The organism is Klenkia sesuvii, assembly GCF_037083825.1.
Lineage (GTDB): Bacteria > Actinomycetota > Actinomycetes > Mycobacteriales > Geodermatophilaceae > Klenkia > Klenkia sesuvii.
In genome coordinates, this window is sequence record NZ_JBAPLU010000003.1 from 57,672 (window position 1) to 114,031 (window position 56,360).

58 protein-coding genes and 1 pseudogene (2 of these 59 cut by a window edge) are annotated in these 56,360 nt (G+C 74.8%); 11 read left to right on the plus strand and 48 right to left on the minus strand.

The annotated features are described in order from the left end of the window. Positions 1 to 20, plus strand: partial view of a hypothetical protein gene (locus TEK04_RS03780; protein WP_336402980.1) — the 3' portion only. 148 nt of this gene lie to the left of the window's left edge; only the last 20 of its 168 coding nucleotides appear in the window; its start codon lies off the left edge, out of view; its stop codon occupies positions 18 to 20. A 12-nt stretch (positions 21 to 32) separates the two neighbouring features. On the opposite strand, the gene TEK04_RS03785 is transcribed toward TEK04_RS03780, so the two are convergent. Beyond that, the gene (locus tag TEK04_RS03785) at positions 33 to 1,259 is read right to left on the minus strand and encodes an MFS transporter (RefSeq protein WP_336402981.1); all 1,227 of its coding nucleotides are present in this window, start codon (positions 1,257 to 1,259) and stop codon (positions 33 to 35) included. Positions 1,260 to 1,338: 79 nt separating this feature from the next. On the opposite strand from TEK04_RS03785, the gene TEK04_RS03790 reads away from it, so the two are divergent. Together TEK04_RS03790 and TEK04_RS03795 are read left to right on the plus strand one after the other, a co-directional pair. After that, the gene (locus tag TEK04_RS03790; protein WP_336402982.1) at positions 1,339 to 2,292 is read left to right on the plus strand and encodes a WcbI family polysaccharide biosynthesis putative acetyltransferase; all 954 of its coding nucleotides are present in this window, start codon (positions 1,339 to 1,341) and stop codon (positions 2,290 to 2,292) included. A gap of 23 nt (positions 2,293 to 2,315) precedes the next feature. After that, the gene (locus TEK04_RS03795) at positions 2,316 to 2,699 is read left to right on the plus strand and encodes a hypothetical protein (protein ID WP_336402983.1); all 384 of its coding nucleotides are present in this window, start codon (positions 2,316 to 2,318) and stop codon (positions 2,697 to 2,699) included. Here the strand turns inward: TEK04_RS03795 and TEK04_RS03800 are convergent. Together TEK04_RS03800 and TEK04_RS03805 are read right to left on the minus strand one after the other, a co-directional pair. Next, positions 2,674 to 3,006, minus strand: a complete 333-nt coding sequence (locus TEK04_RS03800) for a YnfA family protein (protein WP_336402984.1) — start codon at positions 3,004 to 3,006, stop codon at positions 2,674 to 2,676. The genes TEK04_RS03795 and TEK04_RS03800 overlap by 26 nt on opposite strands. Further along, positions 3,003 to 3,386: a GntR family transcriptional regulator gene (locus tag TEK04_RS03805; protein ID WP_336402985.1), complete on the minus strand. Its 384-nt coding sequence runs from the start codon at positions 3,384 to 3,386 to the stop codon at positions 3,003 to 3,005. The genes TEK04_RS03800 and TEK04_RS03805 overlap by 4 nt, the downstream gene beginning before the upstream one ends. A gap of 38 nt (positions 3,387 to 3,424) precedes the next feature. Here TEK04_RS03805 and TEK04_RS03810 point away from each other — a divergent pair, with 38 nt between their 5' ends. Next, a complete protein-coding gene (locus TEK04_RS03810; RefSeq protein WP_336402986.1) occupies positions 3,425 to 4,264 on the plus strand; it encodes a DUF998 domain-containing protein in 840 nt (279 codons plus the stop codon). On the opposite strand, the gene TEK04_RS03815 is transcribed toward TEK04_RS03810, so the two are convergent. Then, a complete protein-coding gene (locus TEK04_RS03815; protein WP_336402987.1) occupies positions 4,255 to 5,460 on the minus strand; it encodes an amidohydrolase family protein in 1,206 nt (401 codons plus the stop codon). The two genes, TEK04_RS03810 and TEK04_RS03815, sit on opposite strands and share 10 nt — an antisense overlap. A gap of 49 nt (positions 5,461 to 5,509) precedes the next feature. Here TEK04_RS03815 and TEK04_RS03820 point away from each other — a divergent pair, with 49 nt between their 5' ends. Further along, a complete protein-coding gene (locus TEK04_RS03820; RefSeq protein ID WP_336402988.1) occupies positions 5,510 to 6,205 on the plus strand; it encodes a (2Fe-2S)-binding protein in 696 nt (231 codons plus the stop codon). Between the two features lie 32 nt (positions 6,206 to 6,237). On the opposite strand, the gene TEK04_RS03825 is transcribed toward TEK04_RS03820, so the two are convergent. Continuing rightward, positions 6,238 to 8,160: a helix-turn-helix domain-containing protein gene (locus tag TEK04_RS03825; RefSeq protein WP_336402989.1), complete on the minus strand. Its 1,923-nt coding sequence runs from the start codon at positions 8,158 to 8,160 to the stop codon at positions 6,238 to 6,240. 228 nt (positions 8,161 to 8,388) lie between these two features. Between TEK04_RS03825 and TEK04_RS03830 the strand changes: the two genes are divergently transcribed. Next, complete coding sequence (locus TEK04_RS03830; RefSeq protein WP_336402990.1) at positions 8,389 to 9,375, plus strand: oxamate carbamoyltransferase subunit AllH family protein; 987 nt, start codon at positions 8,389 to 8,391, stop codon at positions 9,373 to 9,375. Between the two features lie 55 nt (positions 9,376 to 9,430). On the opposite strand, the gene hisG is transcribed toward TEK04_RS03830, so the two are convergent. The 12 genes from hisG to TEK04_RS03890 all read right to left on the minus strand — a co-directional run bounded on the left by hisG (position 9,431) and on the right by TEK04_RS03890 (position 20,589). Next, positions 9,431 to 10,312: an ATP phosphoribosyltransferase gene (gene hisG / locus TEK04_RS03835; protein ID WP_336402991.1), complete on the minus strand. Its 882-nt coding sequence runs from the start codon at positions 10,310 to 10,312 to the stop codon at positions 9,431 to 9,433. Between the two features lie 10 nt (positions 10,313 to 10,322). After that, positions 10,323 to 10,589, minus strand: coding sequence for a phosphoribosyl-ATP diphosphatase (locus TEK04_RS03840; protein ID WP_336402992.1), 267 nt, complete (start codon positions 10,587 to 10,589; stop codon positions 10,323 to 10,325). Further along, positions 10,586 to 11,089 carry a 6,7-dimethyl-8-ribityllumazine synthase gene (ribH, locus tag TEK04_RS03845; protein ID WP_336402993.1) on the minus strand — a complete coding sequence of 168 codons (504 nt, stop codon included), beginning with the start codon at positions 11,087 to 11,089 and terminating at the stop codon, positions 10,586 to 10,588. The genes TEK04_RS03840 and ribH overlap by 4 nt, the downstream gene beginning before the upstream one ends. A gap of 22 nt (positions 11,090 to 11,111) precedes the next feature. Then, entirely contained in the window at positions 11,112 to 12,401 is a 1,290-nt protein-coding gene (locus tag TEK04_RS03850) for a bifunctional 3,4-dihydroxy-2-butanone-4-phosphate synthase/GTP cyclohydrolase II (RefSeq protein WP_336402994.1), read from the minus strand. Then, positions 12,398 to 13,006: a riboflavin synthase gene (locus TEK04_RS03855; protein WP_336402995.1), complete on the minus strand. Its 609-nt coding sequence runs from the start codon at positions 13,004 to 13,006 to the stop codon at positions 12,398 to 12,400. The genes TEK04_RS03850 and TEK04_RS03855 overlap by 4 nt, the downstream gene beginning before the upstream one ends. Continuing rightward, the gene (gene ribD / locus TEK04_RS03860; RefSeq protein ID WP_336402996.1) at positions 13,006 to 14,067 is read right to left on the minus strand and encodes a bifunctional diaminohydroxyphosphoribosylaminopyrimidine deaminase/5-amino-6-(5-phosphoribosylamino)uracil reductase RibD; all 1,062 of its coding nucleotides are present in this window, start codon (positions 14,065 to 14,067) and stop codon (positions 13,006 to 13,008) included. Before ribD ends, TEK04_RS03855 begins: the two co-directional genes overlap by 1 nt. Further along, positions 14,064 to 14,741, minus strand: a complete 678-nt coding sequence (rpe, locus tag TEK04_RS03865) for a ribulose-phosphate 3-epimerase (protein ID WP_336402997.1) — start codon at positions 14,739 to 14,741, stop codon at positions 14,064 to 14,066. The genes ribD and rpe overlap by 4 nt, the downstream gene beginning before the upstream one ends. A 26-nt stretch (positions 14,742 to 14,767) precedes the next feature. Further along, positions 14,768 to 16,744 (minus strand): acetate--CoA ligase, encoded by a 1,977-nt coding sequence (acs, locus tag TEK04_RS03870; RefSeq protein WP_336402998.1) that lies wholly within the window; start codon positions 16,742 to 16,744, stop codon positions 14,768 to 14,770. A gap of 184 nt (positions 16,745 to 16,928) precedes the next feature. Continuing rightward, positions 16,929 to 18,272, minus strand: coding sequence for an RsmB/NOP family class I SAM-dependent RNA methyltransferase (locus tag TEK04_RS03875; RefSeq protein WP_336402999.1), 1,344 nt, complete (start codon positions 18,270 to 18,272; stop codon positions 16,929 to 16,931). A gap of 125 nt (positions 18,273 to 18,397) precedes the next feature. Beyond that, positions 18,398 to 19,381: a methionyl-tRNA formyltransferase gene (gene fmt / locus TEK04_RS03880; RefSeq protein WP_336403000.1), complete on the minus strand. Its 984-nt coding sequence runs from the start codon at positions 19,379 to 19,381 to the stop codon at positions 18,398 to 18,400. Then, a complete protein-coding gene (def, locus tag TEK04_RS03885) occupies positions 19,324 to 19,881 on the minus strand; it encodes a peptide deformylase (RefSeq protein ID WP_336403001.1) in 558 nt (185 codons plus the stop codon). Before def ends, fmt begins: the two co-directional genes overlap by 58 nt. Before the next feature lie 9 nt (positions 19,882 to 19,890). Next, positions 19,891 to 20,589, minus strand: coding sequence for an aspartate/glutamate racemase family protein (locus tag TEK04_RS03890; protein WP_336403002.1), 699 nt, complete (start codon positions 20,587 to 20,589; stop codon positions 19,891 to 19,893). Between the two features lie 54 nt (positions 20,590 to 20,643). Here TEK04_RS03890 and TEK04_RS03895 point away from each other — a divergent pair, with 54 nt between their 5' ends. Further along, positions 20,644 to 21,147 carry a hypothetical protein gene (locus tag TEK04_RS03895; RefSeq protein WP_336403003.1) on the plus strand — a complete coding sequence of 168 codons (504 nt, stop codon included), beginning with the start codon at positions 20,644 to 20,646 and terminating at the stop codon, positions 21,145 to 21,147. Positions 21,148 to 21,160: 13 nt separating this feature from the next. Here TEK04_RS03895 and TEK04_RS03900 read toward each other — a convergent pair whose 3' ends face one another. From TEK04_RS03900 to pyrR, 16 genes are all read right to left on the minus strand, one after another. After that, positions 21,161 to 21,745 carry a DUF4276 family protein gene (locus TEK04_RS03900; RefSeq protein ID WP_336403004.1) on the minus strand — a complete coding sequence of 195 codons (585 nt, stop codon included), beginning with the start codon at positions 21,743 to 21,745 and terminating at the stop codon, positions 21,161 to 21,163. Next, a complete protein-coding gene (locus TEK04_RS03905; RefSeq protein ID WP_336403005.1) occupies positions 21,738 to 22,928 on the minus strand; it encodes an AAA family ATPase in 1,191 nt (396 codons plus the stop codon). Before TEK04_RS03905 ends, TEK04_RS03900 begins: the two co-directional genes overlap by 8 nt. A gap of 39 nt (positions 22,929 to 22,967) precedes the next feature. Further along, positions 22,968 to 24,920, minus strand: coding sequence for a primosomal protein N' (locus tag TEK04_RS03910; protein WP_336403006.1), 1,953 nt, complete (start codon positions 24,918 to 24,920; stop codon positions 22,968 to 22,970). Between the two features lie 31 nt (positions 24,921 to 24,951). Further along, complete coding sequence (metK, locus tag TEK04_RS03915) at positions 24,952 to 26,157, minus strand: methionine adenosyltransferase (RefSeq protein WP_336403007.1); 1,206 nt, start codon at positions 26,155 to 26,157, stop codon at positions 24,952 to 24,954. Positions 26,158 to 26,244: 87 nt separating this feature from the next. Beyond that, complete coding sequence (gene coaBC, locus TEK04_RS03920) at positions 26,245 to 27,459, minus strand: bifunctional phosphopantothenoylcysteine decarboxylase/phosphopantothenate--cysteine ligase CoaBC (RefSeq protein ID WP_336403008.1); 1,215 nt, start codon at positions 27,457 to 27,459, stop codon at positions 26,245 to 26,247. A 136-nt stretch (positions 27,460 to 27,595) separates the two neighbouring features. Next, complete coding sequence (gene rpoZ / locus TEK04_RS03925; RefSeq protein WP_014741310.1) at positions 27,596 to 27,859, minus strand: DNA-directed RNA polymerase subunit omega; 264 nt, start codon at positions 27,857 to 27,859, stop codon at positions 27,596 to 27,598. A gap of 45 nt (positions 27,860 to 27,904) precedes the next feature. Further along, positions 27,905 to 28,474, minus strand: coding sequence for a guanylate kinase (gene gmk, locus TEK04_RS03930; RefSeq protein ID WP_336403009.1), 570 nt, complete (start codon positions 28,472 to 28,474; stop codon positions 27,905 to 27,907). A gap of 35 nt (positions 28,475 to 28,509) precedes the next feature. After that, complete coding sequence (gene mihF, locus TEK04_RS03935; protein WP_336403010.1) at positions 28,510 to 28,836, minus strand: integration host factor, actinobacterial type; 327 nt, start codon at positions 28,834 to 28,836, stop codon at positions 28,510 to 28,512. Positions 28,837 to 29,051: 215 nt separating this feature from the next. Further along, on the minus strand, positions 29,052 to 29,939 hold the full coding sequence (pyrF, locus tag TEK04_RS03940) for an orotidine-5'-phosphate decarboxylase (RefSeq protein WP_336403011.1): 888 nt from the start codon (positions 29,937 to 29,939) through the stop codon (positions 29,052 to 29,054). Beyond that, the gene (locus TEK04_RS03945; RefSeq protein WP_336403012.1) at positions 29,936 to 30,919 is read right to left on the minus strand and encodes a dihydroorotate dehydrogenase; all 984 of its coding nucleotides are present in this window, start codon (positions 30,917 to 30,919) and stop codon (positions 29,936 to 29,938) included. The genes pyrF and TEK04_RS03945 overlap by 4 nt, the downstream gene beginning before the upstream one ends. Further along, positions 30,916 to 31,935 carry a dihydroorotate dehydrogenase electron transfer subunit gene (locus TEK04_RS03950; RefSeq protein ID WP_336403013.1) on the minus strand — a complete coding sequence of 340 codons (1,020 nt, stop codon included), beginning with the start codon at positions 31,933 to 31,935 and terminating at the stop codon, positions 30,916 to 30,918. The genes TEK04_RS03945 and TEK04_RS03950 overlap by 4 nt, the downstream gene beginning before the upstream one ends. A 32-nt stretch (positions 31,936 to 31,967) precedes the next feature. Continuing rightward, the gene (gene carB, locus TEK04_RS03955) at positions 31,968 to 35,273 is read right to left on the minus strand and encodes a carbamoyl-phosphate synthase large subunit (RefSeq protein WP_336403014.1); all 3,306 of its coding nucleotides are present in this window, start codon (positions 35,271 to 35,273) and stop codon (positions 31,968 to 31,970) included. Then, a complete protein-coding gene (carA, locus tag TEK04_RS03960; RefSeq protein ID WP_336403015.1) occupies positions 35,260 to 36,387 on the minus strand; it encodes a glutamine-hydrolyzing carbamoyl-phosphate synthase small subunit in 1,128 nt (375 codons plus the stop codon). Before carA ends, carB begins: the two co-directional genes overlap by 14 nt. After that, positions 36,384 to 37,667: a dihydroorotase gene (locus tag TEK04_RS03965; protein ID WP_336403016.1), complete on the minus strand. Its 1,284-nt coding sequence runs from the start codon at positions 37,665 to 37,667 to the stop codon at positions 36,384 to 36,386. The genes carA and TEK04_RS03965 overlap by 4 nt, the downstream gene beginning before the upstream one ends. Continuing rightward, positions 37,664 to 38,596 carry an aspartate carbamoyltransferase catalytic subunit gene (locus TEK04_RS03970; RefSeq protein WP_336403017.1) on the minus strand — a complete coding sequence of 311 codons (933 nt, stop codon included), beginning with the start codon at positions 38,594 to 38,596 and terminating at the stop codon, positions 37,664 to 37,666. The genes TEK04_RS03965 and TEK04_RS03970 overlap by 4 nt, the downstream gene beginning before the upstream one ends. Continuing rightward, complete coding sequence (gene pyrR / locus TEK04_RS03975; RefSeq protein WP_336403018.1) at positions 38,589 to 39,185, minus strand: bifunctional pyr operon transcriptional regulator/uracil phosphoribosyltransferase PyrR; 597 nt, start codon at positions 39,183 to 39,185, stop codon at positions 38,589 to 38,591. The genes TEK04_RS03970 and pyrR overlap by 8 nt, the downstream gene beginning before the upstream one ends. Before the next feature lie 207 nt (positions 39,186 to 39,392). Here pyrR and bldD point away from each other — a divergent pair, with 207 nt between their 5' ends. The 3 genes and pseudogenes from bldD to TEK04_RS03990 all read left to right on the plus strand — a co-directional run. Then, entirely contained in the window at positions 39,393 to 39,932 is a 540-nt protein-coding gene (bldD, locus tag TEK04_RS03980; RefSeq protein WP_336403019.1) for a transcriptional regulator BldD, read from the plus strand. A gap of 96 nt (positions 39,933 to 40,028) precedes the next feature. Further along, on the plus strand, positions 40,029 to 40,700 hold the full coding sequence (locus TEK04_RS03985; protein ID WP_336403020.1) for a DUF8548 family protein: 672 nt from the start codon (positions 40,029 to 40,031) through the stop codon (positions 40,698 to 40,700). A gap of 264 nt (positions 40,701 to 40,964) precedes the next feature. After that, positions 40,965 to 41,486 (plus strand): annotated as a pseudogene (locus TEK04_RS03990) (DUF6338 family protein); the annotation flags it as partial. Positions 41,487 to 41,701: 215 nt separating this feature from the next. Here the strand turns inward: TEK04_RS03990 and nusB are convergent. From nusB to TEK04_RS04065, 15 genes are all read right to left on the minus strand, one after another. Then, positions 41,702 to 42,109 (minus strand): transcription antitermination factor NusB, encoded by a 408-nt coding sequence (nusB, locus tag TEK04_RS03995; protein WP_336403021.1) that lies wholly within the window; start codon positions 42,107 to 42,109, stop codon positions 41,702 to 41,704. A gap of 3 nt (positions 42,110 to 42,112) precedes the next feature. Further along, positions 42,113 to 42,673, minus strand: a complete 561-nt coding sequence (gene efp / locus TEK04_RS04000) for an elongation factor P (protein WP_336403022.1) — start codon at positions 42,671 to 42,673, stop codon at positions 42,113 to 42,115. Next, the gene (locus TEK04_RS04005) at positions 42,674 to 43,759 is read right to left on the minus strand and encodes a M24 family metallopeptidase (protein WP_336403023.1); all 1,086 of its coding nucleotides are present in this window, start codon (positions 43,757 to 43,759) and stop codon (positions 42,674 to 42,676) included. Next, positions 43,756 to 44,190 carry a type II 3-dehydroquinate dehydratase gene (gene aroQ / locus TEK04_RS04010; RefSeq protein WP_336403024.1) on the minus strand — a complete coding sequence of 145 codons (435 nt, stop codon included), beginning with the start codon at positions 44,188 to 44,190 and terminating at the stop codon, positions 43,756 to 43,758. The genes TEK04_RS04005 and aroQ overlap by 4 nt, the downstream gene beginning before the upstream one ends. Beyond that, positions 44,187 to 45,263 (minus strand): 3-dehydroquinate synthase, encoded by a 1,077-nt coding sequence (gene aroB / locus TEK04_RS04015; protein WP_336403025.1) that lies wholly within the window; start codon positions 45,261 to 45,263, stop codon positions 44,187 to 44,189. Before aroB ends, aroQ begins: the two co-directional genes overlap by 4 nt. Further along, complete coding sequence (locus TEK04_RS04020; RefSeq protein ID WP_336403026.1) at positions 45,260 to 45,817, minus strand: shikimate kinase; 558 nt, start codon at positions 45,815 to 45,817, stop codon at positions 45,260 to 45,262. The genes aroB and TEK04_RS04020 overlap by 4 nt, the downstream gene beginning before the upstream one ends. Then, entirely contained in the window at positions 45,814 to 46,995 is a 1,182-nt protein-coding gene (gene aroC, locus TEK04_RS04025; protein WP_336403027.1) for a chorismate synthase, read from the minus strand. Before aroC ends, TEK04_RS04020 begins: the two co-directional genes overlap by 4 nt. A gap of 36 nt (positions 46,996 to 47,031) precedes the next feature. Next, positions 47,032 to 47,685, minus strand: a complete 654-nt coding sequence (locus TEK04_RS04030; protein ID WP_336403028.1) for a prepilin peptidase — start codon at positions 47,683 to 47,685, stop codon at positions 47,032 to 47,034. A gap of 2 nt (positions 47,686 to 47,687) precedes the next feature. Further along, positions 47,688 to 48,497 (minus strand): shikimate dehydrogenase, encoded by an 810-nt coding sequence (locus TEK04_RS04035; protein ID WP_336403029.1) that lies wholly within the window; start codon positions 48,495 to 48,497, stop codon positions 47,688 to 47,690. Further along, positions 48,490 to 50,298, minus strand: coding sequence for an endolytic transglycosylase MltG (gene mltG / locus TEK04_RS04040; protein WP_336403030.1), 1,809 nt, complete (start codon positions 50,296 to 50,298; stop codon positions 48,490 to 48,492). The genes TEK04_RS04035 and mltG overlap by 8 nt, the downstream gene beginning before the upstream one ends. Before the next feature lie 4 nt (positions 50,299 to 50,302). After that, entirely contained in the window at positions 50,303 to 50,764 is a 462-nt protein-coding gene (gene ruvX, locus TEK04_RS04045; protein WP_336403031.1) for a Holliday junction resolvase RuvX, read from the minus strand. Continuing rightward, positions 50,761 to 53,424 (minus strand): alanine--tRNA ligase, encoded by a 2,664-nt coding sequence (gene alaS / locus TEK04_RS04050; protein ID WP_336403032.1) that lies wholly within the window; start codon positions 53,422 to 53,424, stop codon positions 50,761 to 50,763. Before alaS ends, ruvX begins: the two co-directional genes overlap by 4 nt. 63 nt (positions 53,425 to 53,487) lie before the next feature. Continuing rightward, complete coding sequence (locus TEK04_RS04055; protein WP_336403033.1) at positions 53,488 to 53,793, minus strand: hypothetical protein; 306 nt, start codon at positions 53,791 to 53,793, stop codon at positions 53,488 to 53,490. Continuing rightward, positions 53,793 to 54,218 carry a DUF948 domain-containing protein gene (locus TEK04_RS04060; protein ID WP_336403034.1) on the minus strand — a complete coding sequence of 142 codons (426 nt, stop codon included), beginning with the start codon at positions 54,216 to 54,218 and terminating at the stop codon, positions 53,793 to 53,795. Before TEK04_RS04060 ends, TEK04_RS04055 begins: the two co-directional genes overlap by 1 nt. Positions 54,219 to 54,328: 110 nt before the next feature. Further along, entirely contained in the window at positions 54,329 to 55,663 is a 1,335-nt protein-coding gene (locus tag TEK04_RS04065; protein WP_336403035.1) for a replication-associated recombination protein A, read from the minus strand. Between the two features lie 65 nt (positions 55,664 to 55,728). Here TEK04_RS04065 and TEK04_RS04070 point away from each other — a divergent pair, with 65 nt between their 5' ends. After that, positions 55,729 to 56,360, plus strand: the 5' portion of a protein-coding gene (locus TEK04_RS04070) for an aldo/keto reductase (protein WP_336403036.1). 244 nt of this gene lie beyond the right edge of the window; 632 of the gene's 876 nt are visible here — the first part of the coding sequence; its start codon is at positions 55,729 to 55,731; its stop codon lies off the right edge, out of view.

Sequence of the window (56,360 nt, forward strand, 5' to 3'; positions counted from 1 at the left end):
TCGACTCCGACGACGCCTGAGTCGTCCGGGCCTCAGCGCTGGGCCGGGTCGAGGGACCGGGTCCGGCCCAGCGCGAGGGTCAGCAGGAGGGTCGCGGCCACGAACCCGCCGGCCAGCAGCACCACCGCGCCCCACCCGGCGGCCTGCCAGGCCTTCCCGGCCAGGGTGCCGCCGACCGAGGACCCGACGTAGTACCAGAACGAGTAGAGCGACGCGGCCTGCCCGACCGGGCGGCCCCCCAGCGCGGCGCGGGCACCGACCCAGCCGCTGGCCACCGCGTGCGCGGCGAAGAAGCCCACGGTGAGCACGCACAGCCCCAGCACGAAGCACCACAGCGGAGCGGCGAGGGTGAGCGCCAGCCCGCCGGCCATCACCAGCACCGACAGCGGCACCACGAGGCGCCGGCTGGCCCGGTCGGCCCACCACCCGGCCGTCGGGGAGCTGGCCGAGCCCAGCAGGTAGGCCAGGAAGACCAGGGAGGCCAGGGCCGGGGTCAGGTCGTAGGGCGGGGACTCCAGCCGGAAGGTGCCGGCGTTGTAGACCGCCACGAACGCGGCCATGAGGAACGCCGCCACCGCGTACAGCACCAGCAGCGCCGGGTCGGTGAACGCGCTGGCCAACGAACGCAGCAGCGGGGTGCTGCGGTCGACCGGCACGAACCGGCGCGGGGCCGGCGCGAGCAGCCGGACGGCGACCGCGCACGCCACCCCCAGCACGGCCACCCCGCCCAGGGCGATCCGCCAGCCGCCGAGGTCGGTGAGGAACCCGCCCAGCAGCCGGCCGGTGAGACCGCCGACGGCGTTGCCGGCGATGAACAACCCGATGGCGCGCGAGCTCACCGAGGGGTGCAGCTCCTCCCGCAGGTAGGCCACCGCCACCGCCGAGAGGCCGGCCAGGGCGAACCCCTGCGCCCCGCGCAGGACCAGCAGCACCGGCCAGGTCGGCGCCAGCGCGATGGCGACCGCGAGGCCGGCCGACGCGGCCAGGCTCAGCTGCAGCAGGCCGACCCGGCCGCGGCGGTCCGACAGCGGGCCCAGCACGAGCAACCCCACCGCCAAGGACGCGGTGGACACCGAGATCGAGAGGGTGGAGGCCGCGGGGCCGACGTCGAAGGCCCGGGTGAGCTCGGGCAGCAGCGCCTGCGGCTCGTAGAGCATGGCGAAGGTGGCCAGGCCCGCGAGGAACACCGCCAGCGACGCCCGGCGCAGCCCCGGCTCCCCGGCCCGGTGCCCGAGGGGCAGCGGGGCGGGCGCGGTCACGCCGACCACCTTGCAGCGGCCCCCGGCGGCGGGGCCACCCGGGGTCGCCCATCTCACGTCGAGGTCCCAGGCTGGGTGCATGACCGACGCCCAGGTGGAGATCCCCGTCCCCGAGCACCTGCGCCGCTGGCACGAGCTGGACCCGGCCACGGTCGAGCGCGGCACCGTCGGCTTCGTCTGGGGCAACTGCCAGGCCGAGTCGATCCGGCGCATGGTCGCCCCGGCCGGCGCCGCGCACGGCGTGGAGTTCGTGCGGCTGCCCCCGGTGTTCGAGATGACCGAGGGCGAGGTCGACCGGCTGCACGAGCTGGTGGCCACCGCCGGGGTGCTCGTCACCCAGCCGGTCAAGGACGAGTACCGCGTGCCCGGGTGCGGCAGCGAGCAGCTGGTCGCGCTGCTGCCCACCGACGCGCAGGTGGTGCGGGTGCCCACCACCTACTACGAGGGGCTGTTCCCGTGGCAGGTGCACGCCCACGACGCCGACGGCGCGCGGGTCGACGCACCGCTCACCGACTACCACGACCTGCGGCTGCTGCGCGCCGCCGTCGACGGCCTGGACGTCGAGGGAGCCGTGGACCGGGTGCTGGCCTGCACCCCCGACCCGGCCGCCGTGCGGGACCTGGCCGCCCGGTCGCAGGCCGAGCTGCGACGGCGCAACGCCGCCCTGGACGTCGACACCACCGACGCGGTGGTCGCCGGCGGCGCCGAGGCGATGTGGACGGTCAACCACCCCGCCAACGACACCCTGCGCGCGGTCGGCGCCGGCGCGCTGGCCGTGCTGGGGTGGGACGGGGAGCCGGCCGTGCCCGACCACCAGATGCTGGGCAGCGCCAAGGCGCCGCTCGACGCCGCCGTCCTCGCCGCGCTCGACCTGGACCCCGCCCTGGCCCGGCCGCGGTGGGTGCTGGGCGGCCGCGAGGTGCCCTGGGCGGAGGTCGCCGGCGCGCAGCTCGGGCTCTACGCGCAGCGCCCGGACGTGGCCCGGCGTGCCGTCGACCGCTACGCCGACCGGCTCGCGGCACTGGGGTGCTGACCCGCGCCGACGTGGGTTGCTGGGTGCTGAAGTCGGCGGTGCTGCCCGACGAGCTCGCCCCGGGCTGGCGGCCCGGGGACGCCGTCGGGATGGTGCGGTGCGTGCGGCAGTCCTACCGGGTGGACCTGGTGTCGCCCGGTGACCCGGTGCTGCTGTGGTGCAGCGGTCGGGTGGCGCCGGGGGTGCACGCGGTCGGCACGGTGGCCGGCACCCACCCGGCCGGGCCCGAGGTCCTCGTCCGGTGGACCCGGCTCACCGACCCGGTGCCGCGCGGCGCGCTGCTCGCCGACCCCGTCGCGCAGCGCGCTGAGGTGCTGCGGATGCCCGCCGGCAGCAACCCCTCGTGGCTCTCGCCGGCCCAGTGGGCGGCCGTGCGTGCGCTCACCCCGAGCGCGGGGCGTACATGATCAGTGCGACGCCGACCAGGCAGACCAGCGCCCCGGCCACGTCCCAACGATCGGGTCGGAACCCGTCGGCGACCGCGCCCCACAGCAACGACCCGGCGATGAACACCCCGCCGTAGGCGGCCAGCACCCGACCGAACTCCGCCGAGGGCTGCAGCGCCGCGGCGAACCCGTACAGGCCCAGGGCCACCACCCCGGCCCCCACCCACAGCCAGCCCCGCTGCTCGCGCACGCCCTGCCAGACCAGCCAGGCGCCCCCGATCTCCAGCACCGCCGCCAGCACGAACAGGGCGACCGAGCGGGCCGTCACCGGGTGTCCGTGAGCGCGGCGTGCACGACCGCCAGCACGGTGTCGTCGTCCACCCCGTCGGCGCGGGCCGCGGCCACCAGCCGGTTGGCCGCCGCACGCAGCCGGGCCCGGGTCGGGTCACCCGACCCGCCGGTCACCACCGTGCCCGCCCGCCCGCGGCCCTCGACCAGCTCGTCGGCCTCCAGCTCGGTGTAGGCGCGGGCCACGGTGCCCGGGGCCACGCCGAGCTGCTGGGCGAACGCCCGCACGGTGGGCAGCCGGTCGCCCTCGACGAGCTCACCGGTGTGCACGAGGTCGGCCAGCCGCGCCCGCAGCTGCTCGTAGGGCGGGGTGCCGTTGCCGGGCTCGACGGAGACCAGCCCCGCCAGGTCAGCACTCATGGGCGCCAGTCTGCTCCCGGCTGGGACCATGGGTCCTCGTGGACACCGTGACCGACCCCGACGACACCCCCGGCACCTCCCTCAGCCGCACCCGTTACCTGGCCGGGGCGGCGCTGTGGGTGCTCACACTGCAGTTCTTCGTCGTCGAGGCGGTCGCGGTGGCCCGGTTCGGCGGGTACAGCCGCATCGACCAGGCGATCAGCGACCTGGGCACCGACCTGTCCCCCGCCGCCGGGCTGATGAACGCCTCGTTCGTCGCCCAGGCCGTGCTGGTCGTGGGTGGTGCGGTGCTGCTGCACCCCGCCCTGGTCGGGCTGGGCGGTCGGCTGTCGCTCGTGCTGCTCACCGCGGCCGGGGCCGGGGCGCTGCTGGTCGGGCTGTTCCCCTCCGACGCCGGCGGGGCCACGCACACCATCGGCGCGGTCCTCTACCTGCTGGGCAGCGGCCTGGGGCTGATCGCGCTGGCCTACGGCGTCCGGCCGCGGTCGGAGGCGGTGGGCACGGTGCTCGCGCTGCTGGGGCTCCTCGGGGTCATCGGCACGATCTTCTTCGGCACCGGCGTCACGCAGTTGCTGGGCTACGGGGGGATGGAGCGGGTGGGCGGCTACGTCCTGCCGATCGGGCTGACCGTGGCCGCCGTCCTGCTGGTCCGCCAGCGCGACGACTGGCAGGTCGTCCTCCCCGCGGGGGAGGGTGCACCCCTCACGAGGCGGCAGCGGCGCGAGCTGGAGAAGGCCGAGGCGTTCGACCGCGCCCGGGAGCGCGACGAGGCCCTGGAGGCGCACGCCCGCAGGCAGGCGGCCGGCTCCGGGCCCGCCGACGACGAGGACGAGCCCTTCGACGAGGAGGCCGCCTGGCGCACCCCGCGTCAGCGCTGAGCGACCACCCGGCCGGCCCGCACCACGGCGCGGGGCGCGGCGTGCCGGGCCAGCAGGTCGACCGTGCGGGTGGCGTCGTGCACCAGCAGGTCGCCGGGGCCACCCACCCGCAGGCCGAAGTCGGTGAGCCCGAGCACCCGGGCCGCCGAGGTCGTCACCAGGTCGACGAGGGTCTCCAGGTCGGCCGCTGACCGCATCTCCAGCAGGTGCGCGGCGAGGAAGGCCACCTCGAGCAGGTCGTGCCGACCGAAGGGGTAGTAGGCGTCCTCGACGTCGTCCTGGCCGAGCGCGACGGCCAGGCCCTCGGCCACCAGCCGGCGCACCGGCAGGGCGCGACCGCCGGTGTGCGGGTCGCTGACCAGGCCCAGCCCGGCCGCGTGCGCCTGGGCGACCACGGTGGCGAGCGCGTCGTCGTCGTAGCTGCCCAGCGCCCGGGCGTGGCAGGCCACCCCGCGCCCGACGAGGCCGTGCTCGACCATCGCCTCGGCGAGCATCCCGGTGGTGCGGTACCCCGGGTCCGGGCTGTCGTCGGTGAGCATCGCGACCCGGAGACCACGCCGGGCGGCCAGCGCGCAGGCCCACTGCACGTGCGCCCGCTGGTCGGCCTCGCCGTCCTCGATCCACGGGATGCCGCCGACCACGTCGGCCCCGAGGTCGAGCGCGGCCGTCACGAGGTCGGCGGTGCCGGGGTCGCGCAGCACGCCGTCCTGCGGGAAGGCGACGACGGAGACGTCGACGACGCCGGCGAACTCCTCGCGGGCGGCCAGCACCGCCTCCATCCCGACCAGCCCGGCCGCGGAGTCGACGTCCACGAAGGCCTGCACGTGCAGCACCCCGTGCTCGACACCCAGCGCCAGCACCTCGCGCACGCCCGGCAGCAGCAGGTCCACCGACCAGTGCGCCTTGACCGCGCTGGCCAGGTCGATGCTCGCGGCCGACTCGGCCATGCCCCCGGCGGTGTAGGCGGTCAGCGCGGCCTCACCGGCCAGGGGCAGCGTGCGCACCTTGTCCAGGTGCAGGTGGGCATCGACGCACGGCTCGGTGACCAGCCCACCGTCGGCGTCGACCACCGGGAGGTCCGCGGGGCGGGCCAGCTTACCGACCGGGGCGAGCGCGGCGACCCGGCCACCGCGCACGTGGACGTCGACGACGCGGCCGTCGCGCAGGCGGGCACCGGTCACCAGGAGGTCGCTCATGCCGCCCTTCTACCGGACCCGTGTGACGGGCCCGTGGCAGGCTGCCCCCGTGGGCAGCAGCGACGCGGCGCCGGCACGGACCGCGCTCCGGCGAGCAGCAGCCCTGGGCCCCTTCTGCGCGGTGGACGCCGACCCCGGGCCCGGAGCGGTCGACCTCCGCGACGGCGACCGGCTGCTCGACGCCCGCACCGCCGCGGTCGCCGCCGTCCTGGGACCCGCCGCCGGCCGCCGCGAGGTGCACTCGCTGGTGCACCTCGGGGTGGTCGCCCGGGTGCTCTCCCCCGCCCTCGCCGCCGCCCTGGTGGCCGCGGTGCTGCCCGTCCCCGGGTCGGTGCTGCTGCAGCCGGTCGGCAGCAACCCCGTGCCGATGACCTGGTCGGGGGTGCGGGGGGTCGACGTCGCGGTACCGGGCGAGGTCGCCGCGGCCCTGGTCGAGCACTGGCTGGTGCCGCTGGTCGGTCCGTGGAGCGACGCGGTGGCCGCCCGGTCGGTGTCCCGGCGGGCGCTCACCGGCAACGTCGTGTCCGCGCTGCACGGGACCGCCGTCGTGGTCGCGGGTGCGCGGCCCGACCTGGCCGCACCGGCGCGTGCCGTGCTCGACGCCCTGCTCGCGCACGGACCGCTGGTGGGCACCGGCGGCTGGCGGCCCGACGGCAGCTTCGCGCGCCGGTCGTGCTGCATGCTGCACCGGCTGCCCGCCGCGGTGCCGTGCGCCGACTGCGTGCTGGTCGGCGCACCCGCCTGACCGCCCCGCGCACCGTGGACGGCGGCCCGGGCTCAGTGGGCCAGGGCCTCCAGCCCGTCGTCGAGGAAGGACAGGCCCGTGGCCTCCACCGGGGGACGGTGCGCCTGGTCCAGCCCGCGCATGCGGGCCGCGTGCAGCGCCAGCAGCAGGTTCAGCCGCAGCGTCGGGTCGGAGGTGAAGGGCCCGAGCATCCGCTCGAGCTTGCCGATGCGGTAGCGCATCGTGTTGTAGTGGAAGTGCAGCCGCCGAGCCGACTCCGCCACGTTCAGGTTGGTCTCCAGCAGCACCCGCAACGTGTCGCGCAGGTCGGCGGAGTCGGGGTCGGCGGCATCGGCCAGCGGGCCGAGCACCTCGTCGACGTAGGAGCGCAGCTCGGTCGAGTCCGGGATCAGCGACAGCAGCCGGAACACCCCCAGCTGGTCGAAGTGCGTGACGGTGGCCTCGCCGTGGATCTCCTGCCCGACCTGCAGCGCGCGCTGGGCCTGCTGGTGGGCCTCCCCCAGCCCGGACAGCACCGCCGCGGGACGGCCGATGCCGGTGGCCAGCACCCGCCCCACCCGGCGCAGCCGCGCGTTCACCCGGCCGGTCACCGCGGCGACCAGGGAGGTCAGCTCCTCGGGGGTGCGTCCGTCCAGCGGCAGCACGGTGACGATCTCGGTGGCCAGACCGGCGACCGCCGCCCCGGCCACCTCGCCGTCGATCGCGGCCCGCCAGCCGTCGGCCAGCCGGTCCAGGACGTCGAGGGCCCGCGTGGGGTCGGCGGCGGCGTCGGCCACCGTCTCGGTGGCGGTGACCAGGACGACGACCGGCCCGTCGAGGCGCCACCCGAAGGAACGCGTGTAGGCCAGGGCCCGCTCGGTGTGCCCGACGGTGCCGCTGACCAGCCGACGCACCATGTCGCCCTGGAAGCGCAGCTCGACCGAGTGCACGGCCTGGTGGCGGATCTCCGACAGCGCGGCGATGACCGCGCCGCGCTCGAGGACGGCGCCGGCGCCCACCCGCATGGGGCCGTGCCGGTTGACCGCGACCAGCCACCCGTGCCGCTGGTCGCCGGCCATGATCGGGGCCACGGCGTACTCCCCGACGCCACCGGGCAGCTCGTGGTGGCCCGGGACGAGCAGGATGCCGTCGGCCGGGGACAGGTCGGCGTCGGCCAGGACGTCGGCCGGGGTGACGATCGCCTGGTCGGCCCGGCTCTCGGACAGGCGCCGGGCGGTGGGGAGGTCGGACCAGGCGTCGTCGGCGGCGGCGTCGAGCAGCCACAACCAGTCGCGCACCTCGGCCACGTCGTCGGGCGGGCCGGCGCTGGTGGCGATCTCGCGGTCGGGGCCCAGGCCCAGCACGGCGGCCCCGTCGAGGAAGGTGGCCGCCTGCGCGGTGACCTCGGTCAGCCCGCCACCGGTGAGCGCGACGTCGATGAACTGGTTGTGCATGCGGTCGGCCAGGCTCAGCGCCTGCGCCTGCTTGGCGACGATCGCGCCGAACACCTCGGCCACCACCAGGTCCAACCGCGAGGAGCGCGGCAGGGCGACGACCGGGAACCCGCGCCGGTCGGCCTCGTAGCGCACCTCGGCCGGGACGGCGGGCGGCCCGTCGGAGTCCCGGTAGGCCAGCGCGGCGGTGCCCAGCGCGGTGAGCCGCTCGATGAGCGCGCGGCACTGCGCGGGGTCGGCCGGCGGCAGCCGGGCGCCGAGCACGACGAGGACGTCGGGGCCCGCGCCGGCGAGGGGGTCGGCCGGGTCGTCCACGACCACCTGCCGGACCAGGCGACCGGCACCCGCCGAACCCGCGACGAGGGTGCCGTCGGTGAGCGCCAGCAGCTGGGTGACCGACAGCCCCATGCTGTCCTCGAGGGCGGTGCGCTCGGTCGGGGCGACCCGCGACAGGGCCGGCTCCGACCTCGGCGCGAGCTGACGCAGCGGAGCCGTCCGGCCACCGTCCGCAATCTGGGTCACCGGAACATCGCGCTCAGTCACCGTGTCGTCCCCCACGTCGTTCGATCCCCCGACCTTCGACACGGATTCTGTCAGAGTCACCCGGGCGCTGCTCACCATTCTTGGCTACATACGCCATACGGAGGCCCCCGACGCGCCGCATAGGTTCGGGGTGCGCCCGGTACCGCTCCGCACGGTACCGGGGGACGGCGGTCCAGGGGACGACCGCCGGCACCTCGGGAGGAACACATGCGCACCGCCGAACCGCAGCCCGCCGTCCAGGGCCGTGCCGCCCGCCTGGGGGTGCCCACCATCCCGCTGCCACCCGACCCCGCCCGGGCCGCCCAGCGCAGCGCACGCCGGCTCGCGCACGGCACCCCGGCCGGGCCGGCCGTCCCCGCGGCGGCCAGCACCGGTGTCGCCGAGCTCCTGCGCGGCCCCGCCCGGCCGGCCACCGTGCTGCTGTCGGTGCCCGCCGCGGTCTACCTGGCCGTGCCCACCCCGCAGGGCGTCGACGTCGTGGGCGTGCTCACCGCCGACGCCGCCCGGCTGCCACTGGGGCTGGTGCTGTCCCGCCCGGCCAACGGTCGCCCCCTCGTCTCGGTGCCCTCCGGCGCCCCGGGCACGGTCGGTGGTGGCCGGGTGTCCGTCGGCGACCTCAGCGTGTCGGCCGCGGCCTGGTGGGACCCCCGGCCCCGGCTGCCCGGGACCCGGCCCGCGCTCCTGCCCGAGGGCGTCCGCACGCTGCGCACGGTGCTCTACGGCGACGGCCCGCACAGCTCGTTCACCCTCCCCGGCTTCCCCGGGGGGCCCAGCGGCCCGCTGGCCGCGCTCCGCGGGGCCGTGCGCCGGGCCGACCTCGACGCCGCGCTGCGCACCGCCACCCGGCTGGTGGGGCTGGGGCCCGGGCTCACCCCGGCCGGGGACGACGTGCTGGCCGGCTGCGTGGCCGGGCTGGTCCTGCTGGGGCACCCCGCCGCCGAGCGGTTCGGGGCCGGGGTGCACGCCCTGGCCGCGGGGCGCACAACCGAACTGTCGCGGGCGCTGCTCAAGCACGCCGCCGCCGGCCGGGTCAGCGGCGAGTTCGCCGCCGTCGTCCGGGCCCTGGTGGGCCAGGGCGACCTCGACGCCGCCCTGGCCACCCTGCTGGCCACCGGGTCGACCAGCGGTCGCGCGATGACCCTGGGGTTGTGCACCGCGATCGACCTCGCCGAGCGGACCACCCGCACCCGCTGACCGCGGGTGCGGGTGGTCGGCCCGGCCCGACCGGTCGCGGCACCGGGCCCCGGCGTCAGATGCGGCAGGCGTGGATCGACGTCACCAGGATGGCGCGGGCGCCGAGCTCCCACAGCTCGTCCATCAGCCGGTTGGTGTCGGTCTGCGGCACCATCGCCCGCACCGCCGACCAGCCCGGTGTCTGCAGCCGGCTCACCGTCGGGCCCTCCAGGCCGGGGGTGATGGCGGTGGCCTTCTCCAGCAGGTCGTCGGGGCAGTCGTAGTCGAGCATCACGTACTGCCGGGCGACCAGGACCCCGCGCAGGCGGCGCTGCAGCTGGGCCACCGCCGGGTTCTCCTCCGCGCCGGCGCGGCGCACCAGGATGGCCTCGCTGGTGAGCACGGGGTCGCCGATGACGTGCAGGCCCGCCTGGCGCAGCGTCGTCCCGGTCTCCACGACGTCGCACACCGCGTCGGCGACGCCCAGCCGGCAGGCGGTCTCGACGGCGCCGTCGAGCTTGACCACGGCGGCGTCGATCCCAGACTCGGTGAGGAACTTCTCCAGCAGCACCGGGTAGGCGGTGGCGATGCGGGTGCCGGCCAGGTCGGCGACGGACTCGATGCCCGACCCGGTGGGGCTGGCGAACCGGAAGGAGGACCGGCCGAAGCCGAGCGCCATGACCTCCTCGGCCGGCGACTCGGTCTCCGGCGGGGTGGTCTCCTGCAGCATGTCGCGGCCGGTGATGCCGACGTCGAGGGTGCCGGCGGCCACGTAGACGGCGATGTCGCGGGGTCGCAGGTAGAAGAACTCGGTGTCGGAGTCGGGGTCGTACACCGCGAGGTCCTTCGTGCTGCGCCGCTGCCGGTAACCGCTCTCGGAGAGCATCTCGGCGGCCGGCTCGGAGAGGACGCCCTTGTTGGGGACGGCGACGCGCAGCACGGGGTTGCTCCTGGTCATGGGTTGGTGGTCATAGGTGGGTGTACACGTCCTCCAGGCTCAGCCCCTTGGCGAGCATGAGGGCTTGGGTCCAGTAGAGGAGCTGGCTGATCTCCTCGGCGGCGCGGTCGGGGCCCTCGTGCTCGGCGGCCATCCAGCTCTCGGCCGCCTCCTCGACCAGCTTCTTGCCCACCGTGTGCACCCCGGCCTGCACCGCCGCGACGGTGCCCGAGGCCGGGTCACCGGCGGCGACCTTGGCCTGCAGCTGGGCGAACAGCTCGTCGAAGGTGGTGCTCACCCGAGACCGAACCCGATGTCGGACTTGGGGTTGCGCAGCCCGCGCAGGGTCACCGCGGTGTCCAGGGCGGCGACGGTGGCCTCCCAGCCCTTGTCCTCGGCGGAGTCCTCCAGGCCGGCCCGGTCGCGGGCCTGGCCCTCGCCCTCGGTGGTGAGGACGCCGTTGCCGATGGGCACGCCGGTGTCCAGGGACACCCGGGTGAGGCCGGCGGTGAAGGCGTCGCAGACGTACTCGAAGTGCGGCGTGCCGCCGCGGATGACGACGCCGAGGGCCACGACGGCGTCGTGGTCGGCGGCCAGCGCCTGCGCCACCACGGGCAGCTCCAGCGCCCCGCTGACCCGCACCACGGTGGGGTCGACGACCCCCATCTCGCGCGCGCAGGCCAGGGCCCGGTCGAGCAGGGAGTCGCAGATGACGTGGTGCCAGCGGGCCGCGACGATGCCCAGCCGCACCCCCGTCGCGTCGACCTTCTGCGCGCCCGGTGCCCCGCTGCCGCTCATGACTGCCTCCCGTGTGTGCTGCTCACTGGTCCTGCTCGGGTACCCGGATCGGTGTGCTCGTGCCGACCGGCACCGGGACGTCCTCGCCCGGGTCGACGATGTCGAGGATGTGGCCCATGCGGTCGCGCTTGGTCCGCAGGTAGCCGATGTTCTCCGGCGTCACGTGGGTGGGCAGGCCCACCCGGCCGGTGATGCGCAGACCGTAGCCCTCCAGCCCGGCCCGCTTGGCCGGGTTGTTGGTCAGCAACCGCATGGAGCGCACCCCGAGGTCGACCAGGATCTGCGCGCCGGTGCCGTAGTCGCGGGCATCGGCGGGCAGGCCGAGGTCGAGGTTGGCGTCGACGGTGTCGACCCCGGCGTCCTGCAGCTGGTAGGCCTGCAGCTTGTGCAGCAGGCCGATGCCGCGGCCCTCGTGGCCGCGGATGTACAGCACCACCCCGCGCCCCTCCTGCGCGACCGCGGCCAGCGCCGCGTTCAGCTGCGGCCCGCAGTCGCACCGCAGGGAGCCGAAGACGTCGCCGGTGAGGCACTCGGAGTGCACCCGCACCAGGACGTCCTCGCCGTCGCCGATGTCGCCGTAGACGAACGCCACGTGCTCCCGGTCGTCGTAGGAGCTGGAGTAGCCCACCGCGGTGAACAGGCCCGGCGGCAGCGGCACCTGGGCCTCGGCGACCCGCTCGACCAGCTTGTCGAAGCGCTTGCGGTAGGCGATGAGGTCGGCGATCGAGCACATCACGAGGTCGTGCTCGTCGGCGAACACCCGCAGCTCGTCGGTGCGGGCCATGCCGATCGGGTCCTTCTCGCTGACCAGCTCGCACAGCACGCCCGAGGGCCGCAGCCCGGCGAGCACCGCGAGGTCGACGGCGGCCTCGGTGTGGCCGGGCCGGCGCAGGACGCCGCCGTCGCGGGCCCGCAGCGGGACGACGTGGCCCGGGCGGGAGAGGTCGGCGCTCGAGGTGTCGGCGGCGGCCAGCAGCCGGATGGTGTGCGCCCGGTCGGTGGCCGAGATGCCGGTGCCGATGCCCTCGCGGGCGTCGACGGTGACCGTGTAGGCCGTGCCGCGGCGGTCCTGGTTGACCCGGAACATCGGCGGCAGGTCGAGCCGGTCGGCGTCCTCCTCGGTGACGGCGACGCAGATGTAGCCCGAGGTGTAGCGGACCATGAAGGCCACCAGCTCCGGCGTCGCCAGCTCGGCGGCGAAGATGAGGTCGCCCTCGTTCTCGCGGTCCTCGTCGTCGATGACCACGACCGGCCGGCCGGATTTGACCGCCGCGATCGCGTCCTCGATGGAGTCCAGCCGCTGCCCGCTCACGAGCGTGCCCCCAGCAGACGTTCGACGTACTTGGCGATGACGTCCACCTCCAGGTTGACCGGGTCACCGGCCGCGCGGGTGCCCAGGGTGGTCTCGCGCAGCGTGGTGGGGATGAGGGAGACCTCGAGCCACGGCTGCGGGTCGTCGGCCGCCGAGCAGGCGCTCACGGTGAGGGAGACGCCGTCGACGGTGATCGAGCCCTTCTCCACGACGTAGCGGGCGATGCCCTCGGGCAGGCCGACGCGCACCACGGTCCAGTGCTCGGACGGCGTCACCGACACGACGGTGCCGACGCCGTCGACGTGGCCCTGCACGATGTGCCCGCCCAGCCGGGTGCCGGCGGTGACCGCGCGCTCGAGGTTGACCGGGTCGCCGGTGGTCAGCGCCCCCAGGCTGCTGCGGCGCAGCGTCTCGGCCATGACGTCGGTGCTCCACACGCCGCCCTCGACGGCGGTGACGGTCAGGCACACGCCGTTGACCGCGATGGAGTCGCCCAGGGCGACCCCCTCCAGGGTCGTGCTGCCGCGCAGCTGCAGGCGGGCGGAGTCGCCCTGGTCGTCGCGGACGACGAGGGTGCCGACCTCCTCCACGATGCCGGTGAACATCAGCTGGTCGTCTCCTCGGGTTGCGGTGCGCCACCAGTGTGCCGGGTGGGACGGAAGCGGAGCTGCACGTCCCTCCCCAGCGGGGTGACGTCCAGGGGTGTGAGCTGCAGCGCCGCAGCCATCGTGCTGATTCCCAGGTCGCCCACCAGCGACGGGCCGGCGCCCAGCAGCTGGGGGGCCAGGTGCACGACGACCTCGTCGACCAGGCCCGCGGTCAGGAACGCCGCGGCCAGGGTCGGCCCGCCCTCCAGCAGCACCCGGCGGACGTCGCGGTCGAACAGCTCGGCCAGCAGCGCGGCCGGGCCCGCGGCGCTCGACAGGTGGGTGGGGGCCGCGCCGTCCCGCACCCGGGCGGTCGCCGGCACCCGGCCGCGGCGGTCCAGCACCACGCGCAGCGGCTGCCGGTCGGCGTCGGCTCCGGTGGCGTCGCGGACGGTGAGCTGGGGGTCGTCGACGAGCACGGTGCCCGACCCCACGAGGACGGCGTCGCAGGTGGCGCGCAGCCGGTGCACCTCGGCGCGGGCGTCCGGGCCGGTGATCCAGCGGCTGGTGCCGTCCGTGGCCGCGACCCGTCCGTCGAGGGTGGTGGCGACCTTCCACACGACCTGGGGCCGGTGGTCGCGGACGCCGAGCAGCCAGGGCGCCAGCGCGCCCTCGGCGGCCTCGGCCCGCTCCGCGCCGAGGACGACGTCGACGCCCGCCGCCCGCAACCGCTCGGCACCGCCGGCGGCCAGCCCGGTGGGCTCGGGGACGGCGACGACGACGCGGGTGACGCTCGCCGCCAGCAGCGCCTCGCTGCACGGCCCGGTGCGGCCGGTGTGGTCGCACGGCTCGAGGGTGACGACGGCGGTGCCGCCGCGGGCACGCTCGCCCGCCTGCGCCAGAGCGACCACCTCGGCGTGCGCGCCGCCAGGGGGCTGCGTCGCGCCCTCGCCGACGACCCGGCCGGCGGTGTCGAGCACGACGGCGCCGACCGCCGGGTTGGGGCTGGTACGGCCCAGCGCCGACCAGCCGAGCTCCCGCGCCCGGGCCATCGCGGCCCGTTCGACCGGGTCGATCACGCGGCGGGGAACGCGCGGGCGGCCTGCGCGCGCAAGGAGGCGATCGCCGCGGAGGGGTCATCGGCGCCGTAGACCGCGGAGCCGGCGACGAACATGTCCACCCCGGCCTCGGCGGCGGCCTCGATGGTGTCGGCGTTGATGCCGCCGTCGATCTCCACCAGCAGCTCGAGGTGCCCGGTGTCGACCAGGCGGCGGGCCTCGCGCACCTTGTCCAGCACCTCGGGCATGAACGACTGGCCGCCGAAACCGGGCTCGACGCTCATCACCAGCAGGGTGTCAAAGTCGCGCAGCACCTCGACGTACTGCTCGAGCGGCGTGCCCGGCTTGATCGCGAGCCCGGCCTTGGCCCCGGCGGCGCGGAGGTCCTTCGCCAGGTCGCGGGGGTCGCCCGTGCAGGCCTCGGCGTGCACGGTGACGTTGTGCGCGCCCAGCTCGGCGTAGGCCGGCGCCCACCGCTCGGGGTCGGTGATCATCAGGTGGCAGTCCAGCGGTACCGGGCTGACGGCCTGGATGGCCTTCACCACGGGCTCGCCGAGGGTCAGGTTGGGCACGAAGTGGGCGTCCATCACGTCGACGTGCACCCAGTCGGCGTCGGCGATGCGCGCGGTCTCCTCCGCCAGCCGGGCGAAGTCGGCGGACAGCAGGCTGGGCGCGATCATCGGGCGGCGGGGCACCCGGTGATCCTAGGTGCGGGCCCGGATCACGACCCCGCCCGGTGCGCCGTCCAGGCCCGGTCCACCGCGGCCAGCGCCGTCGGGTCGGTCAGCGAGGTGGTGTCGCCGCCACCGCGGCCGGCCGTCAGGTCGGCCACCAGGCGGCGCATGATCTTGCCCGACCGGGTCTTGGGCAGGTCGCTCACCACCACCACCTCGCGGGGCTTGGCCACCGCGCCCACCCGGGCGGCCACGTGCGCGCGCAGCTCCTCGGCCAGCCCGCCGTCGTCGACGTCCCCCTCCGCGGTGGGCACGGCCCGGGGGATGACGAAGGCGACGATGCGCTGGCCGGTGACGTCGTCGGGCGCGCCGACCACCGCGGCCTCGGCCACGCGGGGGTGGGAGACGAGCGCCGACTCCAGCTCGATGCTGCTCAGCCGGTGCCCCGAGACGTTGAGGACGTCGTCGATGCGCCCGCCGATCCACACGTACCTGTCGGCGTCGCGGGAGGCGGAGTCGCCGGCCAGGTACCACCCCTGCTCGGCGTAGGGCGCCCAGTACGAGCGCACGAAGCGGTCGTGGTCGCCCCACACGGTGCGGGCCATGCCCGGCCAGGGTGCGGTGATCACCAGGTTGCCCTCGACCCCCGGCGGGGTCTCGGCGCCCGCGTCGTCGACCACCGCGACGGCGCACCCCGGCACCGGGAGGGTGGCCGAGCCCGGCTTGAGCGGGGTCACCCCCGGCAGCGGCGCGACGACGGCGGCGCCGGTCTCGGACTGCCACCAGGTGTCCACCACTGGGCAGCGGCCGCCCCCGACGTGCTCGTGCAGCCACCACCACGCCTCGGGGTTGATCGCCTCGCCCACGGAGCCCAGCAGGCGCAGTGAGGTCAGGTCGTAGCCCGCGGGCAGCTCGGGCCCGTGCTTCATGAACGTGCGCACCAGGGTCGGGGCCGTGTAGTAGGTGGTCACCCCGTACCGCTCGATGACCTCGAAGTGCCGGCCCGGGTGCGGGGTCAGCGGGCTGCCCTCGTAGACCACCTGGGTGGCACCGTTGGACAGCGGGCCGTAGAGCACGTACGTGTGGGCGGTGACCCAGGCCAGGTCGGCCTGGCACCAGTAGACGTCGTCGTCGCGCAGGTCGAACAGCGCCCAGTGCGTCCAGCTGGCGTGGGTGAGGTAGCCGCCGGTGGTGTGCACCAGCCCCTTGGGCCGACCGGTCGTGCCCGAGGTGTAGACGATGAAGAGCGGGTGCTCGGCGTCGAAGGAGGCCGCCTCGTGCCGGGCGGGCTGGCGCTCGAGCAGGTCGTGCCACCAGACGTCGCGGCCCGCCGTCCAGGGCAGGTCGGTCTCCCCCGTGCGGCGCACGACGAGGACGTGCTCGACGTGGTCGAGGCCGGCCACCGCCTCGTCGACGACCGCCTTCACCGGCACCGCCTGCCCGCGCCGGAACTGCCCGTCGCTGGCCACCACGACCGTCGCGCCGGTGTCGGCGACGCGGAACCGCAGGGCGTCGGCGGAGAACCCGCCGAACACCAGGCTGACCACCGCACCGACGCGGGCGCAGGCCATGGTGGCGACCACCGTCTCGACCAGCACCGGCAGGTAGAGCACCACCCGGTCGCCGGGCCCGACCCCGAGCTCGGTGAGGCCGTGGGCGAGCCGGCAGACCTGCTCGTGCAGCTCGGCGTAGGTGACGGTCCGGCGGTCGCCGGGCTCGCCCTCCCAGTGCAGGGCCACGACGTCACCGCGGCCGGCGGCCAGGTGCCGGTCCAGGCAGTTGACCGCGACGTTGAGCCGGCCACCGGTGAACCACTGCGCGGTCGGCCACCGCGCGTCGTCGAACACCTCGTCCCACGGCCGGTCCCACTGCAGCCGGCCCGCCTGCTCGGCCCAGAACGCGAACGGGTCGGCCGCCGCCCGGTCGTGCAGGCCCGGCCCGACGTTGGCCCGCGCGGCGAACGCGGGCGGCGGGGGGACGACGTCGGGGCGCTCGGTGCGAGGGTGCTGCGGGAGGTCGCTCACCCGGTCATGGTCCGCCGGGCGCCCGCCGTCCCGCGCGTCCACCCGCCCCGTCGTGACCGGGCACACGCGCTCGTGCCCGACGCGCCGCCCGAGGTGGCCGGACAGCCCTGACGGTGTGCGCAGCGGGCAATGGCCGACCAGCGTGCAGGACGTCGGGCCACCCCACCGCCGGGACCCCAGGAGGTCAGCGCAGGCGGCGGAGCAGGGCCACGAACATCGCGTCGGTGCCGTGCCGGTGCGGCCACAGCTGCACCGCGTCCCCGCGGGCGGCGTCGGGCACCCCGGGGAACAGCGGTGGCACCGGCAGCACCTCCACGTCGTCCCGCCCGGCGACCCCGGCAACCACGTCGACGGTCTCGGCGGTGTGCGGCGAGCACGTCACGTAGGCCACCACGCCCCCCGGCCGGACGGCGGCCAGCGCCGCGTCGAGCAGCTCCCACTGCAGCTGCGCCAGCGGGGCGACGTCCTCGGCCGTGCGCCGCCAGCGCACCTCGGGCCGCCGGCGCAGCGCGCCCAGCCCGGTGCACGGCGCGTCCAGCAGCACCCGGTCGAACGAGCCCGGCGCCCACGGCCCGGTGCGCCCGTCGGCGACCCGGACGTCGACGTCCTCGGCGTCCCGCAGCGCCGAGGCGACCAGCCCGACCCGGTGCTCGGACCGGTCGGCGGCGGTGAGCCGCACGCCCGCGGGCCGGACGGCGGCCAGCAGCGCCGCCTTGCCCCCCGGCCCGGCGCACATGTCCAGCCACGCGGAGTCCGGACCCTCCAGCGGAGCGCGCACCAGGGCCAGCGCGGCGACCTGCGAGCCCTCGTCCTGCACACCGGCCGCGCCCGACCGGACCTCGGGCAGCAGGCCGGGGTCCCCGCCCTCCAGCCGCACCGCGTAGGGCGACCAGGGGCCGGGAAGGCCGTCGGAGGAGGCGATGAGCGTCGCCCGGTCGACCGAGCGGGCCACCAGGTGCACCTCGGGGGCCTCGTCATCGGCCAGCAGCGCCGCCTCGAGCTCGGCGTCGGAGCACGGGCCGTCGGTGCTCAGCGCCACGCGCCAGGCGTCGATGATCCACTGCGGGTGGTCGGTGAGCAGCGACAGCCGCTCGTCCCCGGTGACGCCGAGCGCCTCCACCCACGCCGCCCGGTCGCCGCCGGCCGCGACCTTGCGCAGCACCGCGTTCACCAGGCCCGACGCGCCGGTGCCGACGATCGCCCGGGCCAGCGCCACGGTGGTGTCGACCGCGGCGTGCGCCGGCACCCGCAGGTCGAGCACCTGGTAGGCGCCCAACCGCAGCAGGTCCCGCAGCTCGGGCTCGAGCTCGTCCAGCGGCCGGGACACCAGCCCGGCCAGGACCGCGTCCAGGGTGCCCGTGGCCCGCAGCGTGCCGTAGGTCAGCTGGGTGGCGAACGCTGCGTCGCGGGGCGACAGGTCAGCCGCCCGCTCGCGCAGCAGCTGGGGCAGCAGCAGGTTGGCGTAGGCGTCCCGGGAGGAGACCCCGTGCAGGACGTCGTAGGCGGTCAACCGGGCGCCGTCGAGCACCGGGCGCGACCAGCGGCTCTCGGGCCGGTGCTGCTTCGTGCGCGGACCCGCAGGCCGGCCGGTCGGACCACGCCGCGCACCCTGCGCCGGGCGCCGTCCGCCCTGTCCTCGGAACCCGCCCTGCGTCACGCGCCCACCCTCTCGCCGTCCACGGGCCGGGCGCCGCGCGCCCAGTCGGCCGCGGGGAGCATCCTCTTGCCGGCCGGCTGCACCTGGCCCAACCGCACCGAGCCGCGGCCGGTGCCCACCAGCACGCCGCTGGGCCCCACCGACACCTGCCCGGGCTCCAGGCCCAACGAGGTCGGCAGCGGCTCGACCGGGCCCAGGCGCAGGCGGTCGCCGCGCCACGTCGTCCACGCACCCGGGGCGGGGGTGACCCCGCGGACCCGCCGGTCGACCACGTGAGCCGGCAGCGACCAGTCGACAGCGCCGTCGGCGGTCTCCACCTTGGGCGCCAGCGACACGCCCTCGGCGGGCTGCGGCACCGGTTGCAGCGACCCGTCGGCGATGCCGTCGAGGGTGGCCACCAGCAGACCCGCACCGCTCACGGCGAGCCGCTCGAGCAGGTCACCGGCGGTGTCGCGGGGGCCCACGGGCTCGGTGACGACGCCGTACACGGGTCCGGTGTCCAGGCCCTGCTCGAGCCGGAAGGTGGCCGCGCCGGTGACCTCGTCGCCGGCCATGACCGCGTGCTGCACGGGGGCGGCGCCACGCCAGGCCGGCAGCAGCGAGAAGTGCAGGTTCACCCAGCCGTGCGTCGGGATCCCCAGGGCGGCCGGGGGGACCAGCGCACCGTAGGCCACGACCGGCGCGCAGTCGACGCCGAGCGCGGCGAACTGCTCGAGGAAGGCGGGGTCGCGCGGCGACGGCGGCTGCAGCACGGGGATGCCCGCCTCGTCGGCCCGGACGGCGACCGGCGACCGCACCTCGCGGCGGCCCCGCCCGGCGCGGGCGTCGGGCCGGGTGAGCACCGCGACGACCTCGTGGTCGCTGGCCAGCAACGCCTCCAGCGACGGCACGGCGGGCGCCGGCGTACCGGCGAAGAGCAGCTTCAGTGCGGGCTCACCTTCACGACGGGCGCCGGAGTGGGGTCGCCCTGGGGCACCCATGCCTGGTGCCCCTGCCACTCGGCGTCGGCGAGCACCGACAGCGCGGCCTCGCGCGCCTGCGCGTCGAGCCGGTCGACGAACAGGACGCCGTCGAGGTGGTCGGTCTCGTGCTGGATGGCGCGGGCCAGCTTGTGCGAGCCCTCGACCCGGATGGGCTCGCCGTGCATGTCCCACCCGGTGGCCGCGACGTAGAGGTGCCGGCGGCAGTCGAACCGGAAGCCCGGGATCGACAGGCACCCCTCGGCGTCCTCCTCGGTCTCCTCGCCCACCGGCACGACGTCGGGGTTGACCAGGTGGCCGACCTCGCCGTCGACGTACCAGGTGAACACGCGCAGGCCGACGCCGATCTGCGGCGCGGCCAGGCCCGCGCCGCCGGCGGCGTGCATGGTCTCGGTCAGGTCGGTGACCAGCCGGCGCAGCTCGGCGTCGAAGTCGACGACCGGCGCGGCGGGGGTGCGCAGCACGGGGTCGCCCATGATCCGGATCGGGGTGACGCTCACCCGTCGAGTCTAGGCGGGGCCGGTGAGCGCGGCGTCCAGGGCGGCGGACACGTGCAGGGCGGTGGTGGCGAACACCGGGACGTCGACGTCGTCCGCGCCGAGGAGCAGCTCGATCTCGGTGCAGCCGAGCACCACGCCCTGCGCGCCGTCGGCGGCCAACCGGTCGACCACCTCGACGAACCGGGCCCGGGAGGCGTCGCTGACCACGCCGCGGCAGAGCTCCTCGTAGACCACCCGGTGCACCTCGGCCCGGTCCGCGGCACCGGGGACCACCACCTCGAGCCCCCCGGCGACCAGGCGGTCGCGCAGGAAGGGCTGCTCCATGGTGAACGCGGTCCCCAGCAGGCCCACCCGGGTCAGCCCGACCCTGCGCACGGCCGCGGCGGTGACGTCGGCGATGTGCAGCAGCGGGACGTCGAGCACCGCCTCCAGAGCCGGGGCCACCCGGTGCATGGTGTTGGTGCACAGCAGCACCAGGTCGGCCCCGGCCGCCTGCACGGCCGCGGCGTCGCGGGCCAGCAGCTCACCGGCCGCCTCCCACTCCCCCCGCACCTGCAGCTCCTCGATGCCGGCGAAGTCCACCGACAGGAGCACGCACCGCGCGCTGTGCAGACCACCCCACCGCTCGCGCACGCCCTCGTTCAGCAAGCGGTAGTAGAGCGCGCTGCTCTCCCAGCTCATGCCGCCCAGCAACCCGATCGTCCGCACGCGGTCACCGTGGCAGGTCTCCCCCGCGGCGCCTGCACGTGGGTACCGTGCGGTATGGACAACGGCACCCGGCACCGTGCCCGCGCAGTGGTCAGCAGCGTCCTCGACGGCGTCGTCGTCGGCCTGGGCGAGGCGGCCCTCGACCACCCCCGGCGCTCGGCCGCACGCCGGCGCGCCCACCTGGGTGTCGGTGCCCTCGTGCTCGCGCACGCCGCGGCCGACGAGCTGCCGACGGTGCAGGCGATCGCCGCCGGCCGCCCGCCCCGCACGGCCACCCCGGCCGAGCAGCAGCTGTCGGTGGCTGCCGGTCTCGTCTCGGTCGGCTGGGGCTTCCTCGCCACCGCGGTCGACGGTCCACTGGCCCGGGCCCTGGTGCGCCGCGGCGTCGCCCGGCCGCACCTGGTGGTCGGCCTGGTGGCCGGCGTGCTCACCACGGTGAGCACGTTGCCGCTGTGGTGGCGGCGGTCGACCCTGCGGATCGCCGAGGATGAGCGGCAGGCCCGCGAGGACGCCGACGTCGCCGCCTGGGAGGCCGAGCTCCAGCAGGTCGACCGCTGAGCAGTGTCGGCCTCTACGTGGAGGACGAGAGCAACCTGCTCAAGGCTGTGTCGAGGTGGCGGAACGACCTGCTGCGTTCGACCGCTACGCGGATGTCCATCATGGCGGCGAAAGCCGGCTGATGGAGCGTCGGTGAGTACTTGCTGGTCATGCGCCTCTCCAGCAGCTCCTTGGCGCCTCGCGGAGCGTCCGGGTCAGCGACCTCGTCCCCGGGCACGACATCTCGATGACGATGAAGAGATGCCAGGCTGGCCAAGAACCACGCTTCGAACTCGCGGCAGGCCACCGCGACCTCGATGGGGCAGTGACTCACGTACGCCGCCATCGTGCTCCTGAGTTCCTCTGCAAGCGACACCGGGCAGTCGTCGTCGGCATCCAGCACCACGAGCAAGCCGCCGGACGTACGCACGCGTTTGGTGGCAGCCCGCGCGGTGTCGGCCAACTTCGATGCGTAACGTCCGCGGTCCAACCGCCAGGGGTTCGGGACATCGATGTGCGCGTGTCCCCGTTCCGCTGCCATCCGCCGGAGCAGGACAGGCAGGGCCTTCACCTCACCGTGCCCCTCCACGATGGTCGCGATGACGGGGGTCTCAGACATCGGAGAGCGACATCTGCTGGGTCTCCGGGAGTTCGGGTAGCAACTGGTCGGCCCGAAGCAGCTCACCCGCAGTGAAAAGGCTGTCGGCCAGTGCCTCCCGCCCCGCGAGATCGGGGCGGGCAAGGTGGGTACCACCGTCGACCAGACGGACGGCCACAAGTTCATTCGTCGTGACGCTCACGTCATCCAGGAGATCTGGACTGTGGCTCGTCACCAGGACCTGACGCTGCTCGCTGGCATCCCGCAGGGCATCGAGAAGTACGCCAGCAGCGGCGGGGTGCAGCGCCGCCTCGGGTTCCTCAATACCGATCGTGCTCGCCGATCGGGAGGTGGAGAAGAGAGCCAGCAGCACACCCAGAGCCCGCAGGGTGCCATCGGACATCGATGAACCGCGAAACGACCATGGCCGGCTCGATCCCGCCGTGTCCTGACGGAACTCGAGTGCCTCCCACGAGTCGAGGCTCACCCGGTCCACGCCATCGATGCCCGGCACGACCAACCGCAGGTAGTCCTCGATGCGCTCCTTGGACATCGGAGCCTCCCGGCGGAGACGTTCTAGAACGCTTGCAGCGTTGCTCCCGTCCCGGCGCAGGATCTCACCGGAATCGGGCTTCTGGAGGCCACGCATGACGTCCGGGTTGATGCTGTAGACCGTGATGGCCCGCAACCCATCGAAGACCATGCGAAATGGACCCACCGACGATGCGGACACGAGGTAGAGGCGGTCATCCGACACGGCCGGCATGAAGGCCTCGCTCGACGCGACCAGCTCTCCGTCACGAACCCGGTAGAACGAATCCTCTCCACCGAACATCGCCGGACGCACCACGCAGTCCTCGTGCGAGACGCGGAAGTCGCCACCCTTCACCGCGGCGATTTGGAAGCTGTAGCTGCCTGTCTGGTCCGCTGTGGCGAAGTTCAGTTCGATCCTGAAGTGAGTGGGGTGACCGGTGGACCGCCGACGGACCTCTGCGATCCCGCCGCGGTCGCGCAACGCGTGGTCGAGCGTCGTGTCCAGTGCATCCGACGTGAGCCGCATCGAGTCGAGGAAGTTGCTCTTGCCCGAACCGTTCGGACCGACGAGCAGCCCTAGCTTGCCCAATCGCACGTCGCACGCAGCGATGCTCCGGTAGTGGCGCAGCCGGACCCGGGTGATCTTGAATGCACTGGCTGGACCGGTCACGCGGTCAGCGTTCCACATCCATGCCCAACGGTCCTGCCATTACAGGGCGTCCGGGTCGAGCTGGACCCGCACGTGCTCGGGGGCCTTGCGGGCCGAGCGGACCCCCTGGACCTCGGCCAGCGCCCTGGCCAGCGGCACGCCGTCGGCCCGGGCCGCCCGCACCAGGAAGCGTTCGCCGGCCTCGTGCCCGGGCCGCGCGGGCTCCGGCACGGGGCCCAGCACCTCGGCGCCCGGCGGGGGGCGCAGCAGCTCGAGGAACTCGGCAAGCGCCGCCGGTGAGCCCGACAGCGCGGCCATGCGGGTCGCCGGGGGGAAGCCCAGCTCGCGCCGCTCGGCCAGCTCGCGGGCCGCCAGCCAGCCCGGGTCCCACCGCACCAGCGCCTGCACGACCGGGTGCGCTGCGTCGGCGGTGACCACGACCTGGCCGCCCTGCCCCGCCGGTCGGACCAGGGTCGCCGCGCCCAGCCACCGACGGAGCGTCTCCTCCCCGGCCCGCAGGTCGGCCCGGCCCAGCAGCGCCCACGAGTCCAGCAGCAGCGCCGCCCCGTAGCCGCCCTCGGCCACGGGTTCGGCCCCGGGGGTGGCGACCACGATCCCCGGCGCACCGTCCACGGCGGCCAGCACCGACCCGCGGCCGCTGACCCGCACCGCGGCGCCGGGGAAGGCCCGCCCCAGCTCCTCGGCGGTGCGCGCCGAGCCGACCACCGAGGCGCGCAGCTTCGTGCCGTGGCAGTGCGGGCAGTCGAAGGTGGCCGCCGGCCGCGCGCACCACCGGCACGCAGCGACCCGCTGGCCCCCCGGCCCCGGCGCGGTGGCGACCCCGAGCGGGCCGGCGCAGTGCGCGCAGCGGGCCGGGGCCCGGCACCGGTCGCAGACCAGACCGGGCGCGTAGCCGGCGCGCGGCACCTGCACCAGCACCGGGGCGCCGGCGGCCAGCGCCTCGCGGGCCACCCGGAACGCCAGCGACGGCAGCCGGGCGGTGCGGGCGGCCGCGTCGCGGGCCAGCTCGGAGTCCGCGCCCAGCGCCTGCACCCGGGGCGCGGCCGCCCGCAGCACCGGGCGGTCGGCGACCAGCTCGTGGGCCCAGCCCGACTCGATGAGCAGCGCGGCCTCGGCGGTGCGTGCGGTGGCCGCCACGACCGCCGAGCAGCCGGCCAGGTGCGCGCGCTGCACCAGCACGTCACGGGTGTGCGGGTAGGGGGCGCGGGGCTCGGCGTGCAGGTCGTCGCCGTCGTCCCAGACCACGACCAGCCCCAGGTCGCGCACCGGGGCGAACATCGCCGCCCGGGTACCCAGGACCACCTGCGCCGTGCCGCGGGACACCGACAGGAAGCGGCCGTAGCGGGTGTCGGGTGCCGAGTCGGCCCGCAGCACCGCCACGGCCTCCTTGGGCAGCTGGGCGGCGGCCGCGGCGGCCAGCCGGTCGAGGTCCTTGCCGTCGGGCACCACGACCAGCGCGCCCCGCCCCCCGGAGAGGGTGGCCCGGCAGAGCTCGACGAGGCGGGTGGGCCAGTCCTCGCCGGGCAGCGCCGTCCAGACCGCCCGGACGGGACGACCCAGCGCGAGGGCGTCGAGGAACTCGGGCCCCGTGGGGTAGCGGGCGAACCCCGCGGGGTCCGGGCGCGCGGGCGGGGCCGGCGGGTCCAGGACCGGGCGCTTCTCGGGCGCGCCCCGCCGCGGCGGGAGCGCCAGCCGCAGGACGTCGGTGAGGGTGCCGGCGTACCGGTCGGCGACGACGCGGGCCAGCTCGGCGACCTCGGGGGTGAGCACCGGCTCGCCGGACACCAGCTTGGCCAGCGGCGCGAGCGTGCCGGTGTGCTCGGTCGTCGTCCCCACGTCGAGGACGACGCCGTCGACCAACCGGCCGGCGAAGCGCACGCGCACCCGGCAACCTGCGACGACGCCGTCCCCGAGCTCGTCGGGGACGGCGTAGTCGAACGGCCGGTCCAGGTGCGCCAGGGGCACGTCGACGACGACCCTGGCAACCCTCACCGGGACATCGTGCCCGGCGGGTACGACAGGACTACACGGCGGCCTTGAGGGCGTCGACGCGGTCGGTGCGCTCCCAGGGCAGGTCCAGGTCGCTGCGGCCGAAGTGGCCGTAGGCGGCGGTCGGGCCGTAGATCGGCCGCAGCAGGTCCAGGTCGCGCACGATGGCGCCCGGGCGCAGGTCGAACACCGAGCTGATCGCCTTCTGCAGGACGTCGTCGGGCACGCTGCCGGTGCCGAAGGTCTCGACGAACAGGCCGACCGGGCTGGCCGCACCGATGGCGTAGGCCACCTGCACCTCGCAGCGACGGGCCAGGCCCGCGGCCACCACGTTCTTGGCCACCCAGCGCATGGCGTAGGCCGCCGAGCGGTCGACCTTCGAGGGGTCCTTGCCGGAGAAGGCACCGCCGCCGTGCCGGGCCATGCCGCCGTAGGTGTCGACGATGATCTTGCGGCCGGTGAGGCCGGCGTCGCCCATCGGGCCGCCGATCACGAACTTGCCGGTGGGGTTGACCAGCAGGCGGTGCCCGGTGGTGGGCAGGCCGAGGGCGGCGAGCTCGGGCTGGACCACGAGCTCCTCGATGTCGGGGGTCAGCAGTGTCTCGATGGAGATGTCCTCGGCGTGCTGGGAGGACACCACCACGGTGTCGACGCCGACCGGGCGGTCGTCCTCGTAGACCACGGTGACCTGGGTCTTGCCGTCGGGGCGCAGGTAGGGCACCGAGCCGTCCTTGCGGACGGCGGACAGCCGCTTGGACAGCCGGTGGGCCAGCGCGATCGGCAGCGGCATGAGCTCGGGGGTCTCGTCGCTGGCGTAGCCGAACATCAGCCCCTGGTCGCCGGCACCCTGGCTGGCGATGAGGTCCTCGGCGGCCGCGGCGCGGTCGGCTGCGCCCGTGCGGGCCTCGTAGCCGACGTCGACGCCCTGCGCGATGTCCGGCGACTGGGCGCCGAGGGAGACGCTGACGCCGCACGAGGCGCCGTCGAAGCCCTTGCGGGAGGAGTCGTAGCCGATGCGCAGGATGGTCTCGCGGACGACGTGGGCGATGTCGACGTAGCCGGCGGTGGTGACCTCACCGGCGATGTGCACCTGGCCGGTGGTGATCATGGTCTCGACGGCCACCCGGCTGCGCGGGTCCTGCGTGAGCATCTCGTCGAGGATGGCGTCGCTGATCTGGTCGGCGATCTTGTCGGGGTGCCCCTCGGTCACCGACTCGGACGTGAACAGACGACGTGCCACTCGGTGCTCCCTGGGTGTGCTGGTGGGTCGGCGGTCGTCGCCGGACCTCGGAGGGGTGTTCGCAGGACGGACGCCCGGCGGATCACGTTACCGGCGGGGACCCACCCGGGGCGCGACGACGTCCCAGATGCCGGCGGCCACGGCGTCCTTGCTGCCCGGCGCGACGTCCGTGACCCCGCCGTCGGCAGCCAGGACGGTGACCGCGTTGTCGGGACGGCCGAACACCTGCCCGGCGGACACGTCGTTGACCACGAGCAGGTCGCACCCCTTGCGGGCCAGTTTGGCCCGCGCGTGGCCCAGGACGTCGTCGTCGGCGTCGCCGGTCTCGGCGGCGAACCCCACGACCAGCTGACCCGGTCGCCGGGCGGCCACGAGGTCGGCCAGGACGTCGGCGTTGCGGGTGAGCGCGACCGCCGTGGGCTCGCTGCTGCCGCCCTTCTTGAGCTTGTCGGCCGCCACCTCGGTGGGCCGGAAGTCGGCGACCGCGGCGGCCATCACGACGACGTCGGCGTCGGCGGCGCGCTCGGTCATCGCCGTGTGCAGCTCAGCGGCCGACCCCACCGGCACCACCGTGCAGCCGAAGGGCGCGGGGTCCTCCACGTTGGCCGCGACCAGCACGACGTCGGCGCCTCGGGCGACCGCGACCCGGGCCAGCGCCCAGCCCTGCCGGCCCGAGGAGCGGTTGCCCAGGAACCGGACCGGGTCGAGGGGTTCGCGGGTGCCCCCGGCGCTGATGAGCACCCGGGTGCCGGCGAGGTCCTGGTGCAGCGCCCCGCCGGCGAGCACGACGTCGACGAGCGCGGCGACGTCGTGCGGCTCGGGCAGCCGACCGGGGCCGGAGTCGGGTCCGGTGAGCCGGCCCACCGCGGGGGGCAGCACCAGGGCACCGCGGCGGCGCAGGGTGGCGACGTTGTCCTGGGTGGCCGGGTGCTGCCACATCTCGGTGTGCATGGCCGGCACGAAGACCACCGGCGCGGCCGTGGCCAGCAGGGTGGCGGTGAGCAGGTCGTCGGCGCGGCCGGCGGCGGCGCGGGCGAGCAGGTCGGCGGTGGCCGGGTTCACGACGACGAGGTCGGCGGTCTGCCCGATGCGCACGTGGGCGACCTCGGGGACGTCGTCCCAGACCTCGGTGCTCACCGGGTTGCCCGACAGCGCCTCGAAGGTGGCCGCGCCGACGAAGCGCAGCGCCGAGGCGGTGGGCACCACGCGCACGTCGTGCCCGCGTTCGGAGAGCGCGCGCAGCAGCAACGCGGACTTGTAGGCGGCGACCCCGCCACCGACCCCCAGCACGATCCGGCTCATGCGCCCATCCTGCCCAGGGACGACGAAACCCCCGGCCACCGGGGCCGAGGGCTCATCAAGGTGAGTGACTGGAACGGCCCCCTCGCAGGGTCCCGGCGGACGCGGAGCGTCTGCAGGGGGGCGAGGGGGTCCTTCTTCAGTTCTCGCCCGCGGTGTGGGTCAGCAGACCCTCGTTGATCTCGCGGAGCGCGATCGACAGGGGCTTCTCCTGCGGGGCGGTGTCGACCAGCGGGCCGACGTACTCCAGCAGGCCCTCGGAGAGCTGGCTGTAGTAGGCGTTGATCTGGCGGGCCCGCTTGGCGGCGTAGATGACCAGGCCGTACTTGCTGCTGGTGCGCTCGAGCAGCTCGTCGATCGGCGGGTTGGTGATGCCCTCGGGGGCGGGTGCGACTCCGGACACGGCTGGTGAGCTCCTCGGTGGATCGGGTGCGCTGCGGGCGGGGCGTCAGCCTGCGGGTGGCGCAGTCAGCAAGAGTACCAACTCGTCCGCGGCGCGGGCGAGGTCGTCGTTCACCACCACGACGTCGTAGTCGTCGACGGCCGCCATCTCGGCCCGGGCGATGTCCAGCCGGCGCGCGATGACCTCGGCCGGTTCGGAGCCGCGGCCGGTCAGCCGCGCCGCCAGCTCCTCGAACGAGGGCGGCGCCAGGAACACGAGCTGGGCCTCGGGGGCGCTGGCGCGGACCTGGCGGGCGCCCTGCATCTCGATCTCGAGCAGGGCCGGCAGCCCCTGGGCCAGCTGCTCCTCGACCGGGCCGCGCGGCGTGCCGTAGCGGTTGCCGGCGTACTCGGCCCACTCGAGCAGGCCGTCGTTGGCCACGAGCCAGTCGAAGTGCTCGTGGTCGACGAACAGGTAGTGCTCGCCGTCGACCTCACCCGGCCGGGGACGGCGCGTGGTGACCGAGACCGACACCCACACCTCGGGGTGCCGGCGGCGCACCTCGGCCACCACCGTGCCCTTCCCCACGCCCGAGGGTCCCGACAGCACCGTCAACCGGGCAGGCGACACGGTCACTGCGGGCAGACCTCGGACGGGGGACGGGACGGGGCTCAGGCGGGCTGCTCGCCGGCGAACTCGGCCTCCAGCGCCTTGCGCTGGTTGGCGCCGAGACCGCGGACGCGACGGGTCGGGGAGATCTCGAGCCGCTCCATGATCTTGGCGGCCCGGGCCTTGCCCACGCCGGGCAGGGACTCCAGGACGGCGGACACGCGCATCTTGCCGATGACCTCGTCGGTCTCGCCCTGCTTGAGGACGTCGCCGACGGTGGTGCCCTTGCTCTTGAGCCGCTCGCGCAGCTCGGCGCGGACCTTGCGGGCCGCGGCGGCCTTCTCGAGGGCGGCGGCGCGTTGTTCGGGGGTCAGCTGAGGGAGGGGCACGGGGCAACCCAATCGTTCTCGTGCCGTCGGGGGTGGCCGACGGGGCGGATCTCGGTGTGTGGGGGACGAGCGGGGCGAACGGTGGCCCGCCTGCTCGAGCCTGGCGGTCAACCTAGTCACCCGGTGCGGCCGCGGTCACCGGGCCCCGGTGGTCGTGCGGCGGTGCCCGTGTGCTTCGGCTCGTCGACCTTACGCCTCGCTAAGGTCACGCGCGGTCATCGGGCCAGGTCAGCCGCCCAGCGCTCGGCGGACGCACGCAGCGCCGCGCGGTCGGGCCCGGCGGCCAGGACGTCGCGGGAGACCGTCGGGACCACGGCTCGACCCGGCCCGAACAGGCGTACCAGGTCAGCTGCGGTGCCGCCCTGGGCGCCGAGGCCGGGCGCGAGGACCGGGCCCCGCAGACCGGTCAGGTCCACGTCCAGCTCGCTCAGCGTGGCGCCGACGACGACCCCGAACGACCCGGTCCCACCACCCCACCGGCCCTGCAGGTCGGCGTAGGAAGCCGGGTCGGGAGCGGGGTCGCCGACCAGCCAGTCGGGGGTGTTCCACCGGCCGACCTGGTCGACGACGGCCTGGGCGACGGTGCGCCCGTCGGCCAGCCGGGCGGACTGGAAGATGGCGGCGTCGGGGTTGGAGGTGCGGGCGAGCACGAAGAGACCCGCTCCGTGCACCCGGGCGGTGCGCACGGCCGGGTCGAGGGAGTCCGGGCCGAGGTAGGGGCTCACCGTGAGGGCGTCGACCTGCATCGGGTGGCCGTGGGTGAGCACCTCGGCGTACCCGGACATCGTGGAGCCGATGTCGCCGCGCTTGGCGTCGAGCAGCACCAGGGCACCGGCGTCCCGGCAGCGGCCGACGGCGTCCTCGAGCACCAGCAGTCCGCGGGAGCCGTGCCGCTCGTAGAACGCCGACTGCGGCTTCAGGACCGCCACGGTGCCGGCCAGCGCGTCGACGACGGCGTCGGTGAAGCGGCGCAGCCCGTCGACGTCGTCGGTGAGCCCCCAGGCGCCCAGCAGCTCCCGGTGCGGGTCGATGCCGACGCACAGCGGGCCGCGGTCGGCCACGGCCGCGGCCAGCCGGGCGCCGAAGCGTGCCTGCCCGTTCACCGGTGCCGCCCGGGCGGGCCCTTGTCGGGCGCGCGGTGGGCGTAGCCCACGGCGTCGGCCAGCCGGCCGAAGCCCCGCTCGCCCAGGGCGTCGGCGAGCTCGGCGTGGATGCGCGCCGGCGCCGAGGGGTCGTTGAACACCGCGGTGCCGACCGAGACCGCGCCCGCCCCGGCCAGCACGAACTGCAGCGCGTCGAGGCCGGTGCGGATCCCGCCCATGCCCAGGATGGGCACGTTGGGCAGGGCGGCGTGCACCTGCCAGACGCACCGCAGCGCCACCGGCCGGATGGCCGGCCCCGAGAGCCCCCCGGTCACCCCGCCGAGCACCGGACGCATGGTGTCGGGGTCGATCACCATCCCCAGCAGGGTGTTGATCATGGACAACCCGCTGGCGCCGGCGTCGGCGCAGGCCCGGGCCACCGACACGATGTCGGTGACGTCGGGGGTGAGCTTGGCGTAGACCGGGTGGGCGGGGTCGGCGGCCTCCCGGACGGCGGCGACCACCCCGGCCGAGGCGTCGGGGTTGCACGCGAACACCTCGCCCCGGCTCTCGACGTTGGGGCAGGAGATGTTGACCTCGATGCCGAGCACCCCCGGCACCCCGCGCAGCCGGGCGGCCAGCTCGGCGAAGTCCTCGGTGCGGGCACCGGCGATCGAGACGAAGGCACGCACGCCGCGCTCGGCCAGCCACGGCAGCTCGTCGACCAGCAGGCCGTCGATGCCCGGGCCCTGCAGGCCGATCGAGTTGATCATCCCGCTGGGCGTCTCGGCCATGCGCGGGGTGGCCCGGCCCGACCGGGGTCGCAGCTGCACCGACTTGGTGACCACCGCACCGATCGACGTGAGGTCGAAGAAGGGGTCGAGCTCGCGGCCGAAGGAGGCGCAGCCCGACGCCGTGAGCACCGGGCTGACCACCGGCACCCCGCCCAGGGATGCCTGCATGTCGACGCTGGGCAGGTCGACCTCGGGCAGGGTGGTCACGGGGTCTCCCCCTCCCTCGGGGCGGTGGGGTGGGCGGGGGACGCGGCCGGGGTGTGCACCAGCTGCATCGCGTCGGCACCCACCAGGTCCGGCGGGAGCGTGCCGACGTCGGCGAAGCGCACCCGGTCGCCGGCGAAGACCGGGCCGTCTGTGCACGAGCGGGCGAACCGGCTGCGCCCGTCGGCACCCACCACGGGGAGCACGCAGGTCATGCACACCCCCACCCCGCAGGCCATGGACTCCTCGACGGCCACCCACGACGGCACCCGGCGCTCGGTGGCCAGCTTCGCCACGGCGGCCAGCATCGGCATGGGCCCGCAGGCGTAGACCGCCCCGGCGCCGCCGACCAGCTCGGCCACCGGCCCGGTCACCCGGCCGGTGCGACCGGCGCTGCCGTCGTCGGTGGTGACCACGAACGGCGCCGCCACGGCCGAGAGCTCCTCCACCGAGCACAGCCGGGCCTGGTCCCCGGCACCGACCACGGCGGCCACCTCGTGCCCGCGCGAGCGCAGCAACCCGCCCAGCCCCACCAGTGCCGCGGCGCCGTAGCCGCCGCCGACCAGCAGGACCGGGGTGCCCTCGGGGGGCAGCGGGAAGGGCCGGCCCAGCGGACCGACGACGTCGAGCTCCTCCCCCGGCCGCAGCCCGGCCAACCAGGTCGACCCCGCGGCGCGGGCGCTGACCACGACGGAGAACCGGCCACCGCCCACCCCGGCGATGGCGATCGAGCGGCGCAGCAGCATCGCCGAGGTGGGCCCACCCACGGCGAAGGCGACGAACTGCCCCGGCCGGGCGACGTCGGCGATGTCGGGTGCCTCCAGCGTCAGCTCGGTGTAGGCGCTGACCGGACGGGACCCGACCACGACGGCCGGGCCCTGCACGGGCGGGTGCTCGGCCGGCGGCGCCGGTTGTCCCAGCAACCCGCTGCCCGAGCCGGGCACCGGCGGCAGCACCCGCTCACCGGAGGGCAGCTGCACGACCCGGGTGGGGCCGCCCTCGGCTGCCGGGGTGCTCACCCGGTCGCTCGCGGGGTCGGTCGCGGGGTCGGTCACCGGGAGGCCCGGGCGGTGGCGAGCGCGGCGTGCAGGTCCTGCAGGCTGCGGACCCCGATCTCGCCGCGGCGCAGCGCCTCGACCCCCTGCACGGCCGCGGCCAGCCCCGGCACCGTGGTGATGCAGGGGATGCCCGCGGTCACCGCCGCCGCGCGGATCTCGTAGCCGTCCAACCGTGGGCCGGAGTTGCCCGGGGCGCCGAAGGGCGTGTTGACGACCATGTCCACCTCGACGGCCAGGATCGCCTCGACCACGTTGCCGGGACCGTCGGAGAACTTGCCGACCACGGTGGCGCTGACCCCGTTGCGGCGCAGCACCTGCGCGGTGCCGGCCGTGGCGAGCACGGTGAAACCGAGGTCGGCCAGCCGCTTGACCGGGAAGACCGCCGAGCGCTTGTCCCGGTTGGCCAGCGACACGAACACCGTGCCCTCGGTGGGCAGGGACCCGTAGGCAGCGGCCTGGGACTTGGCGAACGCGGTGCCGAACCCGGCGTCGAGGCCCATCACCTCGCCGGTGGACTTCATCTCGGGGCTGAGCACGGTGTCCACGCCCTGGCCGTCGGCGGTGCGGAACCGGTTGAACGGCAGCACCGCCTCCTTGACCGCGATCGGGGCGTCGTCGGGCACGTCGGTGCCGTCGCCGGTGGCCGGCAGCACCCCGGCGGCCCGGAGGTCGGCGACGGTCTCGCCCACCGCGATGCGGGCGGCGGCCTTGGCCAGCGCCACCGCCGTGGCCTTGGAGACGAAGGGCACCGTGCGGCTGGCCCGCGGGTTGGCCTCGAGCACGTACAGCACGTCGTCCTTGAGCGCGTACTGGACGTTCATGAGACCGCGCACCCCGATGCGCGCGGCCAGCGCCTCGGTGGCCGCCCGGATGCCGGCCACCTCGGTGGACCCCAGGGTGATGGGGGGCAGGGCGCAGGCCGAGTCGCCGGAGTGGATGCCGGCCTCCTCGATGTGCTCCATGACCCCGCCGAGGTACAGGTCGTGGCCGTCGTAGAGGGCGTCGACGTCGATCTCGACGGCGTCCTCCAGGAACCGGTCGATGAGCACGGGGTGGTCGGGGCTGACGTCGGTGGCCTTGGCCAGGTAGGCCTCCAGCGTCGCGTCGTCGTAGACGATCTCCATGCCGCGCCCGCCGAGCACGTAGGAGGGCCGCACCAGCACCGGGTAGCCGATCTCCGCGGCGATGCCGCGCGCCTCGGTGAACCGCACCGCGGTGCCGTGCTTGGGGGCCGGCAGGCCGGTGTCGGCCAGCACGCGGGAGAACGCGCCCCGGTCCTCGGCGGCGTCGATGGCCTCGGGCGCGGTGCCGAGCACCGGCACGCCGGCGTCCTTGAGCCGCTGGGCCAGCGCCAGCGGGGTCTGCCCACCCAGCGTGCAGATCACCCCGGCGACCGGACCTGCGGCGCGCTCGGCCTCGACGACCTCCAGGACGTCCTCGAACGTCAGCGGCTCGAAGTAGAGCCGGTCGGCGGTGTCGTAGTCGGTGGAGACGGTCTCGGGGTTGCAGTTGACCATCACGGCCTCGTAGCCGGCCTCCTGCAGCGCCAGCACGGCGTGCACGCAGGAGTAGTCGAACTCGATGCCCTGCCCGATGCGGTTGGGGCCCGAGCCGAGGATCAGCACCGCGGGCTTCTCGCGGGGGCGGACCTCGGTCTCCTCGTCGTAGGTCGAGTAGTGGTAGGGGGTGGTGGCGGCGAACTCAGCGGCGCAGGTGTCGACGGTCTTGTACACCGGCCGGATGCCCAGCCGCCAGCGCAGCGTGCGGACGCCGTCCTCCCCGGCCAGCTCGGGCCGCAGCGCCGCGATCTGCCGGTCGGACAGGCCGTGCCGCTTCGCCCGGCGCAGCAGGTCGGGGGTCAGCGAGGGTGCGTCGCGGACCTCGGTGCCGATCTCGTGGACCTGGAGCACCTGGTCGACGAACCAGGGGTCGAACCCGCTGGCCTCGGCGACCTGCTCGACGGTCGCGCCGGCGGCGAGTGCGCGCTCGGCGGTGTAGAGCCGGCCGTCGACCGGGGTGCGCAACCGGTCCAGCAGCTCCTCGGCGGACTCCTCGGGCAGCTCGGGTCCGGTCCAGAAGCCGACCTGGGGCGTCTCGGTGGAGCGCATCGCCTTGCCCAGGGCCTCGGTGAAGTTGCGGCCCATGCTCATGACCTCGCCGACCGACTTCATGGTCGTGGTCAGCCGCGGGTCGGCGCCGGGGAACTTCTCGAAGGCGAAGCGCGGGATCTTCACCACCACGTAGTCCAGCGTCGGCTCGAACGCCGCCGGGGTGACCCCGGTGATGTCGTTGGTGATCTCGTCGAGGGTGTAGCCGATCGCCAGCTTGGCCGCGATCTTGGCGATCGGGAAGCCCGTGGCCTTCGACGCCAGTGCCGACGAGCGCGAGACCCGGGGGTTCATCTCGATGACGACGAGCCGGCCGTCGACCGGGTTGACCGCGAACTGGATGTTGCAGCCGCCGGTGTCGACGCCGACCTCGCGCAGGACGGCGATGCCCACGTCGCGCATCTGCTGGTACTCGCGGTCGGTGAGCGTCATCGCCGGGGCGACGGTCACCGAGTCGCCGGTGTGCACGCCCATCGCGTCGACGTTCTCGATGGAGCAGACGACCACCACGTTGTCGGTGCGGTCGCGCATGAGCTCGAGCTCGTACTCCTTCCAGCCCAGCACCGACTCCTCGATGAGCACGGTGTGCACGGGCGAGTCGGCCAGGCCGTGGCCGGCCATGCGACGCAGCATGGCCTCGTCGGTGGCGAAGCCCGAGCCCAGCCCGCCCATGGTGAAGCTGGGCCGGATGACCACGGGGTAGCCGACCTCGTCGGCCGTCGCCAGGGCCTCCTCGACGCTGCCGCAGACCTTCGACCGGGGGGCGTCGGCGCCGATGGAGCGCACGATGTCCTTGAACAGCTGCCGGTCCTCGCCGCGGTTGATGGCGTCGGCGTCGGCCCCGATCAGCCGGACGCCGTACTTGTCCAGCACCCCGTTGGCCTGCAGCGCCAGGCCCAGGTTCAGCGCGGTCTGCCCGCCCAGGGTGGCCAGCAGCGCGTCGGGGCGCTCGGCGGCGATGACCCGCTCGACGAACTCCGGCGTCAGCGGCTCGACGTAGGTGGCGTCGGCCACCTCGGGGTCGGTCATGATCGTGGCCGGGTTGCTGTTGACCAGGCTGACCCGCAGGCCCTCGGCCTTGAGCACCCGGCAGGCCTGGGTGCCCGAGTAGTCGAACTCGCAGGCCTGGCCGATGACGATCGGCCCGGAGCCGATCACCATCACGTGGGAGATGTCGTCACGCTTCGGCACGGGGCACCTCCGTACGAGAGTCCTGCATGAGGTCGACGAAGCGCTGGAAGAGCGGGGCGGCGTCGTGCGGGCCGGCGGCGGCCTCGGGGTGGAACTGCACGCTGAAGGCCGGCACGTCGAGGCAGCGCAGGCCCTCGACCACCTGGTCGTTGAGCCCGACGTGGCTGACCTCGACCCGCCCGTAGGGGGTGTCGGTGGCCCGGTCGAGCGGGGCGTCGACGGCGAAGCCGTGGTTCTGGCTGGTGACCCGCACCGAGTCGGTGACCCGATCGAGCACCGGCTGGTTGAGGCCGCGGTGGCCGAAGGGCAGCTTGTAGGTGCCCAGGCCCAGGGCCCGGCCCAGGATCTGGTTGCCGAAGCAGATGCCGAACAGCGGCCGGCGGGCGTCGAGCACGCCGCGCACGGCCTCGACGGCGTAGTCCGAGGCCGCCGGGTCGCCCGGGCCGTTGGACAGGAACACGCCGTCGGGACCGGCCTCGAGCAGCTCGGCCGCCGTGGCGGTGGCCGGCAGCACCCGGGTCTCGACGCCGAGCTCGGCCAGGTGCCGCGGGGTGGCGGCCTTGATGCCGAGGTCGAGGGCGGCGATCGTGTACTTCGTCTCCCCCACCGCCGGCACCGTGTAGGCGGCCTCGGTGGTGACCTCCGGGGCGAGGTCGGCCCCGGCCATCGACGGTGCGGCCTGCACCCGCGCCAGCAGCTCGTCGACGCCCAGCTCGGTGGAGATGCCCACCCGCATTGTGCCCCGGTCGCGCAGGTGCCGGGTGAGCGCCCGGGTGTCGACGCCGCTGATGCCGACGACACCGTTGTCGACCAGCTCGTCGTCCAGGGTGCCGGTGGCGCGCCAGTTGGCGGGCCGGCGGGCCGGGTCGCGGACGACGAAGCCGGCGACCCAGATGCGGCGGGACTCGTCGTCGTCGGAGTTCACCCCGGTGTTGCCGATGTGCGGGGCGGTCATGACGACCACCTGCCGGTGGTAGCTGGGGTCGGTGAGGGTCTCCTGGTAGCCGGTCATGCCGGTGGAGAAGACGGCCTCGCCGACCGTCGTCCCGGTGGCCCCGTAGGACTCACCGCGGAACGTGCGGCCGTCCTCGAGGACGAGCACTGCTTCGGTCACTTCTGGACCTTCCCATCGCGTACCGACAGTTCCCCGCGCAGCAGCGTGTGCACCACGCGCGCGGGCAGTTCGCGCCCCGCGTAGGGGCTGTTGCGGCTCTTGCTCGCCAGGGCCGCCGGGTCGACGACGGCGCGGGCGCCGGGGTCGACGAGCACGAGGTTGGCCGGCTCGCCGACCGCCAGCGGGCGGCCGTGGTCGGCCAACCGGCCGATGGCGGCCGGGCGGACCGACATGCGGTCGGCGACCTCCCGCCAGGTCAGCAGCCCGGTGTCGACCATGGTCTCGACCACGACCGACAGCGCCTGCTCCAGCCCGAGCATGCCGGGCCGGGCCTGGGCCCACTCGACCTCCTTGTCCTCCGCGGCGTGCGGGGCGTGGTCGGTGGCGACGGCGTCGACCGTGCCGTCGGCCAGCCCGGCCCGCAGCGCGGCGACGTCCTCGGCGGTGCGCAGCGGCGGGTTCACCTTGAACGTGGCGTCGTAGCCCTCGGCGCACGCGTCGGTGAGCAGCAGGTGGTGCGGGGTGACCTCGGCGGTGACCTGCACGCCGCGCGACTTCGCCCAGCGGATCAGCTCGACCGAGCCGGCCGTGGAGACGTGGCAGACGTGCAGCCGAGCACCGACGTGCTCGGCCAGGAGCACGTCGCGGGCGATGATCGCCTCCTCGGCGACCGCGGGCCAGCCGGTGAGCCCCAGCCGGGCCGAGCGGTCGCCCTCGTGCATCTGGGCGCCGACGGTCAGCCGCGGCTCCTCGGCGTGCTGGGCGACGACGCCGTCCAGGGCCTTGGTGTACTCCAGCGCCCGGCGCATGAGTGCGGGGTCGGCCACGCACTTCCCGTCGTCGGAGAAGACCCGCACCTGGGCGGCGGAGTCGGCCATCGCGCCGAGCTCGGCCAGCCGCTCGCCGGCCAGGCCGACCGTGACCGCCCCGACCGGGACGACGTCGACCAGACCCGCGCCGCGACCCAGCCGCCACACCTGCTCGACGACACCGGCGGTGTCGGCGACCGGGTCGGTGTTGGCCATGGCGTGCACGGCGGTGTACCCGCCCAGCGCGGCGGCACGGGAGCCGGTGAGCACCGTCTCGGTGTCCTCGCGGCCGGGCTCGCGCAGGTGGGTGTGCAGGTCGACCAGGCCGGGCAGCAGCACCAGCCCGGTGGCGTCGACGGTCTCGGCGGTGCTGGACAGGTCGGTGCCGATCGCGGCGATCACGCCGTCGGACACCAGCACGTCGACCGGGTCCTCGCCGTAGGGGCGGGCGCCCTTGATCAGCAGGCTCACGCGTTTCCTCCGAGCAGCAGGTACAGGACGGCCATGCGCACGCTGACGCCGTTGCCGACCTGCTCGACGATGGTGGACCGGGCCGAGTCGGCGACGTCGGCGGCGATCTCCATCCCGCGGACCATCGGACCCGGGTGCATGACGACCGCGTCGTCGGCCAGCCGGGCCACGCGGTCGGCGTCCAGGCCGTACCGGCGGCTGTACTCCCGCGCCGAGGGGAAGAACGAGGCGTTCATGCGCTCGGCCTGCACCCGCAGCATCATCACGACGTCGGCCGTGGGCAGCACCGCGTCGAGGTCGTAGGACACCGTGACCGGCCACGACCCGACCCCCACCGGGAGCAGCGTGGGCGGCGCGACGAGGGTGACCTCGGCGCCCAGGGTGTGCAGCAGGCGCACGTTGGAGCGGGCCACCCGGCTGTGCAGCACGTCGCCGGTGATCACCACGCGCACGCCCTCGAGCCGGCCCAGCCGCTTGCGGATCGTGTAGGCGTCGAGCAGCGCCTGCGTGGGGTGCTCGTGCGTGCCGTCGCCGGCGTTGACCACGCTGCCGGCCACCCAGGTGGCCAGCCGGTGCGGAGCGCCCGAGGCCGAGTGCCGGACAACGATGCCGTCGGCGCCCATGGCCTCCAGGGTGAGGGCGGTGTCCTTGAGGCTCTCGCCCTTGGAGACGCTGGAGCCCTTGGCGGAGAAGTTGATGACGTCGGCGCTCAGCCGCTTGGCGGCCAGCTCGAAGCTGATCCGGGTGCGGGTGGAGTCCTCGAAGAACAGGTTGACCACGGTGCGCCCGCGCAGGGTGGGCAGTTTCTTCACCTCGCGGCCGGCCAGCGCGGACTCGATCTGCGCGGCGGTGTCCAGCACGAGAGTGGCGTCGTCGAGGTCGAGGTCGCCGGCCTCGAGCAGGTGCTTGTGCGTCAGGGACTCACGCATCGGTCACGCTCACCCCGTCCTCGCCGTCGACCTCGGCCAGCCGCACCTTGACCTGCTGGGTGCGGGAGGTGGGCACGTTCTTGCCCACGAAGTCGGCCTTGATGGGCAGCTCGCGGTGGCCGCGGTCGACCAGGACGGCGAGCTGCACCGCACGGGGGCGCCCGACGTCGCGCAGGCCGTCGAGCGCGGCCCGCACCGACCGGCCGGAGAACAGGACGTCGTCGACGAGCACGACCAGCCGGCCGTCGATGCCGGCCTCGGGCAGGTGCGTGGCCTCCAACGCCCGGACGCCGCGGGTGCGCAGGTCGTCGCGGTAGAGGGTGATGTCGACGGTGCCGACGTCGACCCGGGTACCGGTGAACGCCTCCACGCGGGCGGCCAGCCGGCGCGCCAGGGGGGCGCCACGGGTGGGGATGCCGATGAGCACGAGGTCGGCCAAGCCGTCACCCCCGCCGCCGTCACCCCCGCCGCCGGCGGCCGTGGCAGTGGCGGCCGTGGAGCTGGCGGCGCGCTCGATGAGCTGGTGGGCCATCCGGTCGACGACGCGGGTGACGTCGTCGGCGGAGAGCAGCCGCTGCGGTTCGGGCATGACGAGGTGGCCTCCTTCCCCGCCTCACGGGACGGGTCGTTAAAGGAAGTGGGTCGGTCCGCCGCAGACGCTAGCGCACCGCCCGATGTGACCTGCATAGGCGCGTTCTCACCCGGACGGGGTGCTCGACAGGTGGCCCCGACCAGCAGCGAGTACTCTGAGTCACCAGCAGCCGCCCCATCCGACGACACTGAGTGAGCAGCCACGATGAGCACCGACTACTCCCGCGCGCTGGGTGCGCGCCTGCGGGCGATCCGCAACCAGCAGGGTCTCTCGCTGCAGGGGGTCGAGGACAAGTCGCACGGTCGCTGGAAGGCCGTCGTCGTCGGCTCCTACGAGCGTGGTGACCGCGCCGTCACCGTGCAGCGCCTGTCCGAGCTGGCCGTCTTCTACGGCGTGCCGGTGGCCGAGCTGCTGCCCGACCCCCGTCCGAGCTCGGCCATCACCAAGTCGACCAAGATCGTGCTGAACCTCGAGTCGCTGGGTTCGCTGCCGGCCGACGAGGCCGGCCCGCTGGCCCGCTACGCCTCGACCATCCAGGCGCAGCGCCACGACTACAACGGCAAGGTGCTCTCCATCCGCACCGAGGACCTCAAGTCGCTGGCGATCATCTACGACATGAGCCCCGACGAGCTGACCACCCGGCTCATCGAGTGGGGCGTGCTCTCCCCAGGCGCCGACGGCAGCATCTACTCCGACGTCGACGACGACGCCGGGTGGGGCGACCGCCGCCGCACCCCCCGCTGAGTACCTGAGACCACGGACGGCCCACCCCGGTGACCGGGGTGGGCCGTTCGTATTCATGACCCCTGGACGTGGTCCGCGCGATGATTCGATGTGTCCATGACCTTCGACGACGACGTCACCGTCCTCGCAGCGGCCTGCCGGGCACAGCTGGGCCCGGAGGACACGTGGACTCCGCCGGTGGGCTACCCCGACAGCCTCGCGCTGTGCGTCGTAGACGCTGTCTGGTCCATGGGTGTCCGCTACGGCGGGGTCCAGCGCGTTGTCCAGCGGTACCTCACGGCACGCTCAGCCGTAGGCGCCGACGGACGCCACGACGGTGCTCGCGATCTGCTCGACCAGGCGGACCGGTTCGGAGGGGCTGAAGCGTTCGCCACGACGATGGACAACAGGAGTCGGACGTCGACCCGGAGCGGCATCCTGAAGGCGGACGCCGTCATCCGTTGTGCGCGGGCGCTCGTGGCGGCGGGAATCGAGTCCGCGGCCGACCTCCGAAGCGCCCCCCACGCGAAGCGAGCCGCGGCCGAGACTGGCTGGCGCGAAGTGCCCGGCCAGCGGTCAGGCATCTCGTGGCGCTACGTCCTCCTGCTCGCCGGTGTGCCCGAGGTCAAGCCCGACCGGATGATCACTCGGTTCGTCGCGAAGGCAACGGGATCTGCGGCTGCCCCGGATCGCGCAGCAGCCCTGGTCACCTCGGTCGCTCACCATCTGGAGGTCGATGTACGGGGCCTCGACCACCGGATCTGGCGGTTCGAGAGCGGCCGAGGTTGAGCCGCCCGCAGGACCCGTGTGCGTCGTCCGACCTGACCGCGCCGACTGCACACCGTCATGCAGGCAATCGCCGCAACCGCCGTCGTCAGCATGCGGCGCTGCGGTTCTGTCGGAGGCCGATGATGGACTGCGGGCGTGTCCACGTTCCAGGCTCTGGCCGTCAGTCTCATCGCCGTGCTGCCTGGCGCTTCGTACACGTTCGCCTACGAGCGGATCGTCGGATCGTTCGGCGTCAGCTTCTCTGATTGACTCGTTCGCTTCTCCGCCGCGTCGGCGATCTTCCACGCCTTCGCGAGCGGCATCGAGCTCCACCTCTACCGGCAGTACGTCGCGTCCGGACGTCTCGCTGACGGAGACCTGTCCGCGTGGACTCTGCAACTGGCCGCCATGGCATACGTCCTCCTGCCCACTGCCGTCGGCAGCGGTCTGGGGACCGGACGACGGAAGGGATGGCCCTGGGTGCGCTGGCTCACCGGGTCATCTCCCGAGCCCCGCGCTTGGGATTTCGTGTGGACGAGGCCCGGGAAGACCGTCGTCGTTCGTCTTCGTCTGAAGTCCGGACGATGGGTCGCGGGCTTCTTCGGGAACATCGCCGGAGCCCCGCTGTCCTATGCCGCTGGATACCCCGAGAACGCCGACTTGTTCCTCGGTCTGCAAGTCAAGGTGGACCGGGACTCGGGAGCCTTCGAGCTCGACCCATCGGGAGCAATCCAAGCGGTGGAGGGAAGGACGTCCTTGCTCGTACGCTGGGACGAGGTCGAGTACGCCGATCTCATGGAGGTCTGATGAGCAACCCGCCACGCACGGAGAATGCAAGCCTGTCGCACTCGGGCTTCGAGAAGAAGGGCGGGTACCCCAGCACGGGGCCTGTCGTGTCCCAGATGCCGCAGGGACCCACCGGTCCTGCCCCCGGGTCCAAGGAGTCAGACTCCACGAAGTAGCGCCTGCCAACGCGGATGGGCCACTCCGGTGCTCGGAGGGGGCCCTTCGCGCTCGACGGGTCAGGCGGTCGGGATCTGCGCCTTGAGGATGCCGGCCAGGACGCCGTTGACGTAGGCCGACGAGTCATCGGTGGACAGCGTCTTCGCCAGCTCCACCGCCTCGTCGATGACCACGGCGTCGGGCACGTCGTCGACCCACAGCAGCTCGAACACCGCCATGCGCAGGATCGCGCGGTCGACGTCGGGCAGCCGGTCCAGCGACCAGCCCTGGGCGTGCTCGGAGATCAACCGGTCGATGTCGCGACCGTGCTCGACGGCGCCCTCGACCAGCCGGACGGTGTGCTCGCCGATCGGCGGGTGGCCATCGGCGATGCGCTCCCGCAGCAACGGCAGCACGTCACCCCCGCGCAGGTCGGCCTCGTAGAGGACGTCGACCGCGCGCTTGCGCGCCTTGGACCGGGCCGCCACGGGTCAGCTGACCCGGCCCAGGTACCGGCCGTCGCGGGTGTCGACCTTGAGCTTCTCGCCGGTGGTGATGAACAGCGGCACCTGGATCTCGGCGCCGGTCTCCAGGGTGGCGGGCTTGGTGCCACCGGTGGAGCGGTCGCCCTGCAGGCCCGGGTCGGTGTGGGCGACCACGAGCTCCATGGTGACCGGGAGCTCGACGAACAGCGGGACGCCGTCGTGCACGGCCACCATGGCCTCGGTGTTCTCCAGCATGTAGTTCGCCGCGTCGCCCACGGTCGCCGCCGAGACGGGGATCTGGTCGAAGGTGTCGCCGTCCATGAAGACGTAGTCGGCGCCGTCCTGGTACAGGTAGGTCATCGTGCGCTTGTCGACGGTGGCCGTCTCGACCTTGATGCCGGCGTTGAACGTCTTGTCCACGACCTTGCCGCTGAGCACGTTCTTCAGGGTGGTGCGCACGAAGGCCCCGCCCTTGCCCGGCTTCACGTGCTGGAAGTCGGTGACGGTCCACAGCTGACCGTCCAGCTTGAGGACGATGCCGTTCTTGAGGTCGTTGGTGGTAGCCATCTAGAGGACCAGCAGTTCCTTGCTCGTGAGGGTCAACAACTCGGGCTCGCCATCGGTCACGATCAACGTGTCCTCGATCCGGACACCGCCGTGCCCGGGGAGGTACACCCCGGGTTCCACGGTGACGGCCATGCCAGCGGCCAGGGTACCTGCGCCCAGCGCGGAGATGCCCGGAGCCTCGTGGATCTCCAGCCCCACACCGTGGCCGAGACCGTGCGTGAAGTGCGCGCCGTGCCCGGCCGCGGCGATGACGCCGCGGGAGGCCCCGTCGACCGCCGTGACGTCGGCGCCCACCGCCAGCGCCGCCCGGCCCGCCGCCTGGGACTCCTGCACCAGCGCGTACACCTCGGTCTGCCAGTCGGCGGCATGGCCCAGCACCAGGGTGCGGGTCATGTCGGAGTGGTAGCCGTCGACGGTGGCGCCGAAATCGAGCTTGAGGAAGTCGCCTCCGCGCAGCTCGGTGGCGTCGGGCCGGTGGTGCGGGATCGCCGAGTTGGCGCCGGTGGCCACGATCGTCTCGAAGGACACCGCCTCGGCGCCGAGGGCCAGCATGCGTGCGTCGAGCTCGCGGCCCACCGCCAGCTCGGTGCGGCCCGGGCGCAGCGCCCCCTCGGCGGCCAGCTCGGCCAGCGCGCGATCGGCGACCGCGCAGGCCCGCCGCAGGGCGTCCACCTCGTCGTCGTCCTTGACCGCGCGCAGCTCCTCGACGGCTCGCCGGACGCTGACCAGCTCGACCCCCTCGGTGACCGACTCCAGCCCGCGCAGGCCGTCGACGGTGACCACGTGCGACTCGTAGCCCAGCCGCCCCGCCCCGGCCGCGGCCCGGGCCAGCGCGGCGACCGTCGCCCGGTCGACGGCCAGCTCGACGTCGGGCACCTGGGTGCCGGCCTGGGTGGTGTAGCGGCCGTCGGTGCCGAAGAGGTCGTGGCCCTCCACCCGGAGCAGGAACGCCCCGTTCGAGCCGGTGAAACCGGTCAGGTAGCGCACGTTGAGCAGGTCGGTGACCAGGACGGCGTCCAGCCCACGCTCGGCGGCCACCGCGCGCAGCCGCTCCCGCCGGCCGGCGTGGTCCATGCGGACGGTCACCGGACCCCCCGGTCGGCGAGGTAGCGCAGCGCCGCCTCGTACCCGTAGACGCCCAGGCCGGCGATGACGCCGTCGGCGACCCCGGACACGTAGGAGTGGTGCCGGAACTCCTCACGGGCGTGGATGTTGGTGATGTGCACCTCGACCACCGGGGCGTCGACGGTGGCCAGCGCGTCGCGCAGCACCACCGAGGTGTGCGTCCACCCGGCCCCGTTGACCACCACTGCATGACCGGCGTCGGCGGCCTCGTGCACCCACGCGAGCAGCTGGGACTCGTCGTCGGTCTGCCGCACGTCCACGCGCTGGCCCAGCTCGGCGGCGACGGTCTGCAGCCGCTCGACCAGCTGCGGGTAGGTCGTGGTCCCGTACTTCTCGGGCTCGCGGGTGCCCAGCCGGCCGAGGTTGGCGCCGTTCAGCACGACGATGCTCATGGTGTCGCCTCCACTGCGGACCAGGCCTGCCGGAGCCAGGCCTCGTCGGGGTCGGTGAGGATGCCGGGGGTGCCCAGCCCGTCGAGGACGACGAACCGCAGCGCGGCCCCGCGGGCCTTCTTGTCGACGGCCATCGCCGCCCGGAGCTGGTCGAAGTCGCCCGTGTAGCGCACCGGCAGGCCCATGGCTGCGACCAGCTCGCGGTGCCGGTCGGCGTCGGCCCGACCCAACCGCCCGGCGGCGGCACCCAGCTCGGCGGCGAAGACCAGGCCCACGGCGACCGCGTCGCCGTGCCGCCACCGGAAGTCCTCGGCCTTCTCGATGGCGTGCCCGAGGGTGTGGCCGTAGTTGAGGAACTCCCGCCGGCCGGTGTCGTAGAGGTCCTCCCCCACGGCGTCGGCCTTCACCTGGATCGCCCGCGTGATCAGCTCGGTGGTGGCCGACCGTCCCGTGGGGTCGGCGGCGAGCAGGTCGAGGATGGCCCCGTCGGCGATGAAACCGCACTTGACCACCTCGGCCAGCCCGGCCCGGAAGTCCTCGGCGGGCAGCCCGTCGAGCACGTCGGTGTCGACCAGCACGGCGACCGGGGGGTGGAACGCACCGACCAGGTTCTTCCCGGCCGCGGTGTTGATCCCGGTCTTGCCGCCGACCGCGGCGTCGACCATGCCCAGCAGGCTGGTGGGCACGTGCACGACCCGGACCCCGCGCAGCCAGGTGGCGGCGACGAAGCCGGCCAGGTCGGTGACGGCTCCCCCGCCCACGCCCACGACGGCGTCGGTGCGGGTGTGCCCCAGCCGGCCCAGCTCGGCCCACAGGCCGGCGGCCACCTCGGCGGTCTTGCCGGCCTCGCCGTCGGGCACCACGAGGGCCTCGGCGGCCAGCCCGGCGCTCTGCAGCACCGCGACGACCTCGCCGGCCAGCGCTGCCGTCGAGGCGGTGTGCACGACGGCCGCACGGGTGGCGCCGGCCAGGACGGTGCCCGGGAGCAGCGCGAGCTCGTGGCGGGCACCGGCGCCGACCACCACCTCGTAGGGCCGGTCACCGGCCACCGTGATGCGGGCGAGGGCCGTCACGGGGTGCTCCCGACGGCCGGGAGGGCGGCGCGCACGTCGGCCACGACGTCGGCCACCGGACGGGACCCGGTCTGCAGGTGCAGCGTCGCCACCTCCCCGTACAGCGGCGCCCGGGTGGCGAGCATGGTGCGCAGCATCTGCCGGGGGTTGACCCCCAGGATCGGCCGGTCCCGGGAGAGCCCGACGCGCTTGGCGGCGCTGGCCAGGTCCACGTCGAGCCAGACCACGGTGCCCCCGGCTCGCCCGTGCTCGACCAGCAGCGCACGGGTGGCCGCGCTGGTGACCGCGCCCCCGCCCAGGGCGAGCACGCCGTCGTGCTCGGCCAGTGCCCGGGCCACCGCGCGCTCCTCCAGGGTGCGGAAGTGCGGCTCCCCGTGCGTGAGGAACAGGTCGGCCACCGACGTACCGGTCTCGACCTCGACGTCGTGGTCGGTGTCGCGGAACCCGGTGCCCAGCTCGCCGGCCAGGCGGGTGCCCACGGTGGTCTTGCCGGAGGCGGGTGGGCCCACCAGCACGACCCGCGGCCCCGCCGCGGCGCGGACCGGACCGCTCACCGCCAGGCCAGGCCGTCGAGGTAGCCGGCCACGTTGCGCCGGGTCTCGGCCACGGAGTCGCCGCCGAACTTCTCCAGGACGGCGTCGGCCAGCACGAGGGCGACCATCGCCTCCATCACGACCGAGCCGCGGGGCACGGCGCAGGCGTCGCTGCGCTGGTGGATGGCCACCGCGGGCTCGCCGGTCGTGGTGTCGAGGGTGGCCAGCGCCCGCGGCACGGTGCTGATCGGCTTCATCGCCGCCCGCACGCGCAACGCCTCGCCGTTGGTCATGCCGCCCTCGATGCCCCCGGCCCGGTCGGTGCGCCGGGCGACGGCGCCCTCGCCGGTGACGTCGATCTCGTCGTGGGCCACCGACCCGCGGCGGCGAGCGGTCTCGAGGCCGTCGCCGACCTCCACCGCCTTCACCGACTGCACGCCCATCAGGGCGCCCGCCAACCGGCTGTCCAGCCGCCGGTCCCAGTGCACGTGGCTGCCCAGGCCCGGGGGCAGCCCGTGCACGACGACCTCGATGACGCCGCCGAGGGTGTCCCCGGCGTCGTGGGCGTCGTCGATCTCGGCCTGCATGCGGGCGCTGGTGGCCGGGTCGGCGCAGCGCACCGGGTCGGCGTCGAGCGCGTCGTTGTCGTCGGGGCCGGGCAGCACCCCGTCGGGGACGGTGACGGCACCGATGCCCACGACGTGGCTGACCACGCGCACCCCGAGCACCTGGTGCAGGAACTGCTCGGCGACGGCACCGAGGGCCACCCGGGCGGCGGTCTCGCGCGCGCTCGCCCGCTCCAGCACCGGCCGGGCGTCGTCGAAGCCGTACTTCTGCATGCCGGCCAGGTCGGCGTGCCCGGGACGGGGGCGGGTCAGCGGCGCGTTGCGGGCCCGGTGGGCGATCAGCTCGGGGTCGACGGGGTCGGCGGCCATGACCGTCGTCCACTTCGGCCACTCGGTGTTGCCGACCTGGACCGCGATGGGGCCGCCCTGGGTGGTCCCGTGCCGGACGCCACCGGTGAGGGTGACGACGTCCTGCTCGAAGGCCATGCGCGCGCCCCGGCCGTGGCCCAGGCGCCGGCGGGCGAGCTGGGCGTCGATGTCGGAGGTCTGCACCGCCACGCCTGCGGGGAGTCCTTCGAGGATGGCGGTGAGCTGCGGACCGTGCGACTCACCGGCAGTCAGCCAGCGCAACATGGACGTGAGTCTGCCAGCCGGGTCCGACAGGTCTGCTCAGAGCGGTCCGACCGCGGCGAACGCCACCGCGGCGCCCACCAGCAGCGGCGGCCCGAAGGGCACCGCCGACCGCCACCCGGCGCGCCCGGTGGCCAGCAGCACGAGGCTGACCGACGCCCCCAGCAGCAGCCCGACGAACACCCCGGCCAGCACCAGCGACCCGCCGCCGCGCCACCCGAGCAGCACCCCCAGCGGGGCCAGCAGCTTGACGTCGCCGAACCCCAGCGCGGCGGGGACCGCCCACCGCACCAGCGCGGCGACGACGAAGGCCGCGGCGCCGAGGAGGACGCCGTCCAGTGCCCGGCGACCGTCGCCGGTGACGACCGCGTCGACACCGGTGGCCAGCAGCAGGGCCCCCAGCGCCGGCAGGGTGACCACATCGGGCAGGCGGTGGCTGACCAGGTCGACCCCGGCCAGCACCAGGCCGGCCGCGCACAGCCAGAGCACCCCGAGCAGCACGGGGCGCGGGCCGACCAGCACCGCGGCCCCGGCCAGCACCCCCGCCCCGACGGCCGTGGTGAGCGCAGCGCGCACGCGGCCCGCGGTCGCCGTCCCGTCGCGGGTCGCCAGCCGCACCGTGCTGCGGGCCAGCCAGGGGCCGAGTGCGGCGCCGACCAGGCCGGCGACCAACGGCAGCAGGACCGGTGGCACGGTCAGGCGCTGAGGGCGGCGTCCAGCGCGGCGCGCATCGCGTCGATGGGCGCCGGCTGGCCGGTGATGAGCTCGACCTGGACCGTGGCCTGCCAGAACAGGACGTCGGCGCCGTGCACGGCCGTGCCGCCGGCCGCGGTCACCGCGGCGGCCAAGGGCGTGGGCCAGCCGTCGTAGAGCACGTCGAGCACGGTCTGCCCCGCCTGCCAGTGCAGCCCCGCGACCGTGGTCTGCCCGCCGGTGGGCACCGTGCTGACCACGACCGGCGCCGCGACCTCGGGCGTGCTGTCGAAGGTGGCCACCCGTCCGGTGACCTCGAGGGCGTCGAGCACCTCGAGCACGCCGGCGGCCCGGGCGGGGTCGCGGACGACGACGTCGACCGACCGGGCACCCAGGCTGGCCAGCGCGACGGCGGCCGCGCTCGCCGTGCCGCCGGCGCCGAGGACGGCGGCGTGCTCCACCCGGTCGACCCCGGCCAGCTGCAGGGCCATGCCCACGCCGGTGACGTCGGTGTTCTCGGCCCGCCAGCCGCCGGGCACGCGCACCAGGGTGTTGGCCGCGCCGAGCAACCGGGGCAACGGGTCGGCCTCGGTCGCGTACGCCGCCGCGGCCTGCTTGCAGGGCATGGTCACCGAGAAGCCGCGCCACTCCTCGTCGAGGCCGGCCAGCAGCACCGGCAGCTCGTCGGCGCCCACGTCGAGCGCCTCGTAGGTCCAGTCCCGCAGCCCGAGCGCGGCGTAGGCCGCCCGGTGCAGCACCGGGGACAACGAGTGGCTGATCGGGCGACCGAGGACGGCGGCCCGGCTAGTCACCGGAGTTCTCGCGCAACCACTGCTGGAACAGCGCCACGTTGGCGTAGTGCTCCTCGAGCGTGGCGGCGAAGCGGGTGTCGCCGGTGTCGGGGTCGACGACCACGAAGTACAGCCAGGGACCCGGGGTGGGGTTCAGCACCGCCTGCAGCGCCTCCTCGCCCGGGCTGTTGATCGCCCCCGGCGGCAGGCCCGGGTAGAGGTAGGTGTTGTACGGGGAGTCGATCGCCCGGTCCTCGGCCGTGGTGGTGATGCCGGTCTTGCCGGTGGCGTAGTTGACCGTGGTGTCGAACTGCAGCGCCTGGCCGATGGCCACCCGGTTGTCGATCACCGTGGCCACCTTCGACATGTCCTCGGTGGTGGCGGCCTCGGCCTGCACCAGGCTGGCCTCGGTCAGCACGCGCTGCCGGTCGGCCTCGGGGATCTGCAGCTCGTCGAAGGTCTGCTCGGCCCGCGCCACCATGGTGCTGAGCACCTGCACGGCGGTCTCGCCGGGCTGGATGTCGTAGGTGGCCGGGAACAGGTGCCCCTCGAGCAGGCCGTTGGCCCAGGCCGGCAGGCCCAGCGCCGCCGGGTCGGTCGCGGCGGCCTGCAGGTCGGCCAGCGGGATCTCGGAGTCGTCGGCGATGCGCTGCAGCGCGGCGTCGACCCGCAACCCCTCGGGCAGCGTGACCCGGGCGAACAGCCGGGACGCCGGGTCCAGCAGCCGGTCGAGCGCGGCCTGCCCGCTCATCTGCAGCGCCATGCTGTAGACGCCGGGCTGGATGCCGGCCGCAGCCGGGTTGGCCGCGGCCGCGTCGAGGAACGGCCTGGTGGAGGCGACGACGTCGTCGGCGACCAGGGTGTTGGCGATGGCGGTCAACGAGTCGCCGTCCTCCACCCTGATCTGCACCTCGCCGCTCCCGCTGCCGGTGTAGTCGGCGGCGGTGGGGTTGACCTTCTCCAGCAACCACTGGCCCCCGAAGACGATGCCGACCACCAGTCCGGCCAGCACGAGCAGGGACACCACCACGGTGACCGGACGCCGCTTGCGCCGGCGGGGGCGCTCGCCGGACACGCCTCTGCGACGACCACGGCGGCCGCGCTCGTCCTCGACGTCGGCGCCGATGACCTCGAGCCCGCCCGTCTGGTCCCAGGCGGGGTGCTCCCCCGTCACAGGGCGGCCCACCGGCAGCTCCCCGCTCTCGGGGTAGCGGTCGTGGTCCCCTGCGTCCTCGTACCCGTGCCCGCCGCGGTCGTCGCCGTGGTGGTCGTCGCCGTGGTGGTCGTCGTACCCGTGGCCGTCGTGGCCGTCGTGGCCGTCGTGGCCGTAGGCGTCGTCGTAGGCGTCCTCGTAGCCGTCGTGCTCGTCGTGGCCGTCGTCCGCACGGGGGGTCGACTCGGCGGGGACGCCGCGGCCGGCACGCACCGCGGGGTTCTCGCCCGTGGTGCCCAGCACCAGGCCGGACAGGGCCGAGGCCGGGGGGCGGGGGGTGGCCGGCGGTGCCACCGGGGGGACCTGCGGGCCGCGGGCCGGGGGCTGGGCACCGGGCACGAGCGGGGTGCGCACGGTGGCGTCGTCGTCCGGTGCGGGTGGGGCCGGGCTTTCGGCTCGCGCGGCCTCCTCGGCCGCGATCCGCCGCGCCCGGCGGCCGCCGGTCAGCGGACCGGTCGGGTCGTCCTGGACGGCGGGGAACTCACCGGTGTGCCAGGCGGCCAGGAAGTCCGACGCCGAGCGCCCCTCCCCGTCGCCCTCGCGTGCCCGGCGGCGACCGCCGCCGGTGCTGTCGGCGCCGTCGCCGGGGTACCGGCGCTCGTCGCTCACGCGCTCACCGACCGCCCGCGGCGCGTCCGCGGTCCAGATGGCTCTGCAGGATGACCACGGCCGCCGCCTGGTCGATCACCGCGCGCTGCCGGCGGGCGTCGATGCCCCCGGCACGGAGATGACTGGCTGCGGTCACGGTGGAGAGCCTTTCGTCGACGAGACGCACCGGGACGTCCCCGATCCGCGTGGCCAGTGAACCAGCGTAGGCGCCTGCATCGGCGGCGGAGGCCCCGGACGCACCCGACAGGTGCCTCGGGTCCCCCACCACCACCTCCACCACCTCGTGTTCCACGACGAGGGCGGCCAACCGGTCCAGGTCGGACCCGTCCTTGGCGCGGCGCAGCGTCTCCAGCGGGGAGGCCAGGAACCCGGTGGGGTCGGACATGGCCACCCCGACGCGCACGGTGCCGACGTCGACCCCCAGGCGCCGGCCCGGGACCCAGGCCGGCGGCTGCGGGGAGCTCACGCGGCGCCGACCGCCTGGGCGACGGCCTGCTCTACGGCGGCGAGCGCAGCCGGGACGCCGGCGGGGTCGGTGCCCCCGCCCTGGGCGACGTCGGCCTTGCCGCCGCCGCGCCCGCCGACCGGGCCGGCTGCGGCCCGCAGCAGGTCGTTCGCGCTGAGGCCCCGTTCCTGGGCAGCCGGGTTCACCGCGGCCACCAGGGCGACCTTGCCGTCGGCGGCCGAGGCCAGCACGACGGCCGCGGGCTGGTCGGCGCCCAGCCGGCCCCGGACGTCGAGGGCCAGTGTGCGCAGGTCGCCCCCGGACAGCCCGCCCGGCGAGCCGGTGACCAGCTGGACGTCGCCCACCGGCCGGGCGGACCCCGCGAGGTCCCCGGCCGCGGCGAGGGTCTGCGCACCGCGCAGCTCGGCCAGCTCACGCTCGGCGTCGCGCTGACGGGACAGCATGCCGCTGACCCGCTCGACGAGGCCGTCCTGCGGGGTCTTGAGCAGGTCGGAGAGCTGGCGGACGAGGTCGCGCTCGCGGGCCAGGTAGCGGAAGCCCTCGAGCCCGACGACGGCCTCCACGCGCCGGGAGCCCGAACCGACCGAGCTCTCGCCCGTGAGCGCCAGCGGTCCGATCTGGGCGCTGCCGCGCACGTGGGTGCCACCGCAGAGCTCGCGGGACCACTCGCCGCCGATCTCCACGACGCGCACCTGCTCGCCGTAGGTCTCGCCGAACAGCGCCAGCGCACCGAACTCCCGGGCCTCGGGGAGGCTCATCCAGAGCGCCCGCACGGCCTGGTCCTCGCGGACGGCGGCGTTGGCGACGTCCTCGATGTCGGCGCGCTGCTGGGTGGTGAGCGCACCCTGCCAGGCGAAGTCCAGCCGCAGGTAGCCCGGCCGGTTGTAGGAGCCGGCCTGCAGCGCCTGCGGGCCCAGGACCCGGCGCAGCGCGGCGTGCACGACGTGGGTGCCCGAGTGCGCCTGGCACGCCGAGCGGCGCCACTCGAGGTCGACCTCGGCGGCGAGCTCGGCGCCCTCGCGCAGCTCGCCCTCCAGGACGCGCACCTGGTGGGCGACCAGACCCTTGACCGGCCGCTGCACGTCGACGACCTCGGCGCGGCCGCCGTCCCACACCAGGTGGCCGGCGTCGGCGACCTGGCCGCCGGACTCGGCGTAGAAGGGTGTCGCGTCGAGCACGACGCGGACGAGCTGGCCGGGGGCGGCCACCTCGGCGTCGCCCACGACGCCGAGCACCCGGGACTCGGTGCGCAGCGTCTCGTAGGCCCGCCAGTCGGTGGGGCCGTGCTGGGCCAGCAGCTCGGAGAACCGGCTGACGTCGACGCCGCCGCTGCGCTTGGCGCGGGCGTCGGCCCGGGCGCGGTCGCGCTGCTCGGCCATGAGGGCCCGGAAGCCCGCCTCGTCGACGGTGACGCCCTGCTCGGCGGCCATCTCCAGCGTGAGGTCGATGGGGAAGCCGTAGGTGTCGTGCAGCTGGAAGGCCTGCGCCCCGGGCAGCTGCGACGTGCCGGCCTGCTTCAGCTGGCCCACGGCGGTGTCCAGCAGGACGGTGCCGGCGACCAGGGTGCGCCGGAAGGCGTCCTCCTCGGCGTAGGCGACCGAGGCGATGCGGTCGAAGTCGGTGGCCAGCTCGGGGTAGCTGGGGCTCATCGCGTCGCGGCTGACCGGCAGCAGCTCCGGGAGCGCGGGGGTGTCCACGCCCAGCAGGCGCATCGCGCGCACGGCCCGGCGCAGCAGCCGGCGGAGGATGTAGCCGCGCCCCTCGTTGCCCGGGGTGACGCCGTCGCCCATGAGCATCAGGCCCGAGCGCACGTGGTCGGCCACCACGCGCAGCCGCACGTCGGCGTCGTGGTCGGCGCCGTAGCTGACCCCGGCGAGCTCGGCCGCGCGGCGCAGCACGGGCGCGACCTCGTCGATCTCGTACATGTTGTCGACGCCCTGGAGCAGGAACGCCACCCGCTCCAGGCCCATGCCGGTGTCGATGTTCTTCTTCGGCAGCTCGCCGAGGATGGGGAACTCCTTGCCCTCCCCGTCGCCCCGCTCGTACTGCATGAAGACCAGGTTCCAGATCTCGAGGAACCGGTCCCCGGTGGGGTCGTTCTCCGGGCCGCCGTCCGGGCCGTACTCGGGGCCGCGGTCGTAGTGGATCTCCGAGCAGGGGCCGGCCGGGCCCGCCGCGCCGGTGGACCAGTAGTTGTCGTCCTTGCCGCGGCGCTGGATCCGCTCGGCGGGGACGTAGGCCTGCCAGGCCTCGAACGCCTCGTCGTCGTCGAGGTAGACCGTCGGCCAGATGCGGTCGGCCGCCAGGCCGAGCCCGCCGTCCTCGACCGCCCCGGTGACCAGCTCCCAGGCGAAGCCGATGGCCTCGGCCTTGAAGTAGTCGCCGAAGGAGAAGTTGCCGTTCATCTGGAAGAACGTGCCGTGCCGGGTGGTCTTGCCGACCTCCTCGATGTCGAGGGTGCGCACGCACTTCTGCACGCTGGTGGCCCGCGGGTAGGGCGCGGGCTCGCGGCCGGTCAGGTAGGGGATGAACGGCACCATGCCGGCGACGGTGAACAGCAGCGACGGGTCGGGCGAGACCAGCGAGGCGCTGGGCACGACGGTGTGCCCGCGCTTCTCGAAGTGCTCGAGGAAACGGCGGCGGATCTCGGCGGTCTGCATCTCAGCTCGTTCTCGGTCGGGCCCGGTGGGGCGCCCGGGGTCGTTGCTCGGTGGTGGGGAGGATCAGGAGTCGGCGGCGTGGGCGCCGCGACGGGACTGCAGCGCGGCCTGGCCGCCGGCGGCGGCCTCCTCGCGGGTGGGCAGCGGGGCGTCGAGCCCGGTGCCCTCGCGCAGCTCCTCCTCGCGCGAGGCCGCGGCGGCCCGCACGTCGGCACCGAAGTCGGCGATCGCGTCGCCCAGGTCGCGCAGCCCCTCGGCCAGCTGGCCGGCCACCGACTGCGGGGTCAGGCGCTCGGCGGCGGCGGACATCTTGCGGACGACGAGCACCCCGATGGTCACGCCCATCGCCAGCCAGAACACGCGCCGCATCAGGCGGCCCGCCGCGCAGCCCGGCGCGCCCGGCGCTGGGCCTTCTGGTCGGCCTGGGCCGCAGCGAGCGCCTGGCCCTCGCGCTTCTTGCTGACCGCGCTGCGCACGCCGTAGCTGAACGCGGCGGCCTTGATGAGCGGGCTGCCCAGGGTGGCGGCGAAGACGCTGGTGAGCGCGGCGACGTTGCTGGAGACGTTGGCCGCGTTGCCGGTGATGTCGTCGACGCGCTCGAGGTTGGCGTTGACGTGGGTGACGGTGGCCGAGGCCTGGCTCAGGATCGGCTGGCTCTGCTCGCGGACCTGGCGGATGGTCAGCGTGGTCTCGTCGAGGGTGCGGCCGAGCTTGAGCAGCGGCACGGCGAGCAGCACCACCAACAGCACCAGCGCGCCGGCGGCGATGAGCCCGGCGATCTCTCCTGCGGACACGTGGTGACTCCCCTTGCTCGTCGATCGGTACGTACGTGGATCCCTCGGGCCCGGCTGTCTCCAGGTCGGGGGTCACCCTATCCGCGGGGTGCGACGCTGCGTGCCCGCGTTCAGCGGCGACGCCGGACGATGGCGCGCAGCTTGGCCAGCCGCGCACCGATCGCGGCCTCGGCGCCGCGACCGGTGGGCCGGTAGTAGTCCCGGCCGACCAGCGCGTCCGGCGGGTACTGCTGGGCCAGGACGCCGTCGGGGTGGTCGTGCGGGTAGGCGTAGCTGGCGCCGTGGCCGAGCTTCTTCGCCCCGGCGTAGTGCGCGTCGCGCAGCCCGGGCGGCACCGGCCCGGCCAACCCGGCCCGGACGTCGGCCACGGACTCGGAGATGGCCACGGTGAGCGCGTTGGACTTGGGCGCGGTGGCCAGGTGCGCGGTGGCCTGGGCGAGGGCGAAGTGGCCCTCGGGCATGCCGATGAAGGCCACCGCGTCGGCCGCGGCCACGGCCACCTGCAGCGCGGTGGGGTCGGCGAGGCCGACGTCCTCGCTGGCGCTGATCACCAGTCGCCGCGCGATGAACCGGGGGTCCTCGCCGGCCTCGACCATGCGGGCCAGGTAGTGCATGGCGGCGTCGACGTCGGATCCCCGGATGGACTTGATGAGGGCGCTCGCGACGTCGTAGTGCTGGTCGCCGGCCCGGTCGTACCGGACGGCGGCCTGCGCCACCGCGGTCTCCAGCGTGGCGAGGTCGAGGGTGTCGGTACCGGCGGCCGCGGCGGCCCCGGCGCCGGACTCCAGCGCCGTCAACGCCTTGCGGGCGTCGCCGCCGGCGACCCGCAGCAGGTGCGCCTCGGCCTCGTCGGTCAGGGTGACCGCGCCGGCCAGGCCGCGGTCGGAGGCGATGGCCCGGTGCAGCACCTCCCGGACGTCGTCGTCGGACAGCGACTGCAGGGCCAGCACCAGGGAGCGCGACAGCAGCGGGCTGACCACGGAGAAGAAGGGGTTCTCGGTGGTCGCCGCGACCAGGCTGACGATGCGGTCCTCCACGGCCGACAGCAGGGAGTCCTGCTGGGTCTTGGAGAAGCGGTGGACCTCGTCGATGAACAGCACGGTGCGCCGGTTGCCGTGCACCAGCTCGCCCCTGGCCGCAGCGATCACGGCGCGCACCTCCTTGACCCCCGCGTCGAGGGCGGAGAGCTGCACGAACCTCCGCTTGGTGGCCAGCGAGATGACGTGCGCCAACGTGGTCTTGCCGGTCCCGGGTGGGCCGTAGAGCACCAGCGACATGGGCTCGTCGGCCTCGACCAGCCGGCGCAGCGGCGCGCGCGGGCCGAGCAGGTGCTTCTGGCCCACCACCTCGTCGAGCCCCCGCGGCCGCATGCGCACGGCCAGCGGCGCGCCCGGGTCCACCGCGGTGCCCCGCTCGTCGGGCTCGGGGTCGAACAGGGTGCTCACGCTTGCGACGCTACCGCCGCGGGCAGACAGTCCCGGCAGCTCCGCCCCCGTCGAGAGGACCTCCCGTGCAGCACCGCACCATCGGCAACGACGTCGTCGGCCGCGTGACCACCTCCGCCATCGGCCTGGGCGCCATGCCCCTGTCGGTGACCCCGCAGCGGCCCTCCCCCGAGGCCGCCGAGGCGGTCGTGCACGCGGCGCTCGACGCCGGCGTGCGACTGATCGACACCGCGGACGCCTACTGCCTGGACGACACCGAGGTCGGCCACAACGAGCGCACCGTGGCCGCCGCGGTCCGGTCGTGGGGCGGGTCGGACGACGTGCTGATCGCCACGAAGGGCGGGCACACGCGGGAGGGGAAGGAGTGGGGCCTGGACGGCAGCCCGGAGCACCTGCGGCGGGCCTGCGACGCCTCCCTGCAGGCCCTCGGTGTCGACGCCATCGGCCTCTACCAGTTCCACCGGCCCGACCCGCACACGCCGTGGGCCGACTCGATGGGTGCGCTCAAGGACCTCGTCGACGCCGGCAAGGTACGCATGGTCGGGGTCTCCAACGCCGACGTCGCGCAGATCGACGAGGCGCGGGCGATCTGCGGCGATGCGTTCGTCAGCGTGCAGAACGAGTTCTCCCCCGGCTTCCGCTCCTCGGCCGACGAGCTCGCCCACTGCGCCGCGCACGGCATCACGTGGTTCCCCTG

What these genes read in the sequence shown, in the direction of transcription:
- TEK04_RS03790 (WP_336402982.1), top strand. Translation starts at nt 1,339, where the DNA reads ATGACCGACGCCCAGGTGGAGATCCCCGTCCCCGAGCACCTGCGCCGC.
- TEK04_RS03805 (WP_336402985.1), bottom strand. Translation starts at nt 3,386, where the DNA reads ATGAGTGCTGACCTGGCGGGGCTGGTCTCCGTCGAGCCCGGCAACGGC.
- TEK04_RS03815 (WP_336402987.1), bottom strand. Translation starts at nt 5,460, where the DNA reads ATGAGCGACCTCCTGGTGACCGGTGCCCGCCTGCGCGACGGCCGCGTC.
- TEK04_RS03830 (WP_336402990.1), top strand. Translation starts at nt 8,389, where the DNA reads ATGCGCACCGCCGAACCGCAGCCCGCCGTCCAGGGCCGTGCCGCCCGC.
- hisG (WP_336402991.1), bottom strand. Translation starts at nt 10,312, where the DNA reads ATGACCAGGAGCAACCCCGTGCTGCGCGTCGCCGTCCCCAACAAGGGC.
- ribH (WP_336402993.1), bottom strand. Translation starts at nt 11,089, where the DNA reads ATGAGCGGCAGCGGGGCACCGGGCGCGCAGAAGGTCGACGCGACGGGG.
- TEK04_RS03855 (WP_336402995.1), bottom strand. Translation starts at nt 13,006, where the DNA reads ATGTTCACCGGCATCGTGGAGGAGGTCGGCACCCTCGTCGTCCGCGAC.
- fmt (WP_336403000.1), bottom strand. Translation starts at nt 19,381, where the DNA reads ATGGGTGCCCCAGGGCGACCCCACTCCGGCGCCCGTCGTGAAGGTGAG.
- TEK04_RS03895 (WP_336403003.1), top strand. Translation starts at nt 20,644, where the DNA reads ATGGACAACGGCACCCGGCACCGTGCCCGCGCAGTGGTCAGCAGCGTC.
- TEK04_RS03900 (WP_336403004.1), bottom strand. Translation starts at nt 21,745, where the DNA reads ATGTCTGAGACCCCCGTCATCGCGACCATCGTGGAGGGGCACGGTGAG.
- coaBC (WP_336403008.1), bottom strand. Translation starts at nt 27,459, where the DNA reads ATGAGCCGGATCGTGCTGGGGGTCGGTGGCGGGGTCGCCGCCTACAAG.
- TEK04_RS03970 (WP_336403017.1), bottom strand. Translation starts at nt 38,596, where the DNA reads ATGCGTGAGTCCCTGACGCACAAGCACCTGCTCGAGGCCGGCGACCTC.
- pyrR (WP_336403018.1), bottom strand. Translation starts at nt 39,185, where the DNA reads ATGCCCGAACCGCAGCGGCTGCTCTCCGCCGACGACGTCACCCGCGTC.
- bldD (WP_336403019.1), top strand. Translation starts at nt 39,393, where the DNA reads ATGAGCACCGACTACTCCCGCGCGCTGGGTGCGCGCCTGCGGGCGATC.
- TEK04_RS03985 (WP_336403020.1), top strand. Translation starts at nt 40,029, where the DNA reads ATGACCTTCGACGACGACGTCACCGTCCTCGCAGCGGCCTGCCGGGCA.
- efp (WP_336403022.1), bottom strand. Translation starts at nt 42,673, where the DNA reads ATGGCTACCACCAACGACCTCAAGAACGGCATCGTCCTCAAGCTGGAC.
- aroQ (WP_336403024.1), bottom strand. Translation starts at nt 44,190, where the DNA reads ATGAGCATCGTCGTGCTGAACGGCGCCAACCTCGGCCGGCTGGGCACC.
- aroC (WP_336403027.1), bottom strand. Translation starts at nt 46,995, where the DNA reads ATGTTGCGCTGGCTGACTGCCGGTGAGTCGCACGGTCCGCAGCTCACC.
- alaS (WP_336403032.1), bottom strand. Translation starts at nt 53,424, where the DNA reads ATGCAGACCGCCGAGATCCGCCGCCGTTTCCTCGAGCACTTCGAGAAG.
- TEK04_RS04055 (WP_336403033.1), bottom strand. Translation starts at nt 53,793, where the DNA reads ATGCGGCGCGTGTTCTGGCTGGCGATGGGCGTGACCATCGGGGTGCTC.